Origin of the sequence: Mucilaginibacter gracilis (genome assembly GCF_003633615.1) — a bacterium.
In the GTDB taxonomy this organism is placed as follows: Bacteria; Bacteroidota; Bacteroidia; order Sphingobacteriales; family Sphingobacteriaceae; genus Mucilaginibacter; species Mucilaginibacter gracilis.
Genome location: NZ_RBKU01000001.1, coordinates 6,111,424 through 6,169,094, shown reverse-complemented (window position 1 = coordinate 6,169,094; position 57,671 = coordinate 6,111,424). Strand labels below are relative to the sequence as shown.

Sequence of the window (57,671 nt, the reverse complement as noted above, 5' to 3'; positions counted from 1 at the left end):
TTGATTATCTGAATGATTTAAAGCAAACAGCATCAAAAAATAAGGTTTTTAAAAGCTATATCGGCCAGGGTTATTATGATGTGATATTGCCGGGCGTTATACAACGTAATATTTTAGAAAACCCGGGATGGTACACGCAATACACGCCCTACCAGGCCGAAATTGCACAAGGGCGTTTGCAGGCCTTGCTTAATTTCCAAACGATGGTGTTGGATTTAACCGGGATGGAAATTGCCAACGCTTCGTTGTTAGACGAAGGTACCGCTGCCGCCGAAGCTATGTTTATGCAATACAGCTTACGCAAAAATCAGCAAGCTAACATCTTTTTCGTTTCGCAGGAGTTGTTTCCGCAAACTATCGATATTTTAAAAACACGCTCGCAGCCTTATGGTATTGAGCTGCAAATTGGCGATCACCGTGAGGTTGAACTGAACGAGCAAATGTTTGGTGCCATTGTGCAATACCCTGCCGGGGGCGGTGCCGTCTATAATTACAGCAGTTTTGCTGCCGATGCACACGCTAAAGGCATTAAACTAACCGTTGTTGCCGATTTAATGAGCCTGGTGCTGTTAACTCCGCCGGGTGAGTGGGGTGCCGATATTGTTGTAGGTACCTCGCAGCGGTTTGGTGTGCCAATGGGTTTTGGTGGCCCGCATGCTGCCTTTTTTGCCACTAAAGACGAATATAAACGATCGATGCCGGGGCGTATCATTGGCGTAACTATTGATAGTGCCGGTAACTATGCTTTACGCATGGCGCTGCAAACCCGCGAGCAGCACATCCGCAGGGATAAGGCAACATCAAATATATGTACCGCGCAGGCACTGCTGGCTATTATGGCGGGCATGTATGCCGCGTACCATGGCCCTAAAGGTTTAAAATTAATAGCCGAAAGGATACACGGCTTAACCATACTGTTATCAAAAAGTTTAACTGCTTTAGGTTACACGCAACTGAATGATGTTTATTTTGACACCCTTAAATTTGAATTAGGCGAGTTAGCCAAGCCAATACACGGGCAAGCCATTAATAACGAAATGAACCTGCATTACACAGGCACAGCCGTTACCATTAGCTTAGACGAAACTACATCTGTTGAAGATGTTAAAACCATAATTAGGTTTTTTGCCAAAGTAAAGGCTATTAACGTTAGTGATATTGGTTTTGACGAATTAAAGGCCGATATTAAAACCGTGATACCTGCCCAATTGCAGCGTACATCGGCTTACTTAACTCACCAGATTTTTAATGCGTACCATTCGGAACACGAAATGTTGCGTTATATTAAATCGCTTGAGGCTAAAGATCTGTCGCTTTGCCACTCGATGATAGCTTTGGGTTCGTGTACCATGAAACTGAATGCTACTACCGAAATGGTGCCGGTAACCTGGACCGAGTTTAGCAAAATGCACCCTTTTGCACCTGTTGACCAGGTGGGAGGTTACATGGAGATATTTGACGAGTTGAACAAATGGCTTAGCGAAATAACCGGCTTTGCAGCCATGAGTTTGCAGCCCAATGCGGGTGCGCAAGGCGAGTATGCCGGTTTGATGGTGATACGCGCCTACCACATGGATAGGGGAGACAGTCATCGTAATATTGCTTTGATACCATCGTCGGCACATGGTACTAACCCGGCTTCGGCGGCTATGGCCGGTATGAAAATTGTGGTGGTGAAGTGCGACGATAACGGTAATATTGACGTTGCCGATATGCGGGCCAAGGCCGAGCAGTATAAAAACAACCTCTCGTGCCTGATGGTGACCTATCCATCAACTCATGGTGTGTTTGAAGAATCGATTATCGAGATATGCCAAATCATCCATGAAAATGGGGGTCAGGTTTATATGGATGGTGCTAACATGAATGCGCAGGTTGGGTTAACCAGTCCGGCTAATATTGGTGCCGACGTTTGCCACTTAAACCTGCATAAAACGTTTTGCATACCACACGGCGGCGGTGGCCCTGGCATGGGGCCAATTGGCGTGGCTAAACACCTTGTTCCGTATTTACCGGGGCATGCCGTTGTTGATATTGATAACGGTAAGGCTATACACGCAGTTTCGTCGGCACCATGGGGTTCGGCGTCTATCTTGCTCATCTCGCATGCTTATATTGCCATGATGGGGCCCGATGGTTTAACCCAGGCCACTAAATATGCTATATTAAATGCCAACTATATTAAGGCCCGGTTAGAAAAACACTTCCCTGTACTGTATTCGGGAGCTAATGGCCGTTGTGCGCACGAAATGATATTGGACTGCCGTGCATTTAAAGCCTTAGGTATTGAAGTAACCGATATAGCTAAACGCCTGATGGATTACGGTTTCCATGCGCCAACGGTTTCTTTCCCGGTAGCGGGTACGCTGATGGTTGAGCCAACGGAATCGGAACCGAAACACGAGCTGGATAGGTTTTGCAACGCTATGATAGCCATTCGCCACGAAATTGAGGATGTAGAAAAAGGTGTTATTGATAAAACAGATAACCCATTAAAAAATGCGCCGCACACTGCCGCCGTTATTACGGGTAACGAGTGGGAGCACCCTTATACACGCCAAAAAGCGGCTTTCCCGTTAGCATATGTGGCTGCGCATAAATTTTGGCCATCGGTTGGCCGGGTTAATGATACCTATGGCGACAGAACGCTGATATGTACCTGCCCACCAATTGAGGAATACGAGTTTGAAGAAAGCGCTATTGAATAGAAGCAAGAGGTTATGGAGGAGAGGCAAGAGGTTAGAATCAGGAATCAAGATAGAAGGAAATGCCGTTTTAGTTGGTAATGAACGCGGAATGGCAAATTTGATATTATGAGGTAGATTTGTATGTTCGATTTTTAAAAGCGTGTGTTCGACATTTATTATCATCTTTTACTAAACTACATTGAGCAATAAGCCATTAATAGCATTAACGCCGCCAACGCCCTATTACGCTGTGATTTTTTCGTCGGTAAAAAATGTGGACGATGGCGGCTATAATGATATGGCTACCGAAATGGCTAAGCTGGCCAGCGAGCAGGAAGGGTTTTTAGGGGTAGAATCGGCACGGAACGAGGTGGGGATAACGGTTTCGTACTGGAAATCGTTGGAGGCGATAAAAAACTGGAAGGCTAATACCAGGCATTTAGTAGCACAAAAGCAGGGCCGCGAAATGTGGTACGCAAATTACAAGGTGAGGATTTGCCTTGTTGAGCACGATTATCAATTTTAAATTAATACTATTTAGCGCAGAAGCAATTTAAAAGATGTTTTTTACCAAATTTTAGTAACTTAGTTAAACCTTTTAATTGCAATTGCCGTATACCGAATTATGACTATAAATACTAAAGCTGTAAGTATTCTTTTGGTTGACGATGATGAAATCAATAATTTCATCTCTGTTAAACTGATTAAAAAGACCTTGCTTAATACCGAGATCAGCACATGCTTGAATGGCAAATTTGCAATTGAGCAATTAGTTGAGATACAGGGAAAAAACCCGGATAGCCTTCCGGATTATATTTTGCTGGATATTAACATGCCGATTATGAATGGCTGGGAGTTTTTAGAAGAGTATCAAAGGTTAAATATCGACCCCAACGGAAAGAGCAAGATATATATCATCTCGTCGTCGGTGTTTAATAACGATATTAACAAGGCGAAATCGTACTCGCTTGTTAAAGATTTTATATCAAAACCTTTAAGTGTTGATAAGATAAAAGAGGTACTTAACCTGGCTCAAACCAATTAAACGGGTATTACCCTAAAGGTTTCGTTTTCGTATTCAACCCTACCAACCGGATTTTTTTTAGCATGATAAAAAAGGCATGTCCTGTTTTCGGCTGCTGCTACTTTGCCATATATTTCGCGTAGCTCCATAGCTTTGCGGCCATCGTAATCATACTTTGCGATAAACTTTCTGAGCAATTGCTCGGGCTCAGGAAGTTCGTCGCCGCCAAAAAATACTTTTTCGCCGTTTTCTTCCAATAAAAATACCTGGTGAAAGGGGCAGTGCCCTCCTGATAGCTGGTAGCTTATGCCTGCTTTTAACTCGCCGTCGCCTTCGGTAAAAGTGAAATTGGCCGACCGCTGTAGAACCTCAAAAATAGATTGATGGTATGATGATGATTTTCCCTGAAAGGCAAATTCCCATTCGCTGCGTTGCACCACATGCTCGGCATCCGGGAACGAGGGCTCCCATTTTCCGTTTCGTTCAACAACCAGGCCGCCGCTATGATCGTAATGCAGGTGCGACATTAATACCAACGTAACATCATCGGGCTCAAAGCCTGCATTGCGTATGTTTTGATGCACCACTAACTTATCCTGGTTGTTTTTAAAGCCCAGGCCGGCATCAAAAAGTATGAGGTCGTTATCGGTTTTAACCAAAAATGGGTTTACGTGGATAAATAATGAACCTGGCCTTTCGGAAACTTTATTAATGTTAGGATCAAAAGGAATAAACTTTTTTGTGGCGTCAACCGAGTATGAGCCTTCTTTGAGTGGAAAAATTTGCATTGTATAACAACGGATTGTGAGTAATTAAGTAGCTAATACTATCCAATTAATAACTCAATAACTATCTTTACTGTTTCAACAGCTAAGATATGCAAAAAAGATGGTCGATGAAGGTGAAGCCCGGTGATGAAGGCATTAAAAAATTATCGACCGAACTAAATATTGATGAAGTTTTAAGTACCCTGCTGTTGCACCGCGATATTACATCGCTGGAGGAAGCCCGGTTTTTTTTTCGCCCGGATATTAATTATCTGCACGATCCTTTTTTAATGAAGGATATGGAGAAGGCCATTTTGCGGATAGAGCAGGCTTTTGTCGCCGGCGAGAAAATTATGATTTACGGCGATTATGATGTTGACGGAACAACATCGGTAGCGTTAGTTTATAGCTTTTTCAAAAACTATTACGCCAAACTGGATTATTATATACCCGACCGTTATAAGGAAGGTTACGGCATATCAACCCAGGGGATTGACTTTGCTAAAGAGCATGGCTTTAGCCTCATTATAGCGCTGGATTGTGGTATAAAATCGGTTGATAAAATTGCCTATGCTAACGAGTTGGGTGTTGATTTTATTATATGCGACCACCATACTCCCGGCAGCGAAATACCCGCCGCCGTTGCCGTGCTTGATCCAAAACGCCCGGATTGTGAATACCCTTACAAAGAACTTTCGGGCTGTGGCATTGGCTTTAAGCTGATACAAGCTTACGCACAAAAAAACGATATTCCGTTTGAGCAATTAATGAGTTACCTTGAATTGGTTGCCATTAGCATTGCCTGCGATATTGTACATATTACAGGCGAAAACCGCGTTTTAGCTTATTTTGGACTGCTGAAAATTAACAGCGACCCTTGCATTGGTGTAAAAACCTTAATGCTTGCCGCAGGCAGAACGGAAAACTATACCATATCAGACATTGTATTTACCATTGGCCCCCGCATTAACGCCGCCGGGCGTATTGATGATGCCAAACATGCTGTAGAACTATTAATAGCTTGCAGCGATGAAGTGGCGGCGGCCAAAGGATCCATTATTAACCTCAAAAACATTGAGCGCAAGGAGCACGACCTGAATATTACCGACGAGGCTTTGAGCATGATTGACCGCGACCCGGCAATGATAGCACGAAAATCGACAGTGGTATTTAATGCTGAATGGCATAAGGGGGTTATCGGTATTGTGGCATCGCGGTTAACCGAAAAATATTATCGCCCAACTATTGTTTTAACTCGCTCAAACGGGCATGTGGCAGGTTCGGCGCGGTCGGTTTACGGGTTTGACCTTTATGAAGCTTTATGCGGATGCAGTGATTTGCTAATACAGTTTGGCGGCCATAAATATGCCGCCGGCCTAACTATGACACCCGAAAACGTAGAGGCTTTTAGCACCCGTTTTGAGCAGGTAGTTAACGCCAGCATTACCGACGAAATGCTGATACAGGAGATACGGATTGATGCCGAACTGAAACTTAAACAAATTGACGCCAAATTTTTTAGGATACTTAACCAGTTTGCGCCCTTTGGGCCCGAGAATATGTCGCCGGTTTTCATCACAAAAAATGTGTATGTTAGCGGTAACGCCAGCCTGGTTGGCGCCAACCATATTAAAATGACCGTTATACAAGAAGGTTCGGCAAGTTTTGATTGTATTGCTTTTAACATGGGCGAATATTTGCCTAAAATTGCCAAAGGTATACCGTTTGATATTTGTTATACCATTGAAGAGAACGTGTGGCGCGATAAACGCAGTATACAACTAAATATAAAGGGGATAAGGTAGAAGCCCCACCCAAACTTCCCCGGAAGGGATAGCCCCACCCAACGCTCCCCAGAAGGGAGGGCTTAAAAGGACTGGGGTTGGAGGGATAGTTATAAAGAGTGTACAATTAACAAAGTGTTCCCCTAAAGGGAACTGAAAAATGAATTAAAATAAAAAATCTCCCCTACCGGGGGAGATTTAGAGGGGGCTATATGATATTACGTGCTGATAATTTAGTTAAGAGATACAAAAAACGCACCGTTGTAAACGATGTATCGTTTAATGTGGCCCAAGGCGAAATAGTGGGTTTGCTTGGCCCTAACGGTGCGGGTAAAACCACATCGTTTTATATGATAGTTGGTTTGATAAAGCCTAACGAGGGCCATATTTATTTGGACGACGAAGAGATAACCAACGATGCCATGTACCGCAGGGCGCAAAAGGGGATAGGTTACCTGGCCCAGGAGGCATCGGTATTTAGGAAATTGACGGTTGAGGATAATATTAGGGCCATTTTGGAGATGGGCAAATTAAACAAGGCCGAGCAAAAAGATAAGCTTGAAGAATTGATAGACGAGTTTAGCCTGCATAAAGTGCGCAAAAACCAGGGCGACCTGCTATCGGGAGGTGAACGCCGCCGTACCGAAATAGCCCGCGCCTTAGCCGCCGACCCTAAATTTATTTTACTGGATGAGCCATTTGCCGGGGTTGACCCTATTGCCGTGGAAGAGATACAGGCTATTGTTGCCAGGTTACGCCACCGTAATATTGGCATTTTAATAACCGACCACAACGTGCAGGAGACACTATCCATAACCGATAGGGCCTATCTGTTGTTTGAAGGCAGGATATTAGAATCGGGCGTGCCCGAAGTTTTGGCCGAGAACGAGATGGTGCGCAAGGTATATCTTGGCCCTAATTTTGTACTGAAACGCAAGACATTCGCTGTTTGAGAAGAGTCAAGAAGCAAGAAGTAAGATGCAAGAGGGATTGAAGAATAGAAGTAAGAGTCAAGATGCAAGAACCAAGATGAGAAATTAAGTAGAAGAATTAACAGTTAGGGCCTGAGTGCAAGAATTAAGACATATAAAGTTTGAAGGGTAAGAATCTATTTCCTGTTCATCTTTATTTCATATATGTTTATTAATCTTGGTTCTTGCATCTTGACTCTTGCTTCATCTTACCCAAAAAATATGACACTCGTAAACTCCGTAGTAGCTTGGTTCATGAAAAAGCGTATCCACCAGATAGAGCTTTTTCAAAAATTTCCGAACGAGGTACAGGAGGAGTGGTTTGAACAATTGATAGCCAGTGCCGAAAATACCGAGTGGGGCCGCGAACACAATTACCGCAATATTGAAAATGTAAGGCAGTTTAAAAACCAGGTGCCTATACAAACCTACGATACGCTTAAACCTTACATTGAGCGGATGATAAAGGGCGAGCAAAACGTACTTTGGCCGTCGGAAATTAAGTGGTTTGCCAAATCATCGGGTACTACAAACGACAGGAGCAAGTTTATCCCGGTGAGCGAAGAATCGCTGGAAGAATGCCACTTTAAGGGCGGCAAGGATATGCTTACCCTTTTTTATAATAACCGGCCCGACGGGCAAATATTTAACGGCAAGGCACTTACACTGGGTGGTAGCCATCAAATTAGTCCGTTAAATAATGCTACTTCTTTTGGCGATTTATCGGCAGTAATTATAAACAACCTGCCTTTGTGGGCGCAAATACACCGCACGCCCGATATTTCTATCGCCCTGATGGAAGACTTTGAGGAGAAGATAGAGAAAATGGCCTGGGCCACTATTGACGAAAATGTAACCTGCCTGAGCGGCGTACCTACCTGGAATATTATTTTATGCAAACGCATTCTCGAAATTACGGGCAAAAAAAACCTGCTGGAGGTATGGCCCAATATGGAACTTTACTTTCATGGAGCGGTAAACTTTACGCCTTACCGGGAACAGTTTAAAAAACTGATACCCAAAAGCGATATGTATTACCTGGAAACTTACAATGCATCCGAAGGGTTTTTTGGCCTGCAGGATTTGGAAGAACCCGGCGATATGCTGCTGATGCTGGATTACGGCATTTATTACGAGTTTTTACCGATAGAACATTTGTTTGACGACCAGCCCGATACCTTAACTTTAGATGAGGTTGAACTGGATAAAAACTATGCCCTTATTATAAGCACCAACGCCGGGCTTTGGCGTTACCAAATAGGCGATACCATACGTTTTACCTGCCTATCGCCATACCGTATACAGGTTACCGGCCGTACCAAGCATTTTATGAATGCTTTTGGCGAGGAAGTTATTATTGATAATGCCGAGCGCGCTTTAAGCGAAGCCTGCCGCCAAACCGGGGCAATTATTAAAGAGTACACGGCGGCGCCTATCTATTTTTCGGACAGTGAGTGTGGCGGTCACGAATGGATTATTGAATTTGAAAAGCGCCCCGCCGAGTTTGAACGTTTTGTTGATTTGTTAGACGAAACCCTGAGGCAAATTAACAGTGATTATGACGCCAAGCGTTTTAAAGATATTGCCCTTAAAAGGCCCGTTGTACATGCCGCGCCGTTAGATACCTTTTTTATTTGGATGAAAGAGCGCGGTAAATTAGGCGGGCAACACAAAGTGCCACGCCTGGCCAATAACCGGGAATATATTGATTCGGTTTTGAGGGTGATGAAACAGGAGTATAGTTCGCTAATACGCTAAAAGGGAGATTGGAGATGAAGATTTGTCAACTTTTTAAAAGTTGACAAATCTATAACTGCAATTGTCTGAACCAGAATTTACAGAATTGAGAAATTTACAGAATTTAATTTCACCATGACTGTCTCTCTTCAGATGTTAAGGATTTTGGCTAATGCTTCAAAAATAATTCTTACTTTATCCCCCTTACATCAAATTGTCCAAATTCCGGGCGGCATTCTGTTAATTCTTAAATTCTGATTAAAGCATTGAAATAATTCTTACTTTATCCCCCTTACCTTTGGTTATTTCGGTTATTATCCTTTATGTTTTTATATTTCGGTATTTATCTCTAAAGGCGCATCGCATAACTGCCATATCTTTACCGCTTCAACGGCTTCTTTAACATCGTGAACACGCAGTATATTGGCTCCTTTGGTTAGGGCAATGGTGTTGAGTGCGGTGGTGCCATTTAGTGCTTCGGCGGCGGTACCGCCTGTTGCCTGGTAAACCATACGCTTGCGCGATACGCCTACTAGTATGGGCAGGCCAAGGCGGTTAAACTCTTGCAGGCGTTGCATTAGGGTGTAGTTATGTGCCTGTTGTTTAGCGAAGCCAAAGCCAGGGTCGATAATTATATCATGTACTCCGAGTGTTTTTAGGGTGTGGTATTGGGTTGTAAAATAGTCGAAGACATCGGCAAAAACGTCATCGTACTGTGCTTGTTTAACCATGTTTTGCGGGTTTCCGCGCATGTGCATCAAAATATAGGGTACCTGTAGTTTGGCAGCGGTGGTAAACATTTGGTCGTCTAAAGTACCGCCGGATATATCATTAATGATGTGCGCACCGGATGCAATAGCTTGCTTTGCTACGGACGAACGGAACGTATCGATAGATAAAACAGCATCCGGAAAACGGCTCACAATAGCTTCCACGGCGGGGAGCAGCCGGTCGGTTTCTTCCTGTACAGATATATCGGTTGCGCCGGGGCGCGATGAATAGGCGCCAATATCGAGTATATGGGCACCATCGGACAGCATTTTTTCGGCTTGCAGCAGGGCTGCTTCGGTGGTTGTTTTGCGGCTATCGGCATAAAACGAATCGGGCGTAATGTTGATAATGCCCATTACCTTTGGCTGTTGCAGGCTTATTAATTTACCTGCTACGTTAAGGGTTGTGTTTTTGCGGAAAAACGTATCTTTAGCCATTGCCGATATTTAAGGGTTGAAATGTTAACTGTGTGTAACACTTCAAAGTTAAAACACTTTACGCTTAAATAAGCTTAAATTAGCAGCAACAAATCAATACAACATCGCGAACGCTAAAGCGTTGCAAAGTAATATAATAAACAGTTTTGGCAAATACAGCACAAGAATACGAAGCAGTTATAAAAGTTTGCAGGGAGCTTTTTTTGAAGAAAACCCGCGATTACGGTACAGCCTGGCGGGTACTGCGTCCCGAATCTGTAACCGACCAGATCTTTATCAAGGCACAGCGCATCCGCACGCTCGAAGAAAAAAAGGTATCGATGGTGGGCGACGATGTGATAGGCGAATACATTGGCATTATTAACTATTGCGTTATCGCGATGATGCAGTTAGAATTAAGGCCCGATGCGCCAATGGAACTATCGGCAGAGGAAGTTAGCAAGCTTTACGACCTGAAAGTTACCGAAACCGAGGAACTGATGTTTGCCAAAAACCACGACTATGGCGAAGCCTGGCGCGATATGCGGATAAGCTCGTTAACGGATTTGATACTCATGAAGCTGCTTCGCGTAAAGCAAATTGAAGATAACAAGGGTTTAACCGTGGCTTCCGAAGGGGTAAAGGCCAATTACCAGGATATGCTTAACTACGCGGTTTTTGCGTTGATTAAGAGCCCCCCAACCCCCTAAATGGGGAGTATTAACACAAAGGATAATAACAATGAAAGACATACATAATAATAAGAATACGTTAAATAAGCTCCCCCTTCACGGGGCGGTGGGGGCTGGGCTATGGGCATGCCGCATATTGGTGGGTGTGCTATTCATTTTTTCGGGACTAATAAAGGCTAACGACCCGCTTGGCTTTTCGTATAAGCTGGAAGAGTATTTTGAGGTGTTTCATATGACCTTCTTCAGCCATTTTTCGGTTAGTATGGCCATATTTTTATGCGCCCTCGAAATGTTTTTTGGCTTTGCCTTGCTCATAGGTGCTTACAGTAAACAAATTGCGTGGGGGCTTTTGCTGCTCATTATATTTTTTACCTTCCTCACGTTTTATTCGGCTGTTTTCCATGTGGTGCAAACCTGTGGTTGCTTTGGCGATGCTATTGTGCTAACACCCTGGCAGTCGTTTGGTAAAGATATTGTGCTGTTTGTACTCATTATAGGCTTGTTTATCAATCGCGATAAAATACATCCGCTAATTAAAAATTCAAATGCCGAAAAGGGTGTGGTTATTATCGCTACTATACTATCATTTGGTGCTGGCATATACACCTATAACTTTTTACCTGTGATGGACTTTTTGGCCTACAAAGTGGGTGCAAATATTTTAGACGAGATGAAAACGCCTCCCGGTGCCAAGCCCGATGAGTATGAGATGACCTACCACCTCAAAAACAAAAAGACCCGCGAGCTTAAAACCATGAGCAGTACCGAGTATATAAAAAGCAACATCTGGAAAGATACCAACTGGCAAATACAAGGTGAACCCGAAAGTAAACTGATAAAAAAGGGCTTTTCCCCTAAAATTGTTGACCTTACCATTAACGATGCACAAGGCAGCGATTATACGCACGAACTGTTGTCAAATCCCTTTTACAACGTAATTATTGTAGCCTACAACCTGGATAAAACCAATGTTGCCGCTATTGGCAAGCTCAATGCGCTGGCTCTTAACTTAACGCAAAATTACAATATCCGCACGGTGCTGCTAACATCCAACTCAGCTAAAGATGCCGAGGCATTTAGTAAGGCCAATCATTTTTTTAGTGAGATATTTTACGCCGATGAGGTGCCACTTAAAAGCATGGTACGCGCAAACCCCGGTGTACTGTTGATGAAAAACGGCACCATAATAAATAAATGGCACTTTAATACCGTGCCTACTTATGATAACATTGTTAACCAATATTTGGACAAACATTAAACCATGCTAAACTATGCCCTGCGTAAATTAGGTTACGGACTGGCGGTAATGCTGGGTGTGGTGGTAGTGGTGTTTTTTTTGTTTAACGTACTCCCGGTTGACCCGGCGAGGATGACGCAGGGGCAGCGGGCCGATGTGCAATCGTTACAAGCGGTGCGTAAGGAGTTTGGTTTAGATAAATCCATCCCGATGCAGTTTGCTTATTACCTTAACGATTTATTGCCCATAAGCATACACGGCAATAATGCTGAAGAGAAAAGCCGTTACCATTATGTAAAGCTGTTACCTGTTTCAAAGAATAATGTTTTGGCACTTAAATGGCCCTACCTTCGCCGATCATACCAAACCCGTAAGGATGTATCGGCCACGCTGTTGGATGTGATACCAAACACATTAATACTGGCAACCGCAGCCATGATATTTGCTACCTTGATAGGCATATTGCTTGGCGTAATATGCGCAGTTAATAAAAATACCTGGATTGATAAATTATCAGTTGGCTTCTCCATCATCGGCGTTTCGGCACCGTCGTTTTTCGCGGGGATATTGATAGCCTGGGTTTTTGGCTTTGTGCTGAGTAAATACACCGGGCTCAATATGTCGGGCAGTTTATATAGTTACGATCCCTTTAAGGGCGAAGTACTTACCCTAAAGAATTTAATTTTACCCATGATTACTTTGGGCTTGCGCCCCCTGGCAATTATTGTGCAGCTAACCCGCAGCGCCATGCTGGATGTTTTAGGGCAAGACTATATACGAACTGCCCGGGCAAAAGGCTTAAATGATACAGCCATAGTTTACAAACACGCGCTTAAAAACGCTTTAAACCCTGTTGTAACGGCCATAGCATCGTGGTTTGCATCGTTATTGGCGGGTTCGTTTTTTGTAGAATACATTTTTGGCTACAACGGCCTGGGCAAAGCCACGGTTAATGCTTTAGATACGTCCGACTTTCCGGTGGTAATGGGCTCCATATTGTTTATTGCTTTAATTTTTGTGGTGATTAACATTTTGGTTGATCTGCTTTATGCTGTTATTGACCCCCGGGTAAAGCTGGTGTGATTTTGTAATAGCGAATTATATTCTATTTTTGGCGCATGTTACCTCATACCCCTTCACAAAGCAATCAAAACTTAGGCTTAATTTTCCTTGTAGGTTTTATGGGCTGCGGCAAAACTACCCTGGGCCGCAAACTGGCCAACCGTTTAGGGTACGAATTTATTGATTTAGACGAAGTGCTGGAAATGCAAGAGGAGATAACCATTGCCGAATACTTTAGCAAGCACGGCGAAGGCAGTTTTCGGCAATTAGAATCGCAATTGTTAAAGCAAACCAAATATCCTGAAAATGCCATCGTATCAACAGGCGGGGGCTTACCTTGCTTTTTTGATAATATGGATTGGATGAACCAAAATGGCAAAACCTTTTATGTTAAACTATCGCCTAAAACATTGGCTGAACGATTGGAAAACGGTAAGGCCGAACGCCCGTTACTTCGTGAAAAGCATGGCGATGAGCTTGTAGAGTTTATACGCGAAAAGCTGGTTGAACGCGAGGTGTTTTATAACCGGGCCACCTTTGTAGTTGAGGGCCTAAGCCTCAATGCCGAAAAGGCCGCAGACATCATCAAAGCTTAACTACCTCAAATAAACTGCGTCCTCTTCGCCGGGTTCATTAAGTACCACATCAACATGCTCCTTTAGTACTGTTGATAGTGCTATGCCGGTAAAATCGGTAGCTATCGGGAATATTTTGTGGTTACGGTCTATCAGTACCAAAGTCCGCATCTTTTTTAGCGGAACATCTAAAAATACACCTAAACCATAGGCCAGTGTTTTACCGCTGCTCAATACATCGTCAACCAAAATAATAACCTTATTGGTACATTCCTCTATGTCAACATTTATTTTTGCTTTGAGCGACGAGCTGTTTTTATCCAAATCGAGTGTAATCAGTTTGCTTTTAAATGGCGCAATGCCATCTAAAATAAGTTTTAACCTTTCGGCTACAAAGTTGCCACGGGGCAGTATACCGGCTATAATAATGTCGTCCTCGTCCAGGTTATCTTCTAAAACCTGGTAAGCCATACGGTCAATTTTTTGCTGTATCTGCTGTTTGTTTAATACGAGGATCTTTTTATCGGGCATGGTATTGATAGCTTGTATTCTTTCTTGTTCAAATTATTACGCTCGAAAAAAAAGCAAAGGCCAAGTGCGATTTGATCTTCCGAACACTGCTAAGGTAATAATTTAGCACATAAATACTAACGCTTAACGTAAGGGTAATATACAAAATTGGCACCTTCGGGCACTATCACAAATACGCACATAAAGTCTTCGGGTTTTTTGTAGGTGCGCAAAAAACGGTCTTTAAGTTCTTTTTTAATCACCCCGGCTTCGGTAAACTCCTCCAGTGTTGATGCATTAATGCTCCAATCGGTATTCAATTCATTGCGGTCGAGTATTACTTCGCCAAGTTTTACCTCGTGTTGGTGTGCTATAAAAATGGGGTACGAAGAAATACCTTCAACCATAATTTCAATGGCAACTTCTTTGATGGATGCGTTATATATCTTCAAATCGCGCTCCAAACTTTTAAGCGGACTTTCCTTTTGCGGCTCGCCGCCTTTCTCGTTTAATAATTCTTCCGGGTCCATGTTTTGTTGGCAATTAACTATACAATTGGCTGTGTACGCAGCACCAGTAAAACCACATTTTCCACGTGCTGTGTATGCGGAAACATGTCTACAGGTTGTATTTTCATTACATCATATTTTTCTTTAAGCACAATTAAATCGCGCGCCTGTGTTGCGGCGTTGCAGCTTACGTAAACAATTTTTTCGGCTTCTATTTCCATCAACCTGTTCACCACGTCGGGGTGCATACCTGCGCGAGGCGGGTCGGTAATAATCACGTCGGGTTTACCGTGTTCTGCAACAAAATCGGCAACCAAAACATCTTTCATATCACCGGCAAAAAATTTGGTGTTGCCAATGTTGTTAATTGCCGAATTAATTTTAGCATCCTCAATAGCCTGTGGCACATACTCAACGCCAATAACCTGTTTAACCATTCCGGCTATAAAGTTGGCTATGGTACCGGCACCGGTGTACAAATCGTAAACTAGTTCGTGGCCCTTAAAACCAGCAAAATCACGCGTTATCTGGTACAGGTTAAGTGCCTGTAGCGAATTAGTTTGATAAAACGATTTTGCCCCAATCCGGAAACGGATCACCTTATCGCCGGCTGGCATCTCCTCATGGATATACTCCGGGCCGCGATAGGCAATAACATCCTGATCAAAAATGGTATCGTTCTTTTTTTGATTAATGATATAAAGCAGCGACGATATTTGCGGAAATTCCTGAGCCACAAAAGCCATCAGGCCATCAATTTCTTCCTGCGCGGCATAGGCAAAAACAACAATTACCATCAATTCGCCCGTGGTTGCCGATGTGCGTATAATAAGGTTACGCAAAGCACCCTCATGTGCGCGCAAATCGTAAAAGCCTAAAAAGTTTTGGCGGGCATAATCGCCAATGCGGTTACGTATCTGGTTTGATGGGTCGGCTTGCAGGTAGCAGTGGTTTATCTCCAGTATCTTATCAAAACGGCCGGGAACGTGGAAACCCAGTGCTTTCATATCTATATCGTCTTCGCGGTTTTCGCCATCATAAAGCCAGCGTTTGTTGCTAAAGGTATACTCAAGCTTGTTGCGGTAATAAACCGTTTGGGCTGACGGTAAAATAGGAACCATGCCATGCAATTCAATTTTAGCCAGGCGTTGCAGCGAATCCGTTACCGATTTTTGCTTGTAAAGCAATTGCGCCTCGTACTCCATGTGCTGCCATTTGCAACCACCGCACACGCCAAAATGTTCGCAAAATGCTTCGGTGCGGTATTGCGATGGTGTAATTAGTTTTTCAATTTTGCCTTCGGCAAAGTTCTTTTTCTTTTTGTAAATGTCAACATCCACCACATCGCCGGGGATAGCCTTTTCAACAAAAAGTACCAGTTCATCGGCCTTGCCAATGCCCTTACCTTCATCGGCAATATCAATAATGGTAACGTTCTCTATAACCTTTTTAGTAAATGCAGTTCTTCTCCCCATAAACTGCAAAGTTAATCTGAAAAATGAAATATGCTAAGTTAAGGCGCAAAATAGCGCAGGCCCTGCCGCGGGGCTTATTAAAAGGTGTAAAGCTTGGCCATCAGATAAATAGAACAAGAATTTGGTCCCAAAGGCTTTCTTCCTGTTCAATTTGCTCTGCCGGTTCAAAGTACACATCTACCATAATAGAAAATTCCTGTAACTCGCGGCTCATTGTGCGTTGTATTATTTTATTATGCTAACATAGTAATTTATATACTAAAAACCAAATTGGTTTTATGGTTTTTGTAGATAAATACAAAGATGATCGGAAAGGCTTTTCACCTCCGATCATCTTTTACACTTATTGTTTTTCCCAGTTTATCTTCCGACTAAAGTACATTAACAATGTTATAATGATGAATAGCAAAATGCTGCCTATCATTAAGGATAAATCTTCGAGCTGTATAATGATAAACGTAAAGCCATAAAATGTGGTTAGTATAAAACCGAACAGCAAAGCCATTTGTCTGTTTTGAAGCAACGATGATGTAAATAGCGATATTAAAGTTATAGTTGCCACCGATGCAATTAGGTATGCCACATTATAACCCACCTGTTCCGAAAACGATAGCAAAAGAGTATAGTAAATAACCATAGCCGCACCTATCAGGATGTAGTTAAAAACATGCACGCGTTGTTTACGTATCAATTCGGTAAAAAACAGCGATACAAACGTGAGTAAAATAATAAGGGTTGAGTACTTGGTAGTGCGTATAGTTTTTTGATATTGGTCAACCGGCAGGCGCAGTTTTACGCCAAAGGTTGCATTGTCAGTCGCTTTATCGTTCTTTAGCACACTATCATCGTTAATCCACTGCTGTGGGAAGGGCCTGTTGTAGTAAAGCATGCGCCACTTGGCGTTAAAGCCGCTTTTGGTAACCGCGCGGGTATCGGGCAGGTAACGGCCATCAAAACTTGGGGTTACCCAATTGCTTGTAACCTCAACATCGGTTGTTTTGGCGGTATGCATAAAATTGAGTTCGTTGCTGCCTTTTAAGTCGAGGCTAAAACTAAAGGTAATCTCCTGGTCTTTAGGCAAAGTAAAACTCACCTGCAAGCCGTCGTCAAAAGGGCTTTTGCCGTTAAAAGTTGGCTCAACGTTTAGTTTTTGATTGTTAAGCTGTATAACGGGGTTGCTTTTTAAACCCTTCAAGTCCGACACACTAAAAATCAGCCTCACTTTATCATAGTTAACAGCGGCAGGGTCAATGCCGGCTTTTTCCAGTTCCGGCTTACCAAAATTGCCTTGTACCCATATTTTTGAGTTGTAAACAACCGCCCTAAACAAGCCGCGGTGCAAAGTATCGGTATTGATGTTGGCCTTTATTTGCATGTTTTGCGGCAGCACATAAAGGGTTTGGGTTTCTCGCCTTACAATTTCTTTCTTGTTGCTATCCAGTACCCTCACTTCTTTTTGATAAGGTATAACCAACACCGGCCCCTGTATCAACTGGCTGCCCGACCATTTGTCGGATACGTCATTCAGTACCTCATCCTGCGTTTTTTCGCGTTCGCTGATAAGGCTTTGTATCCATTGCGATGGTATCAGCAGCAGCAGAATAAGCGCGGCTATAACAGATAATTTTACTATTACCGAATCTTTTGCCCAATAGTTTGGCTTTTCGTTTTGTATTTCTTGTATCATAAAAATTGTGTTTAGTTTATTTAAAAGTACTTTGTATTTCAGAGTAATCAGATAAAAAAAATTACTTCATCTTTTGTTGTTTAATTAATTTTTCAAGCGCATCTAAATGTTCCATAAAGGCTTTGCGGCCTTTCTCGGTGGCCTGGTAGGTGGTGTTGGGTTTGCGCCCTAAAAACGATTTGTTCACGGTAATGTATTCTTCCTTTTCCAAACCCTTTAAGTGCGATGCCAGGTTGCCATCGGTAATATCAAGCAAATCTTTAAGCGAGTTAAAGTCGTACCGTTCGTTTGCAACCAGTACGCTCATAATTTGCAGCCGCAGCCTGTTTTCAAAGGCCTTATCTAATTTATCAAAAGGTATTTTCACCGGTCGTATTTAAAGTACATAATGCTGCCATATACAATGTGCAGTACGCCAAAACCCAAAGCCCAAAATATTAATCCGTAACCGGGATAAAGGGCAGCTATTAAACCCAAAATAATTTGGAGTATGCCCAGGTATTTAACATCGGTAAAGGTATAATGACTGCCCGAAATTACGGCAAGTCCGTAAAAAATTAATGAGGCCGGGGCAACAATCATATAATAACCGCGGTTCATTAATATCATCATAAATAAACCACCCGTTACAAGGGGTATAGCCGAATGGAAGAGGAGCGAACGGGTAGTGGTTGTCCAAACAGACTGCCCTTTTCTTTTAGCTTTTTTTACGCTCAAAAATATACCTGTACATACCGATAACAATAAAACCGCTGCCGCTATAATTAACAGGTGTATTAAAGTATTTAAATGGGTATCAATATCGGCCACAACAAAATCTCGCGAACTGAAAAAGCCCGTACGGCTATAAACCGTATGGTAGGCCAGTGCCGAACCTATGAGCGCGTAAATACCCGCCATAATGCCACTAAGCCCGCTAAGCGAAATAAACTTTGACGACCGCTCCATCAGGCTGCGGATGGATACTAATTCATCTTCAATATTTTGATTTTCCATCTAAAAGTACTTTGATTACCAAAGTAATTACTAATTATTGATATTTGCAAGAAGCAATGAAAATTTTGTGTTATTATTTTTTAAGAAATGTGTTATTACAATAATTAAGCCTGCTTTCGCGGATAATTAATTTCGCTTGTTTTTTGTAATATTTCAATAACTGTTCTGTCCAGCGCCTCAACGCTGCTTTTTAGCATATTAAAAATTTCGCCATTAATGGCTGCAGATGGGTCTTCAAAATCAAAAAGGCCAAATAAACCTATGATGTGGGCCACTGGCACCCTAACCTGGTGCGATTGCAGAAACGCAATTTCCAACAGTTTTTCGTGTTGTATAATAAGTTCCTGGTCGGCAATTTTTTTCTTTCTTCGCTCTAAGGCTTCTTTTAAGGCGCGTTCTATTTTGGGAGTTAACGAAAATAGCTTGTCCTTCAAAACATAATCGGTAATGCCGCTTTTTATCAGTTCAACAGCTCTTTCCTCGCCAAGCATGCCCGAAACAACAATAAACGGAACATCGGGCAAAACGCTTTGAGTGATGATAAAAGCTGCAAATCCGTCAAAAGACGGCAGGGAATAATCAGATAATATAATATCCGGCTCAAAATCTTTCAAAGCCTCTTCAAACAACGCACGTGTTTCCACAATCAACGATGTGAAATTTAATCCGTTTTTTTTTAGTTCGCGTTCAAGCAGGTCGGCATCGCTTTGGTTATCTTCTAAAATTAATATTTTAATAGTTTCGGCTTTCATAGTTTAAATTTTTTAGAGGTTTCGAGTTTATATGTTATCAATCAAGTCAATATGCATAAATTTGCTTAATCGGGCAGTTGGCTTAATATTATCCAATACAGTCCAATTCCCTTTATGGCCTCAAAAAAGTTATCACTTTCTACGGGCTTTGCTATATAGCTGTTGGCACCCAGGGCATAACATTTTTGTATGTCGGGGTCTTCTTTAGAGGAGGTGAGTATCACTATCGGAATAGATTTAAATTCCGGGTCTGATTTTATTTTTTCCAGCACTTCCAGGCCCGATATTTTAGGCATCTTTAAATCCAGCAATATCAGTTTAGGGTGTTTTTTTAGGTCGCGCCCGGCGTATTCACCTTTACCATAAATAAAATTGAGTGCTTCGGCACCATCTTTAACGTGGTGTACTGTGTTGGCAAAACCACTTTTTTTAAGTGCGCGCATAGTTAGCATAGCATCGTCAAGGCTATCTTCGGCAAATAAAATTTCAACGTCATCAAAGCTCATATTTCAAAATTTAACAGCGTAAATGCCGGGTAAGCTAAAAAAAAAGGTGGTTTCTTGGTTTAGTTTCGATTCGGCCCAAATTGTTCCGTTGTGCCTGTTTACAATTTTTTGTACCATAGCCAGGCCAATACCGGTGCCCTCAAACTCTTCCTGCGAGTGAAGGCGTTGAAAAACCCCAAAAAGCTTATCGTAGTATTGCATGTCAAACCCGGCGCCATTATCTTTAACATAATAAACAACATCATCGCCCTGCGTGTAAGCACCTATTGCTATACAAGCATTTGATTTGTTTTTTGAATATTTAATAGCGTTGGATATTAAATTGATCCATACCTGTTTAATAAGGGATTGATCGCCCTTTGCAGGCGGAATTTCGGCTATATTAAATTCCAGTCTTTTGTTTACATCGTCGGCTAAAAACTCATCCTTTATAGTTTTAACTATGTTATTCATATTAATATCCGAAAATGCTACCTCTTTACGGCCTAATTTTGAAAACGCCAGCAAATCATCTATCAATTGCCCCATCCGTTTGGAGTTATTGCGGATGGCGTGCAAAACGGCCATACCGTCGGCATCCAACTTATCTAAATAATCCTCCTCTAAAATTTGGGCATAACCGTTAATGGCTCTTATGGGGGCTCTTAAATCGTGAGATACCGAGTACGAAAATGCGCCCAATTCTTTATTTACTGCTTCCAGTTGGGCTGTGCGCTCAATTACCTTTTGCTCTAACTGCTCATTAAACTTGCGGATATCGTCTTCGGCTTTTTTAAGTTCGTTATTGGCAATTATTAACTCCCGCGCTCTTTTTTCCTTTTCTTCATTTTGAAAAGCCAGCTCTAAATTGGCAATAATTAATTCGGCAGCACGCTTTTCTTTCTCCTGATTTTGGAAGGCAAGCTCTTTATTGGCAATAATTAATTCGGCGGCCCGCTTCTCTTTTTCGTTGTTTTGAAAAGCAAGTTCTTTATTTGCTATCAGCAATTCGGCGGCGCGGTGCTCTTTCTCGTTATTTTGGAAGGCAAGCTCTTTATTGGCTATTATTAATTCGGCGGCTCGCTTTTCTTTTTCCTTGTTCTGAAACGCAAGTTCTTTGTTGGCGGCAATTAATTCTGCGGCGTGGCTTTCCCTTTCCCGCTCTTGAAAAAGCTGGTTTATATTAACAGTTTGTAGCTCGTTCGGGTGTTTTTTTTTATCCATTTATGAATGTGATAATTGTTTAAATAGTACGGCGCATTAAAAAAAGGTTTCTTGACTCAAAAAAAACAATCAAAACATTGTAATGTAGAAGCTGTGTAGTATACCTGGATCAGGGGATGGTTTAAAAATAGCCCAATTATCTAATGGAGGATGTGTAAATATAGAAAATTAATTATAGAGAAAGAAATATTTTACAGAATTATAAAATTGTAAAATAATATAAAAGCATTATAATATGGCGAAAAAATATGTTTACTTGTTAACACTTTCGTTAGCAATGGCCTTAAGTTGTTCCCTGGATTTGCCAAACCATTCGCGGCCCGTCTTTTTTTCTATCGGCCCAAGGTGTGGCACTTCGTCAATTATTTCGGTAAAAATGCGGTGGGCATCATCATACCGGGCAGCGCGTTTTAAAAATAAGCCATATTGGTAGCGCTGCTCAAAGCACGAATAACGACCTTTCATGGCTTTAAACTCTTTTTCGGCTAATTCAGTTTGTCCGGTGTTTTCCAGTGCCATAGCGTAAAGCATGTGCGCCTTTGATTTTGGAAACTTTTGCGATCGGTTTATTTTATTTGCTATCGCAATAGCGTCTTCATACCGGTTTTGGTTATAATAGCCTGTCATCAATTGCGATAAAGCATGTTCATTATCGGCAAAGGTGCCGGTTAAGCTGGTTTCGTATAGTTCAACAGCTTTATCGGTTTGGCCGGATGCCAGGTAGGCGTCGGCCAGTTTAATGCGGTTGGCAAAGGTATCGGTAAAGCGAAGGTCGTCTTCAAGTTTTTTTATTTTGGCGCCGGGGTTAATAATGGCTCCAACATCTATTTTAGGGCCGCGCATCCTCTGGCCCGAAAATACCTCGCTAAAAAGGTAAATAGCCGAGCCAATAACCGGCAAAAAAACAATGAGCCATATCCAACGCTGTAAATTACCACGCTGATACGCATGGTAACCGCAAAAAATTTGCAGACCCACAATAATGTAATAATAATAACCGCCGCCCTCGCCAATAAAAGGAAACATAAGTTTAATTTTATACCAAAAATAATAAAATGTGCGGGATTTAAAAGTATCAATAGGATGGGCTGATTGTTAAACAGCAATCAGCAATTTGAGACGTGCTTTCTTAAATCTGTATCAATTTTGTTTAGTTAACAGGCAGCCCCATCCATCGGTAGGTTATAAACAAGAAAACATTATGGATATGTACAGCCTTTGGTTAGGTGGTATACCTATAGCATGCGCATAGGGGCTTATCTATTTAGGCAGATGGCATATATTTGAATCCCCTAACTAAACAGCATCCTATCCTGACTCTTGGCTCTTGATTCTTGGCTCTTATTTCGCTACTCTTTTATAGCTGCCTTAACCAAATAAGGCAATATTTCTTTCTGAAAAGAAACAAAGTTTTTACGCACGTCCGAATCGCTTACCGAGGTAAAGGCAAAACTAAACACGATGCTTTTGCTTGATTTGATGAGGAAACGCAGTCGTTGCGGATAAGTTTCATCCTTGCGGAAATCGCTTACTTTGGTAAACGAGCTTATCAGTAGTTCTTCCAGTTCGTTACTTAGGCTCTTTAAAAAATCCTGCGAGTTAGTACTTTCGCGGATAAAATCCCAACCAATAAACTCATTACAAACCGTATAGGAGAGGCGGCTGGTTTTCATGATGAGGTTTGTTAAATGGGTTTCCTCATCCATATCATTGTTGTAGTTATGTATTATTTCGTTAACACTAACCTTAATATAATCCATAAGCAGGGCGTGCAAAACATCCTCCTTACTTTCAAAATATTTGTAAATAGTGGCCTTGGCAATTTTAGCACGTTTGGCAATTTCGTTAACGCTGGTTTTGTGGTATCCAAATTTGCGAAACAAATCTTGCGCGGCGCGTTTAATACTTTCTTTTATTTTATCAACTTCCATTTTTAGTTGGATACAAATATCTCATTATTACTCACATTTACGGTATGCGATTTTTTAATGGTATTATATATTTTTTTGTGGCCTAATTTTGAACGGCTATTTCGCCGCCGCGCACAGTTACCGAATATGATTTTAACGATCGTGTAGCCGGTGCCTTTACCGGCGAGCCATCCTCTAACGAAAATTTGCCACCGCTGCATGGGTCGGTTACGGTAAGGGTGGGGCTATCAAGTGTAACCGCACACCGTTTTTCGGGTTCATAGCTGCTGCAACGGTCGTAGGCAACATAGCCTGCACTCGCGCTGCGATACAATACAAGGCCGCAAACCCCGTAGCCGCTAATTAATACCGCCCCGCCAGATGCCGTTAGTTTGCTTAAACGAGGGTCGGTTAGCGGTGCGCTAAAGTTAACCGCTACATTGGGCACGTAACTCGAATCGGTTTTGCCGCAGCTAAAACACACTAAACTTAAAAGTATTGCAGTTAAAAACCTCTTCATCACCTTGTTATTACGTTTAAATATACCTGTTGGTTTTTTTTAAATCACTTCCGTTTTAAACTGATTTAAAAAGCGCACGTCGTTTTCCGAAAATAAACGCAAATCACGTATCACATATTTTAAGTTTGCAATACGCTCAATACCCATACCAAAAGCAAAGCCGCTGTATTTTTTACTGTCGATACCGCAATTTTCTAATACGTTAGGGTCAACCATGCCGCAGCCCAATATTTCAACCCAGCCGCTGTGCTTGCACATGTTGCAACCAGCGCCCTTGCATATGGTGCATGATATATCCATCTCGGCAGACGGCTCGGTAAACGGGAAGTACGAGGGGCGGAAACGCACCTGCGTACCATCGCCATAAAGCTCCTGCACAAAATGATAGAGGGTTTGTTTTAAATCGGAAAACGATACATTTTCGTCAACATATAAGCCCTCAACCTGGTGAAAAAAGCAATGCGCACGGGCAGATATGGCTTCGTTGCGATATACCCGGCCCGGCATAATGGCCCTAAACGGCGGCTTACCATTCTCCATCATGCGCACCTGTACCGATGATGTGTGCGTGCGTAGCGCAATATCATCGCGCCCGGCGTTCTTTTTTATAAAAAAGGTATCCTGCATATCCCGCGCAGGGTGTTCTTCGGGGAAATTGAGGGCCGAAAAATTGTGCCAGTCGTCTTCAATCTCCGGTCCTTCGGCCACAACGAAGCCCAGCCGCTTAAAAATATCGATAATCTCAATACGGATTAACGATAGCGGGTGGCGCGAGCCTACAGCCAAACCCTCACCTGGCAAGGTAAGGTCAAATTTTAAGTCCTGAGTTTTGGGTCCCGAATCTTGCGTTTCTTTAAGCTCATTGTATTTGGCTTCGGCAAGTTGTTTAAACTCGTTCAATACCTTGCCAAAGGTGCGTTTTTCTTCGGGGCCAACGGTTTTAAATTCTTCAAACAAATCTTTAACCAGGCCCTTGGTACCCAAATATTTGATACGGAATGCTTCCAGTTCGTCGGCCTTGGCGGTAACAAAAGCTTTTATATCGGCAGTGTATTGGTTTATTTTATCTTGCATCAGTTGTAATAATTCTTTTTATTCGTTTGGTTTTAGAGCATTGGTATCAACCGTTGTGTAATCGAAATCGCGATCTGAATTGATCATACTAATTAAATAGTCTTCAACTAATTTAGATACACTAATGCCCTTAGCTTTGGCATGTTTTTTTGCCTTAACAATTTCATCAGGTTCCAAGTTTATTACTAATCTCGTTTTCTTCATAACGCTTATTCAATCATATTGTCATTGCAAACGATAGTGGCAAATCTTCTGCTTTGTTCAGAACGTGCGGTAGTCGCGCGTAAAAGATTTTTCCTCCCGTCGAAATGACATCATGGTCAAATACGATACAAATATAAATTATTTAATAACTCCCAACTCTTTACCCACTTTAGTAAAGGCCGCAATTGCCTTATCTAAATGTTCTTTATTGTGCGCGGCCGATATTTGTACACGTATGCGTGCCTTACCCTGTGGTACTACCGGGTAGTAAAAGCCAATTACGTAAATGCCTTCGGTTAACATTTTAGCAGCAAATTCTTGCGCTAATTTGGCGTCGTAAAGCATTACGGGTACAATAGGGTGTACGCCGGGTTTAATATCAAAACCCGCCTCGGTAATGGCCTTGCGAAAGTATTGTGTGTTACTTTCCAGTTTATCGCGCAGTTGGGTGGTTTCGCTCAACATATCAATCACCGCTATGGATGCACCTGTAATTGATGGTGCGAGTGTGTTCGAGAACAAATATGGCCTGGAGCGTTGCCTCAGCATATCAATAATTTCTTGCCTGCCCGATGTAAACCCGCCCGATGCTCCGCCCAAAGCTTTACCCAGCGTGCCGGTAATAATATCTATTTTATCCATTACGCCGCAATGCTCGTGCGTGCCGCGGCCGGTTTTACCCATAAAGCCCGAGCAGTGGCTCTCGTCAATCATCACCAGGGCGTTATATTTTTCGGCCAGGGCGCAAATTTTATCCAGTTGGGCAATGGTGCCGTCCATACTAAAGGCGCCATCGGTTACAATAATGCGGTGCCTTAATTGCGTGGCAGCCTGTAATTTCTCTTCCAGGTCGGCCATGTTATCATGTTTGTAGCGGTAACGCTGTGCTTTGCAAAGGCGCACACCGTCTATTATAGATGCATGGTTTAACTCGTCGGATATAATAGCATCCTGTTCGTTAAACAACGGCTCAAATACACCGCCATTGGCATCAAATGCGGCAGCATATAAAATGGTGTCTTCGGTACCCAAAAAGTCCGAAATCTTTTTTTCCAGTTGTTTATGTATGTCCTGCGTACCACAAATAAACCTCACCGACGACATACCGTAACCGTGCGAATCAATAGCTTCCTTGGCCGCCGCAATCACTTTTGGGTGCGACGAAAGGCCCAGGTAGTTGTTTGCACAAAAATTAATTACCTGTTGCCCGCCTACCACTTCAATATCAGCACCTTGTGGCGATGTGATGATGCGTTCGCGTTTATATAATCCGGCTTTTTCAATTTCGGCCAATTCCTGCTGTAATATTGGCTGCAAAGTTTTATACATGAATATCAGTTTTTATAGGCTGCAAAATTACACAATAGCTACCATTTAGTTTAACGCATTTGGGCTCCAAAATAATTATATTGACGACATAAAACTTTTTTAACCCTAAACCGCTTTACACTTTAATAATATTTTATGATTAAAAGTTTAATAGTTTTTTTTGCCGTAATATTAGCAAAGCCGGTTTTTGGTCAGTCCGTTTTAGCCGGAAGGGTTACCGATAGCCAGGGCAATGCAGCAGCATTTACTTCTGTTTATATTAACGGCACTACGCAGGGTACCAGTGCCAACCCAAACGGTTACTATAGCCTAAAGCTTAAACCGGGTAAATACGTTATTAATTACCGTTTTGTGGGTTTTAAGCAACAAACCGATGAGGTTGAAGTAACCGGCAATTACAACACGCACAACGTTACCCTGGTTTACGAAGACTATCAGCCAAAGCAAAACACTCCACCGGTTACCGAGGATGCCGCGTTTGATATTATTCGGAATGCTATTAAAAAACGCGATTATTATTTGAAAGAAATAAACGCTTATTCGTGCGATGTTTATATCCGCGGTACGCAAAAATTAATTAGCGCGCCAAAAGGTATGTTATCCCGTGGAGTGGCCCGCCAATTGCAATTAAACCTGAGTGCCAAAAGCATACTTTACATGTCCGAATCGGCCTCGCACTTTAATTTTGAGCAGCCCGGTAATTATAAAGAGGTAATGGTATCGTCAAAAGCTACAGGTAATTACAATGCCTTTAACTTCGACCGCGCCGCTAACCTCCAGGTTAATTTTTATAAAAACATGCTTGATATTGAGGGTCTTAACCAGCGCGGCTTTATATCGCCCATAGCCGACGACGCTTTAAAATATTATACCTATAAACTGCTTGGCAGCACCACCGAGAACGGCAAAGTTGTAAACAAAATACAAGTTACGCCCATTGACGACCGCGAACCTGTTTTTAAAGGTAATATTTACATTGTTGAAAACGACTGGCGCATTTACGCCGCCCATTTATACGTAACAGGTAAATCAAACCTTAATTTTGTTGATACCCTTAATATTAACCAGCAATACCTGCCCGTTAGTGCCGATAAGTGGCAGCCTTCATCCGTATCATTTACCTATAGTGGCAACGTTTTAGGGTTTAGGTACAACGGTTATATTTTAGGCACGTTTAGCAATTATAACCTCGACACCAAATTTCCGCCCCATTTTTTTAATGGCGAAACTATGCGTATTGCCGATATTACGGTGAAAAGAGATTCGGTATACTGGAGCCAAAACCGGCCCGTTCCGCTAACCTTTGATGAACAGCGCATCTATAATTTAAAGGATAGCCTTGTGGCCGCACATAGCAAACCTGCTTATCTGGATTCGGCAGAGCGGGCCAACAATAAGTTTAGCCCCCTTAGTTATGTGTTTTTTGGCGATACCGTTAAACACAGGCACAAAAATGAGGTTATTACCGTAAACCCGCTTTATGATGTAGTGCAGTATAACCCCATTGAAGGCTGGGTGGTTGATTTAAAACCCACCTATACCAAATCAATGGATGTGGGCAAGGCCTACACCATATCGCCCGAATTGAGATATGGCTTTGATAACAAAATAGTGAGCCTTAACACGGGCTTCAATTACCGGTACGACCCCGAACACGAGGGGGCATTTTACGGAAAGGTTGGTACCGGGATATTAGATCTTAATAACGAAGGTACAGTGGGGCCTTTTTTAAATAGTTTTAATGCCTTGTATTTTAAATCGAACGATTTAAAACTTTACCGCTCTAAATTTTTAATGGCTGGCACACAACGCGAAGTTGCACGCGGATTATTGTTAGACGGTAACCTGGAATATGCACGCCGCACGGCTCTCCAAAATCAATCAAGCCGAACTGTGCGCAGTTTTCCCGATAAGGAGTTTAACTCAAACAATCCTTTTATAACGGCTGTAAATGCGCCCTTGCTTTTTGAGGAGAATGATGCGCTTACGCTAAAGCTATCGGGTACTTACACTTTTGATGAGGAATATACGACAACGCCAGGCGGTCGTGTTTACGATCAGTCAAAATATCCCAAAATAAAGGTGAATTACCGTAAAGGCATCAAGGGTATTTTTAGCTCGGATGTAGATTACGATTATGCCGACGTACAAATTTATCACGATCATATCAACCTTGGCATTTATGGTTTTTCGGCATTCCAGGTAACTGCCGGTAATTTTTTTAACAGCAATGCCCTAAGCTACCCCGATTATAAGTGGTTTAAAGGCAACCAGGGTATTACTTTTACACCGGGCATTAGTCAGTTTCACTTTTTGCCATATTACACCTATAGCCAATCTTCGTTTTTAGAAGCCCATTACGAGCATAATTTTGCCGGCTATTTGTTTAACAACATAGCGGGCTTACGCAAACTAAAACTGGAAGAAATTATAGGCGGTAACTTTTTAACCCAAAAAAATACACCCAATTACGGCGAAATTTACGTTGGCGTGCAACGTTTCTTTTTCAGGATAGACTATGGCTTTGTGTACCGCCGCGGCCATATTGACCAGGGAATTAAATTGTATTTTGGGATATAGGTTGTGGGGGAAGGTGAAAGGTTGAAAGGATAAAGGTTGAAAGGATAAATGTGTTAAAGCCTTTCAACCTTGTATTGTCCAAAAGTGGGGAGGTTGTAAACTTCGTCTTTATTTATTAAGCACTTCTAACGCTTTTTGAAGTTCGGCGTCTTTACCTGCCATTATATCTTTTATTGTTTTATCAACGATAATATCAGGTTGTATCCCTATACCCACAAACTCTTTACCGTCTGGATAAGTGTCATGTTTACCACAAACCCTTGCAGAGCCGCCGCCTGGTAAATTAAAACTGATTGGCTGCCCGGTACTGCCACCCGTAGCTTGGCCTATCAGTTTACCGCGTTTAATATAATCAAACGCTACGGTAAAATCCTCCGCCGCAGAAAAAGTTCGCGCGCCAATCAGTACCACTACTGGCTTATCGTAGTACTGTTTGCCGTTAGGGTCAATATCACCTGCGCTGCTAAAACTCCATTGGCTGCTTACACCCGGTAATGAAATATACCTGGGGATGCGCGCTGCAGACGATTTAAATGGTTTATTTACTAAAGAAGCTATAATATGGTAACCAATATAGCTGTCGCCGCCGCCGTTATTCCTTATATCGATGATAAGCCCCTTTGTTTTTATTATTCGCGTGTAAAGCGAATCAAAGCGCGTCATTATTTTTTCATCTTCAAAATTGTTAACCGTTAAATAGCCAATGTTGCCAAATTCTTTGTATTCAATGCCTTGCGCCGATACAGCATCGCGGTACTTACCCCTGCCCAGTGCTTTAGTAAATACAAGCCCTTTTGCGTTTTTAAGTACTAACGTAACCGGAGTTTTTTCCGGACCTAATAATAAGCCATATGAAAATTCGCGTATGACGAGATCCTGCGGGGTCGAACTACTTTGATATGGCTCCACTTCTTCTTTAGCATATGATAGCACCGGTATGTTGTTTATGTTCAATATCTCCAATCCTGGTACTATACCAGCGTTTTTTAAACTATCGCTAAATACTTTGGTAATAAAAACACGACCTTCAATTAACTCTGTACGAATAGGTGGCCTTGAATAAAAATCCTTATCCAGCTCATTAGGAGGGTAAACATTAGTATGTCCATCTTTTAGCCTCGCATAAAACGTTTGTAAAACCCTATAATACTCGGAGGTGCTTTTTGTTGATTTTATGAGCGATAAATAATCAAGATAGGTTTTATCCCAATCGATTGCTGCATGGTCAAAGTTTGCAAAATTATATTTTGCGTTAGACCATAGCAGCGACAACCCTGCTACTTTTTCCTCGTATGACAAATTCGCGTTGTATGCTGTTTTCAGTGAATTGTCTTTCCACAACAGCATTCTGTTCTTTAATACAGCCAATACTTTTACAAAACGAGCATTCGTCCTTAAACTCTTGTAAATAGTATCCTTTTCTAATTCATCTATACCGTAAAACGCACCCTCTCCGCATCTTTTTTCGAGCGCAGTTAGTGCTTGCTCATTCATCCCGGCAATGGCGTAAGCCCTTGCCATATCTGCATAAACATCTTGCTTGCGGGCGTTCAAAAAGAGGTTGCCCTGCGAAAGCTCTCTAACTGGCGCACTATTCAAATAATCAATAGCGCTATTCAATATTTCAGCCGCCTGCGTAACTTCTTCCTTAGTAGCGCCTGGCTTTTTCCAAAGTTTACGGGCATCGTTACGGGCTATTTGCGCCTGGTTATAAGCGCTGTCTGATGTAAGCTGCTGCGAAAAAGAATTGATTGATATGGCAAGCAGGGAAATTATGAGCAGGTTGTTTTTAAATTTCATTTTGAAAAGGTAATAACGTTTAAAAGTATATAAATTATAATGCCAATTATGCAAGTGATTAATAATGTGAATGTTGAACACAATCAAAAATCCACAAGTGTATCGTAACCGAACGGTGACTGTGCGATTTTGCATGGAAATGCTATTGTTACCTTTTACCTTTCAACCTTTCACTTCATTATAACCTTTCACCTAAAATACTTACCTTTGTTGCTCATTAAACGCTGTTTGCAGCAGTATCAATGCCATCATGAAAAAGTATAAAACACTACTCTATTATTGTTATTCAACAATAGCCGACGGGGAGCAATTTGCTGCCGATCATCTAAAATTTTGTAAATCATTAAATTTGGTTGGGCGCATTATTGTAGCCAACGAAGGTTTAAACGGCACAGTATCCGGCGAAGCCGAAGCATGCCACGTTTACATGGATACGCTACACGCCGACCCGCGTTTTGCGGGTATTGATTTTAAAGTTGACGATGTTGCAGAGCCTTCATTTGTAAAAATGCATGTGCGCTACAAATCCGAAATTGTTCACTCCGGCCTGCGCGATCCTAATATCATCAATCCCGAACAAAAAACAGGTATTCACCTGGAAGCCAAAGATTTTTTGGCCATGAAAGACAGGGATGATGTTGTGGTGCTTGATGTACGCTCAAACTACGAGCATTCGGTTGGCAGGTTTAAAAATGCCGTTACTCTGGATATTGAGAATTTTCGCGATTTCCCATCCAAAATAAATGAGCTTGCCCAATACAAGGATAAAAAAATAATAACTTATTGCACGGGAGGCATTAAGTGCGAAAAAGCATCGGCCCTGCTACTGCACGAAGGTTTTACCGATGTTTACCAATTGCACGGCGGCATTATAAAATACGGCAAAGAAGCCGGCGGCGAAGATTTTGAGGGCAAATGTTACGTGTTTGATAACCGCCTAACTGTTGATGTTAATGCGGTTAACCCCGTAATAATTTCTACCTGTTACAATTGCGGCACCACTACTGCCAAAATGATAAACTGTGCCAACCCCGAGTGTAATGAGCATTTTACTCAATGCGATGCCTGCGGCGAAGCGTTAGAGGGTTGCTGCTCAGATGCCTGCAAACAACACCCGCGTAAACGCATTTACGATGGTACCGGTTATTATGTAAAAGTGCCCCAGCAGGTTAGTCCGCTTAAATTATCCCGTAAGGCAATAATTTCAACTTCCGCAACGGCAAACGCAGAATAAGGTGCCAAAACGCAAGGCAACTATTATTGGTGCAGGCATTGCCGGGATAGCAACAGCTATACGCCTGGCAGTTAAGGGCTATGATGTGGTTGTATTTGAGGCCAACGCCTATCCTGGTGGTAAGCTTTCCGAAATTTACGGCAACGGTTACCGGTTTGATGCCGGGCCAAGCCTGTTTACCATGCCCCAATACGTTGATGAGCTATTTACACTGGCAGGCAAGCCCAGCCCGTTTAAATACCAAAAGCTAAACGTAGTTTGTAAATACTTTTACACCGACGGAACCCGCCTAACTGCCTATGCCGACGAGGATAAATTTGTTAGCGAAGTTGCGGCTGTTACCAGCGAAAGCCCGGAAAGGATAAAACGCTACTTTAAAAACAGCCGCAATATTTACAATATTACCAATCACGTTTTTTTGCAACGCTCGCTTCATCGTTTAAATACGTTTTTTAGGTGGGATACGCTACGCTCTGTTTTGCGTTTTGCAGGTATCGATGCCTTCCGTACCATGCACCATGCCAACCAAAGTTTTTTTACCGACGAACGGCTGATACAGTTTTTCGATCGCTATGCAACCTATAACGGCTCAAACCCATACCAGGCTCCGGCAACATTAAATGTTATTCCGCACCTCGAACAACATTTTGGTGCTTATTTTCCCGATGGTGGTATGTACAGCATTACAACCAGTTTGGTTAATCTTGCCCAATCTGTAGGGGTTAAGTTTAATTTTAATTCGGCGGTTGATGAGATAGTTTTGACGGATGGGCTAAAGGCCAAGGTTGTAAAGGTAAAAGGTGAATTGATAAAAGCCGATGTTGTGGTATCAAACATGGATGTTTGGTTTACTTACAACAAATTGCTTAAACCGTACCCTCAGCTTTGGCCGCAAAAAGTTTTAAAGCAGGAGCGGAGCAGTTCGGCACTTATATTTTATTGGGGGATTAAAAAAACCTTCCCGCAGCTTGATTTGCATAACGTGTTTTTTGCCGACGATTATAAAGCCGAATTTGATTGTATTTGGCAGCAGCAAAGTATTTACCGCGACCCTACGGTTTATATCAATATCAGCTCGAAGCTTAAAGCCGACGATGCGCCAACGGGTTGCGAAAATTGGTTTGTGATGATTAACGTACCAGCAAACAACAATCAGGATTGGGACTTGCTTATTGCCCAGGCACGCAAAAATATTTTAGATAAACTTGCGCAAAATTTAGGCGAAGATATTGGCGCACTAATTGAATATGAATCGGTGCTCGATCCGCGTAGTATCCAGCTCAAAACTTCGTCATACAAAGGCTCTATTTACGGCACCAGTTCTAACAATCAGTTCGCGGCGTTTTTACGGCATTCCAATAAATCGTCAAAGGTTGGCGGGCTTTACTTTTGCGGCGGCAGCGTGCATCCGGGTGGCGGTATACCGCTGGCACTACTATCGGCCAAAATTGTTGGCAATTGGGTTGCTTAGTTTACTTGTTGCCATTAGCGCATTTCGTTTAAAACAATTTAAGGGTATTTGTTTTAATACACCATTAACTCAATGACGGATAGTCTTTAGCCATAAGTTCTAAGTTAAAAAAAAGAATAATCTAACTTTTGACTCAATACTTACTACTATTAACTTAACACCACTTATAAATTGCCAACTATGGGCTTTTTGCAATTACCCGGACTGGGAACGGTACATTACCACGAATACGGCAGCGGCACAAAACCAATGCTGGCATTTCACGGTTACGGCATGACGGGTAAACAATTTAATGTTTTACAACAATCTATATTAACCGACTACCATGTTTACGGCTTCGACCATTTTTTTCATGGCCAAAGTGTGCTTAAGGGCTGGAACGAGAAGCAAATATTAGCAGGAATGCCCAAGGCTATGGTTAAATTATACCTCCACGAGTGGTTTAAGGTTTATGGCAGGCAGCGTATATCGCTAATGGCCTATTCTATAGGTGCCAATTTTGCGCTAACCTTAATTGAAGATGATGCCGACATGATTGACGAGGTAATACTAATGGCGCCCGATGGCCTTGCCGGTTATAAGGGTTTTACATTTTTGCAACACCATACTGTTGGCCGCTTATTATTTAAAACCATTAGCAAAAGCCAATGGATGGCACCCTGGCTATTAAAGGTTTTAAAACGAATGGCTATGATTGACGATAGCCTATACACCATAGCTTATAACGAAATAGACACACCCAAAAAGCGCGAAGACGTATTTTACACCCTAAACCTCATCAGGTTTTTACAGCCAGATATGGCAAAGATTGCAGCGCAAGTAAAAAAGTACAATATCAAATGCCGTTTAATTTTTGGTAGTGATGATATGCTTTTCCCCAAAAAGGCGGTAATGCCGGTTATTGAATTACTAAATAACCCCGAAGTACACGAAGTGCCGATGGGCCATTGGCTGGTTACTGCCGCATTGGATTTGTATTTAGTAAATTTGCCAGCATGATACCCGCGCGCCGTAATAAAACCCTGAGCAATATATTTGCCTTGTACATGCGTTACCGTATGCGCAAAGCATTTAAAACTATTGAGGTTATGCCTTTTAATGTTAAACCGGGGCATTCTATTTTATTGCTGGCCAATCATTTTAGCTGGTGGGACGGTTTTTTTGGTAATTACCTGGCCTATTGGACGTTTAAACGCAAGCTATTTATTATGATGCAGCACGACCATTTGGAAAAGCGGATGCTGTTTAACTTATTCGGCGGGTTTTCGATAGAGCGCGGTACGCGCGAAATGCTAAAATCGTTATGGTACGCCGCCGATTTACTGAACGACCCCGAAAACCTGGTAGTAGTTTTCCCGCAAGGTGAACTTATATCAAACCATACGGCAACCATCAGCATTGAAAAAGGTATAGAGCGCCTGGTAAAACATATTAAGGGCCCCTGCCAAATTGTTTACTGCGCCACGTTGATTGATTATTTTGAAAGCCTAAAACCTTCGGCTTACATCCATTTGTTTGATTGTGGCGTAGCCGGAGAGGTGCCGTTTAACGAGCTGATTAACAATATCAATAATTTTCATCAGCAAGCACTAAAAAACCAGGTTAATGTGGCTCATTAATAATTATCTTGCGGGTGCATGTTAAAACCAAAGCCAAATTTTTTTATAACCGGTTTTTTTGATTTCTACATTGAGTGGATCATCAGGCGGTGTTTCCATAAAGTGGAGTTTAATAAGCCAGGTTTTGATGCAGGTAAGTCAATTTTACTGATAGCCAACCATTTTAGCTGGTGGGATGGTTTTTTAATGTACCATATCAATAAAGCCGTTTTTAAAAAAAAATTTCATATTATGGTGCTCGAAGAAAGTATGCAAAAAATAAACTTTTTAAAGTACCTGGGGGCATTTTCGGTAGCCAAAACTTCGAGGCAGGTATTGCAGTCCTTGGCTTATGCCGCCGGTTTACTTGAGCATCCGGACAATATTGTTGTCATTTTTCCGCAAGGTAAATTATATTCAAACTTTGTTGATGATGTTGATTTTCAAAAAGGAGCAGTTTACATCGCCGAAAAGGCAAATGCTAACTTTCAATACGTTTTATCCGCCACTTTTACCGAAAACTTTCAATACAAAAAGCCCACAGCCCATATTTATTTAAAGGTTTTAAACGTTAATGCCATTGTTGCGGCGCAGTTGCCGGCCCAATTTAAACAGCATTACCAGGCCGCAAAGCAACAACAAACCAACCTAAAAGTATAAAATGATATTTGCGGTTTATTTTGTGCTTTTGTTTTTAATACTGCGGTTTGCGGTAACGGTGTTCAACTTCGTGTCCGATCCTAAACTGCGCCGTGTAAACAAACATTACACCGGCCTGGTATCTATCCTTATCCCGGCACGAAACGAAGAAGCTAATATAGCCCACTTACTCCGCTCCATTCAGCAGCAAGACTATCAGGATTATGAAGTGTTTATTCTTGATGATTCATCAACCGATAACACCTTGAAAATATGTACCGATATTGCCCTCACCGATAAACGTTTCAAGGTAATTGAAGGCGGGCCACTGCCTGCGCAATGGCTGGGTAAAAATTACGCCTGTCACCAACTTGCCCGGCACGCCAAGGGGCAATACTTTATGTTTATTGATGCCGACGAACAGGTTAACGATGGCCTTATTAACAGCGCCATCCACCGGATGAAGTTAAACAAATTAAGTTTATTGAGTTTGTTTACCAACCAGGTAATGTTAACCACCGGCGAAAAGCTTGTGGTGCCCATGATGCATTTTATGTTGTTAAATTTATTACCGGTAAGGTTGGTTTTATTAGTCAAAAATGCATCTGTAGCGGCAGCCAGCGGTCAGTTTATGTTTTTTAAGGCCGACGATTACCATCAACATACCTGGCATCAGGCAGTAAAAGCAGCCGTTGTTGAGGATGTTGAAATTATGCGGCAGGTAAAGGCTCGTAACCTTAATGGGGAAACGTTGCTGGCCAACGGCATGCTCAACTGCCGCATGTACACCAGCTATACCGAATGCCTTAATGGCTTTAGCAAAAACTTTTTGGCTGCTTTTAATTACAACATTACGGCCTTCCTAATATTTTTAACTTTGCTTATAGGTGGGCCAATGCTTATCATTATCACAACAAATTTGCCGCTAATACTATTCACTTTGGGTTTAATTGTTTTAACACGCATTATGATGTCGTTATTGGCGGGGCAAAATGTGTTTTATAATGTGGTGCTGCATCCGTTGCAAATGCTAAGTCTTACAATAATATCATATATGGCTATCCAAAAACACTTAACCAAAACCAACGTATGGAAGGGCCGCCGGGTTTGAAAAAGGCTACCATTGCAATCACTATCATCATACTTTTTCATATTGTTGGCTTGGTAGGTTTTTTTATACCCGCAATACAGCCCTTGTTTTTAAAAATAGTACCCTTCCATTTGTTGCTTATGTTTGCGGTGGTGGTTTACAGTCATCAAGTATTTAATAAAAAGCTTGTTGCATTTATAGCCATCACGTTTGTTTTGGGCTTTGCCGCCGAGTGGGTTGGCGTACATTTGCACCTGATATTTGGCAATTACTTTTACGGTAAAACACTTGGTTTAAAACTGTTTGATATACCGTTGATGATAGGTGTAAACTGGTTTTTGCTCATTTATTGTACCGGCGTATTCATGCAGTATTCGGGTATTAAAAACTTAAACCTGAGGGTAATTTTAGGTGCCGTAGTGTTGGTATTGCTTGATGTGTTGATAGAACCTATAGCCATTCGCTTTGATTACTGGCATTGGGCAGGCCTAACCGCGCCAGGCCAAAACTATTTGGGCTGGTTTATTTTAAGCGGTTTAATGCTGGGTATTTTCGAGGCTTTTAAGTTTAGCAGGCAAAGTAGCGTTGGCGCGGTATTACTTATAGCACAGTATGTGTTTTTTGCGCTATTGCATTTAGTGTAAACCTTTTTAACTAAATTTGTACCATGGGAGCGCATCAGTTACAGGTAACTATTGACCAGGATTCGGGCTTTTGCTTTGGTGTTGTTTATGCTATTGACATGGCCGAAGAAATTTTGGCCGAAGATGGTTATTTATATTGCCTTGGCGATATTGTACATAACGACGAGGAGGTTGATCGCCTCAAGGCAAAAGGGCTGCGCATTATTTCGCACGATGAGCTGCAAACCTTACATAACGAAAAGGTACTCATCCGCGCACATGGCGAAGCGCCCGAAACCTATCGTACTGCGTTACAAAATAATATTATCTTGATTGATGCTTCGTGCCCGGTGGTTTTAAAACTGCAAAACCGCATTAAAACATCGCACGATGCTGATGAAAACATTGTAATATTTGGCAAGCATGGCCATGCCGAAGTTATTGGCTTACAGGGCCAAACTAATGGCGATGCGTTGGTTTTTCAGGATATTACCGAATTGGATAAGGCGGATCTGCCCCAAAAGTTTACTCTTTACAGTCAAACCACAAAAAGCACAGCCAAATTTTATCAGATAAAACAAGAACTGATAGACCGTGGCTATGATATTAAAGCTAACGACACCATTTGCCGCCAGGTATCAAACCGCGATAAAGATTTGCATAAGTTTGTAGCCAATTTTGATAAGATATTGTTTGTATCGGGCAAAAAATCATCAAACGGAAAGGTGCTTTACGAAGTTTGTAAAAAACATAATCCAAATACCTACTTCATTTCATCTACCGACGAACTGGATATGTCGATATTTGCACCCGGCGATAAAATAGGAATAGCCGGTGCCACATCCACACCCATGTGGCTAATGCAAGAGTTTAAAGCCGAGTTAGAAAAATACTAATATTTTAATGGAGTGTGTTAAATAAAAGATGAAGCAAAACACTCCTTACACGGGTACATTAATAGCCCTGCTGGTATTAAGTTGCTGGCTAACTTCTACTATTTTATTAATGCAATGGCATATCAATTGGGCTAATCCGTTGTTGTATGTGTTTGTGCTGTTGCAGATGCATTTATACACCGGCTTGTTTATTACCGCACATGATGCTATGCATGGCACCATATCGGCAAACAAAACTATAAATAATAGCCTGGGTTATTTGGCCACCTTTTTTTACGCTGCTTTTTGGTACCCTCAGTTATATACCAAGCACCATAAACACCACAGCCACGTGCATACCGGAGACGATCCGGATTATCATCAAGGCAATTTTATAACGTGGTATTTTACCTTTATCCGCAATTATTTATCTATTTGGCAAATTGTGGTGATGGCGGTATTGTTTAATGGGCTCAAAATATGGATACCTCAAACTAATTTGTTGCTGTTTTGGGTTGCACCGTCGTTATTAAGCACGTTGCAGTTGTTTTACTTTGGCACCTACCTCCCGCACAAAGGCGAGCATAGCAATAAACACCAAAGCAGCAGTTTACCTAAAAACCATATACTGGCATTTTTTACCTGCTACTTTTTTGGCTACCACTATGAGCACCACGATTCGCCGGGAACGCCGTGGTGGTTGTTGTGGAAGTTGAAGTAATGAAACGTTAGGTATTAGAATGTATAACTAATGCTGGCGTCGTGAGCATTACTTGTGAAAGTAAACGGCGTTGTAACGCTTGTGTTGTTAGCATCCGAAGATATTGATAGAGGTATTTGTGCTGTGCCAGAGATTGTGGCCGACGATGCAATTAGTGTGCAAGTTTTAGTGACCCTAATATCGGTGATTAATATTGACTTTGACCAAGGTACTGTTACTATCGGTTCTACCACCATTTTACCATCAGCCCCAGTGTACGAAACCGCAAAATTATTATAAGTGGGGCCAACCGCAATACCAACTTGGTAGATAACTGTTTTTGAATAAGGCGAAACTCCCGCGCCTGTCTCGTCATTTTTTTTACACGACGAAATCAAAACAATAGAGAATAAAAATAGTAGGAAGGTGTATTTTTTCATTGATAAAAGATTGATTTACCAAATATAAATAATAATAAAGTTTAAAAGCCTCTGTTTCATGTTTTTTGCTTTTTTTTAATGATTATTATCAGTTATGAATTTTAACAACTCATTGACATTTTAAATTCGGTAACCTTAAATGGCAATACTATCTTTACAGTCCGAATTAAAAGTATGAGTAAAAAAGGAATTTTATTGGTTAACCTGGGTACGCCCGATAGTCCGTCAACCGCCAACGTGCGTAAATATCTTAATGAGTTTTTAATGGATGGCCGCGTTATTGATATTAACCCCGTTTCGCGTGCGCTGTTAGTTAAGGGTATTATTGCACCGTTCCGCAGCCCAAAATCGGCCAAACTTTACCAAGCCATTTGGGATCAAGAAACAGGTTCTCCGTTATTGCACTATAGCATTATGCAGCACCAGTTATTACAACAACAACTTGGCAGTCAATATCAGGTTGAGCTGGCCATGCGTTACCAAAGCCCTTCTATCGAATCGGCACTGGAACGTTTAAAAGCAAACCTGGTGGATAGCATACAGGTTATAGCCTTGTTTCCGCAATATGCATCGGCAAGCAGTGGTTCCGTTTTCGATAAGGTGATGGATATTGTACGTAAATGGCAAACTATTCCGCCAATATCATTTATCAATTCGTTCCACGATAATGCTTTGATGATTGAAACCTTTGCCGATAACGCAAAAAAATACGATCCCGATACTTACGATCATATCTTGTTTAGTTTTCACGGCTTACCCCAAAGGCAATTGATAAAGTGCGATCATACGGGTCAATATTGCCTAAAGGTTGAAAACTGCTGCTCAACGCTTAACGATACCAATAAGTTTTGCTACTCGGCCCAATGCCATGATACCGCGCGGCTTATTGCCGAAAAGCTTGGTATACCAAAAGAGCGTTACACCATCTGCTTCCAGTCGCGCCTTGGGAGTGATCCCTGGGTAAAGCCTTACACAAGCGAGATTATTAAAAAGCTTGCCGGTGAAGGGAAAAAAAGGCTACTGGTATTTTGCCCCGCCTTTGTGGCCGACTGCTTAGAAACCGTTTACGAAGTTAGCGTAGAGTACAACGACGAATTTAAGGAAGCAGGCGGCGAACATATCCAATTAGTTGAAAGCCTTAACGATTCGCCTAAGTGGATACAGGCCCTCAAGGAGATGGTAATTGCCTAACCTTTTAGCCTTATCACGTTAATGATAGCTTGAGTGGCGCCGGTATTATCCTCTACATAGGTTTTAATATCTGCGCCAATTTTTTGGCGGTAAGCATTGTCGTTTATCAATTTATCGGCAATTGGTTTTAAATCTGTTAAGTTATTTACCGTAAAGCCAAGCTTCATTTTAATAATATCCCTGGCCTCACGAAAGTTTTGAAACTTTGGTCCTATAATTACCGGCAAACCAAAAGCAGCAGCCTCCAGGGTATTGTGTATCCCCGCACCAAACCCGCCACCTATAAAAGCAATTTCGCCATATTGGTACAGCGATGATAGCATCCCGATATTATCAATAATTAAAACCCTGAAATTGCCCAGCGGTAAGGCCATGTTTTTAATTTCCGAAAAACGGATTACCTCATTTTGCGGCAGCATACTTACTAGTGCTAATATTTTATCTTCGGTAATTTCGTGCGGGGCTATAATAAATTTCCATTCAGCATGAAGCGGTACCAGCTCTGCAATCAGTTTTTCATCCTCCGGCCAAGTACTGCCACCTATAAATACGGGCTTATTGTTTTTAAACTGTTCAATTAGTGGTAAATGCGCCGGGTTTTTAGCGTTCTGCCAAACCCTGTCAAACCGGGTGTCGCCACTAACGGTGGTATGGTTTATGCCTATATTTTGCAGCAATAATTTCGATTCGTTATCTTGCACAAAAAGGTGCGTTACAAGGGTGAGCATTTTGCGGTGCAGTGCTCCATACCATTTAAAAAATACCTGTTTGGGCCTAAATATGGCCGATACCATGTAAAGGGGTATGCTACGCTTGTTTAGCTCATTAAAGTAATGGTACCAATATTCGTATTTTGTAAAAACTGCAATAACGGGGTTAATGGTTTCAATAAATTCTTTTGCGTTTTTAGCGGTATCTAACGGGAGGTAATATACAGCGTTGGCAAGCTGGGTGTTTTTACGAACCTCGTAACCTGATGGAGAAAAAAATGTCACAACAATAGGATAGGAGGGGTAAGCTAATCGCATTTTTTCTAACACGGGACGCCCCTGTTCAAACTCGCCCAGCGAAGCAAAGTGAAACCAAATTGACTGATTGTAAGTGTTGAAATTATTATTTAACCAACCATTTAGTAATAATTTTGCCTTTTTGTTAAAAAAAGAGACAAAAAATATCAATATGTAATAAAGCCGAATAAAACAATTGTATAATAATAGCATAATAATGTTTGAAATACTTATCTTCGTCGTCGAAGGTAAAGATTTTTGAAATATCGCTGACCAAAAGCAAACACCTATTGTTTTTAGGCAACATTAAAACAAATAAAGAGGAATGGCAAGAAAACGGATACTGATAACCGGAGCGGCAGGCTTTTTAGGATCGCATTTATGCGACAGGTTTATTAAAGAAGATTTCCACGTAATCGGGATGGATAACCTGATAACCGGCGATCTGCGGAATATTGAACATTTATTTAAGCTGGAAAATTTTGAGTTTTATAACCACGATGTATCCAAATTTGTACATGTTGCCGGCGAGTTAGATTACATTTTGCACTTTGCATCACCCGCAAGCCCGATAGATTATTTAAAAATACCTATCCAAACCTTAAAAGTAGGTTCGCTGGGTACGCACAACCTTTTGGGTTTGGCCAGGGCTAAAGGTGCCCGGATGCTGATTGCTTCTACATCCGAAGTGTATGGCGATCCAAACGTGAACCCGCAGCCCGAAGAATACTGGGGTAATGTAAACCCGGTTGGCCCACGCGGAGTTTATGATGAAGCTAAGCGTTTTCAGGAAGCTATTACAATGGCTTACCATACTTTTCACGGTGTGGAAACGCGCATTGTGCGCATATTTAACACTTATGGCCCGCGTATGCGCCTTAACGACGGACGCGTATTGCCGGCCTTTATTGGCCAGGCTTTAAGGGGCGAACCATTAACCGTTTTTGGTGATGGCTCACAAACCCGCGCCTTTTGCTACGTTGACGATTTGGTGGAAGGTATTTATCGCTTACTATTTAGCGATTACGTACAACCGATGAATATTGGCAACCCCGACGAAATAACCATTAGAGAGTTTGGCGAAGAGATTATTAAGCTTACCGGTACAGACCAGGAACTGGTATGCCACCCATTGCCTACAGATGATCCTAAACAAAGGCGCCCGGATATTACAAAAGCCAGAGCTATATTGGGCTGGGAACCAAAGGTAGGCCGTGCAGAGGGTTTGAAAATAACATACGAATATTTCAAATCGCTTCCCGATCACGAAATTCAGCATAAAGATTTTACTTACTATAACAATAAATAATACATGTCTAAAATATTGGTTACTGGTGGTTTGGGCTATATTGGTTCGCATACAGTGGTTGAACTGGTAAATGCAGGTTATGAGCCGGTTATAGTTGATAACCTTTCCAATTCAAACATTAAGATACTCGATCAGATTGCCAAGATTATCGGTTTTAAACCGGTTTTTCACGAATTGGATTTGAGCGACGAAAAAGCAGTTATCAGCCTGGCCGCCGCCGAGCCGGGTATTACAGGTATTATACACTTTGCGGCCTACAAAGCCGTTGGCGAATCGGTAGCGATGCCTTTAAAGTATTATCAAAACAATTTTTACTCGCTTATCAATATCTTACAGGCTTATACAGGCCAACCGGTTAACCTTGTATTTTCGTCAAGTTGTACCGTTTATGGTCAGCCCGATATTTTACCGGTTACCGAAGATGCGCCCGTAAAGCCTGCACAATCGCCATACGGCAATACCAAACAGGTTGCCGAAGAAATTTTAGAAGATGTAATTAACTCGGGCAGTAAACTGCGCATTATTTCGCTGCGTTACTTTAACCCGGTTGGCGCACACGATTCGGCCTTAATTGGCGAGTTACCTATTGGCGTGCCTCAAAATTTAGTTCCGTTTATCACACAATCGGCCATTGGCAAGCGCGGAAAAATTACCGTTTACGGTGATGATTACAACACGCCCGATGGCTCGTGCATGCGCGATTATATTCACGTGGTTGATTTGGGCAAGGCACACGTTGCCGCACTAAAACTAATGGAAACCGAAGGCTACGATAAAGGGTACGATATGTTTAACCTGGGTACAGGCAACGGAACTTCGGTACTCCAAATTGTTAAGGCCTTTGAACAATCAACCGGCGAAAAGCTTAATTTTGAAATAGGCCCGCGCCGCCCCGGCGATGTTGAAAAAGTTTGGGGCGATGTAACCAAATCAAAAAAAGTATTAAATTGGCAAGCCGAACTTGGCGTTGATGCCATGATGTCATCTGCCTGGAACTGGGAAAAATATTTGGCTACAAATCCGTTCTAAACAATTACTCTGGTGCTTATTGACAAGGATAAGGAATTAAAACAGGCTGTGCTTGACCTTTCTGTTGCCGAAAAGGATAAATTGTTATTAAAGCTTATCAGTAAAGATGTTGTTTTAATGGAGCAACTCCGTTATAAACTTATCGATTCAAAAGACAGCGATAATGCACGGTTTGAAAGGACTAAAGAGCAAATAATTGTTTACTTTGAACGAATAGCGAACTATGTGCTAAATTTAAGCCCTGGCGAATTAATGATGGAGTTGCGCTATCTAAGTGGTTTTGTAAATGATTATCATTTAATTACCAAAGATAAAATTGGGGAGGTTGAATTACGATTGCTTATTTTTGAAAGGCTCTTGAATTTAAAACTATCAGTAATAAAAGCGGTAAAAAAACACAACCAAAAATTATTAGTTTATTTGGCCGGCAGGTTAAAGCATATTTTAGAAAAGTATAGTAAACTGCATGAAGACCATCAATTTGATTTAAAAGAAAGGTTCGACTTTGTATTTAATAATCCGGATTGTGTAACTATAAAATCTTTCATGTAAATAATCTCAATTCAATGAAAACCATTATCATCACAGGTGGGGCCGGTTTTATAGGTTCGCACGTTGTTAGGCGTTTTGTAACGCAATATCCGCAATATCAAATTATCAATCTCGATAAATTAACCTATGCAGGTAACCTGGCCAATTTGCGCGATATAGAGCAACAACCCAATTACCGCTTTGTTAAAGGCGATATTGTTGACGCAGCTTTTATAGATCAGCTTTTTAAAACCGAGAAGCCAGATGCCGTTATTCATTTGGCCGCTGAATCCCATGTCGATCGGTCGATAACCAACCCGCTTGAGTTTGTGATGACTAACGTTATTGGCACCGTTAACCTGTTAAACGCGGCCAAAGAAAGTTGGAAGGGCCGTTATAACGAAACGCGTTTTTATCACGTATCTACCGACGAAGTATACGGCACCTTAGGCGAAGAAGGCATGTTTACCGAAGAAACTGCTTACGATCCGCATTCGCCATATTCGGCATCAAAAGCCAGTTCAGATCATTTTGTGCGTGCCTACCAGGATACTTACGGTATGAATGCCGTAATATCAAATTGCTCAAATAACTACGGCTCGTTCCATTTTCCGGAGAAGTTGATACCCTTATCTATCCACAACATCAAACAAAATAAGGCTATCCCAATTTACGGCAAAGGCGAGAACATACGCGATTGGCTTTGGGTGGAAGACCACGCACGGGCTATTGATGTAATATTCCATAAAGCCGAAAGCGGTAAAACTTATAACATTGGCGGCCATAACGAATGGACTAATATTGATTTGATACGCCAGTTGTGCAAAGTAATGGATAGTAAACTTGGGCGGCCCGAAGGCGAATCGGCAAAATTAATTACCTATGTTACCGATAGGGCAGGGCACGATTTGCGTTACGCTATTGATGCCACCAAATTAAAAAACGAGTTGGGTTGGGTGCCCAGCATTACCTTTGAGCAAGGCCTCGAAAAAACGGTTGACTGGTATTTAGCCAACGAAAAATGGCTCGAAGATGTTACATCCGGCCATTACAAACAATACTACAAAGAACAATATTCGGAAAGATAAGCGCGAATAGGGTTCTTAGCAAAAATTAAATGATTAGGGTTGAAACGTAGCTATATGTTTCAACCCTTTTTTTGCGCGGTAATTATTCGTAACGCAAAGCTTCAACAGGGTCAAGCTTGGAGGCCTTTTTTGCCGGGTAAAAGCCCGACATTAAGCCTATTACCGTACAAAGCGCAATTGCTAACAATAGCCATAACCATGGTATAACAAAAGTGCCGCTAATTTTTACGGCTATAAGGTTACCAACGGCCATGCCTAATATAATGCCTCCCGCGCCGCCTATAAGGCATATCACTATCGACTCTATTAAAAACTGCTTGCGTATTACCGCTGGAGTTGCACCTATAGCCTTGCGGATACCAATTTCGCGCGTGCGCTCGGTAACCGAAACCAGCATAATATTCATTAAACCTATTGATGCACCAATTAGTGTAATTAAACCAACGGCCATACCTGCAATGGTAATACCCGCCAATTGCCCCGATAATTGCTGCTGAATAGAATCGCTGCGGGTAATTTCAAAATTATCCTCGCGGCCTATTGGCAGGCGCCGTATGTTACGGAAAGCCGAAGTTGCTTCGCCGGTTGTGGCCTCTAAAGCGCTGGCGTTACTCACCATAACACCAATAGTAAACGATGGATTGGGGTTGGTAGTAATTTGCTTGGCCTTAAAAACCGGGATGATACACATTTTATCGCCACCAAAACCCGCGCTTGAACCTTTTGAAGCCAACAAACCAATAATGCGGAATTTGTTGCTGCCAATAGTTAGCATTTTATCAACCGGATTTTCGTCTTTAAAAAGTTTAGTTTTTATCTCATCGCCAACAATTACAACATTGGCCCCGTACTCAAGTTCGGCTGGCGAAAAGTTACGTCCGGCGGCCAGCTTATAACCGCCTGTTTGCAAATAGTTTTCATCGGCGCCTAAAACCGAAATATTAGGATTGGTTTTTTTATCCAGATATTTTGCCGTGCCTGCAAATGATGCATATGTATTAACCGAGATAATTGCAGGCAAGCTGAATATTTTTTTAAAACGAACCGCATCCTGGTATTTAATGGCAGGGTAAACTTTGCCTCGCCCGCCGCCAAACCTAATGCCGCCACCACGGTTACGAATGGTGAACGAGTTTGCTCCCATGCTCGAAAAAGCATCGTTAGTATATTGCTTAATACCTTCAATAGCAGTTAAAATGCCCACCAATGCCATAATCCCGATAGCGATGATTAAAGACGTTAGCGACGTGCGCAGCCGATTACCGCCAATAGATTGTAATGCTACCGCGATATTCTCTTTATAATTCATCTGTACAGACATGGGCGTAATTTTAGCTAATTCAATGGTTTAGACAATGGCATGGCCATATTTGTTACAGCCAATACATTAATTATTTGTACGCTGTTTTTTACAAAAAGCCTATTGATAACAAACTGTACATATTGCTATTTAGGTACATTGTTTCAATATTTGCTGTCAATTTAATCATATTTCCCAATTAAATTAGCCAATTATTTAATGGCTTCTTTGTTAGGCATTACGAGTTTTAATAACTTTATGTAAGTTTAATTACCGTTACGCATCTTATGAAAATTGCATTGGCCTCGCCTCCCTTCCCAAAGTCCCTAAACGATGGTTTATATTGGCTAGATAGATTGGTTAAAGAGGCTGTTGTACAACAAGCCGAAATAATATGTTTTCCTGAATCTTTTTTGCCGGGATACCCGGGAATGGGATATGCTGAAAGCGACAGATCTCCCGAAAGTTTAAAGTCAGCATTAGATAGGGTTTGTGCAATCGCCGCTGAAAACTCAATGGCTATTATTGTACCAATGGATTGGCATCATGCCGAAGGGATAATGAACCTGGCCTATGTTATATCTAATACTGGTGAGATATTAGGGTACCAAACAAAAAATCAGTTAGACCCAACAGAAGATAACATATGGATTCCCGGTACCGAACGTAGCATTTTTGAATTGAATGGTATAAAATTTGGAATCACGATATGCCATGAGGGTTTTCGTTATCCCGAATCGGTAAGGTGGGCTGCACAGCATGACGCCAAAATTGTATTTCATCCACATTTTTCGGGAAGTAACACATATGGAATACAACTTACGGAGTGGGGTGCCAAAAACAACCCCTATTACGAGAAAGCTATGATGATGAGAGCAATGGAAAACACGATATATTTTGCCAGTTCAAATTTCGCTTCCGTTTACACGGAGTCTGCCAGTTCAATCATCGCGCCTGATGGAAGTTGTGTAGCACACCAAACCTATGGTAAAATTGGTGTGCTTGTAGCAGATATTGATCCTAAACTGGCAACAGGGCTTTTAGCAAAAAGATTCAAAAACGAGCTTTACAGTTAATTAAATCAATAGAAAGATTTTTGCCAAACCTATCGCTCAATCTAATAAAATTAAAAGATCTTGATTCCTGTTTCTGGCTTCTTGATTCTTACTTCTGGACTCTATTTCCCCCTAAACCGCAAACGACGTACCGCAACCGCAGGTGCTGGCAGCATTAGGGTTGTTAAAGGTAAACCCGCGTGCATTTAAACCGTCCTGAAAATCAATTTGCATCCCGGCAAGGTATAGGCCGTGTGCTTTATGCATAAAAACTTTAATGCCATCAATAAAGTAAATCTGGTCGCCGTCTTTTTGCTGGTCAAAGCCTAAAACATAGTTCATGCCCGAGCAGCCGCCGCCTTCTACGCCAACGCGCAAACCAAAATCATCATTCAACTCTTGCTGATCTTTCAATTTCTCAAGTTCTTTTACCGCGCCCGCAGTAAAAGAAACAGGGGCCACAATGGTTTCAACAGCAGTACTCATGTTATTTTTAATTTGATATGCAAATATAAGGCAAAATGCGGAGTTTTGCGGGGAGGCTAATGTTTATGACACCTTGCTAACATTTTACCCAAATTATGGAAATTTACAGTTATATATTTGATGTTTTAAAATACTTTGTTGCCGGTATGGCAATTTTTGGTGCGGCATATGCGCTAATTAAGCCTCAGCTTAATCGTAGCGAAAAATATCAGTTGCTTGAGTTTCGTAAATCGTTAAGCAGCCAAACCCTGCCTTTGCGTTTGCAGGCCTACGAGCGCCTGGTGTTGTTTGTTGAACGTATTAACCCATCAAACATGCTTATTCGTTTAAACGGGCCTTTATATAGTGCAAACGAATTGCAAACTATGGTTATTGCCGAAATTCGCGAAGAGTTTTTGCATAACGTAACCCAACAAATTTATGTAAGCACCCGCGCATGGGGTGTTACGCGTAGAGTTAAAGATGATACCATAGCCATTATAACAAATGCCGTAAAGGGTTTGCCCGAAAACGCTACCGGTATGGATTTAAGCCGGCTGATACTGTTGCATTTAAGCCACCAGGAAGATAATCCTTATGATATTGCCCTGGCCGTTATTCGTCAGGATTTGGAACAGATTCTTTAATAACTGCCATGTCTCACAAAAAAATTACCACCTCTTCGGGCATCCAGATACGCGAAGTTTATACCAGTACCCGGCAGCCAATGGATGAATTGCCCGGCGAATTTCCATATACGCGTGGTATACAGAAAGATATGTATCGCGGCCGCCCCTGGACGATGCGCCAGTACGCAGGCTTTTCTACAGCCGAAGAATCAAACAAGCGCTACCATTACTTGTTGAGCCAGGGCACTATGGGACTTTCTGTAGCGTTTGATTTGCCTACCCAGATAGGTTATGATTCCGACCACCCGCTTGCCGAAGGCGAAGTAGGCAAAGTAGGCGTAGCAATTGATTCGTTAAAGGATATGGAGATACTTTTTGATGGTATCGATCTGCAAAAGATCACCTCATCCATGACAATCAATGCCACCGCCTCAACCTTGCTGGCCATGTACATTGCATTGGCGAAAAAACAAGGTGCCGATTTAAAACAAATATCTGGCACCATACAAAACGATATTTTAAAAGAATACGCCGCGCGCGGTACCTACATTTATCCGCCACAGCAGTCTATGCGGCTCATTACCGATGTTTTTGAATACTGCGCCAAAGAGGTGCCCAAATGGAACACCATATCTATATCGGGCTATCACATCCGCGAGGCAGGTTCAACGGCCGTGCAAGAACTGGCTTTCACCCTCGCCAATGGTAAAACCTATTTAAAGGCCGCTATTGATAAAGGCTTGGATATTAATGTGTTTTCTAAACGGCTTTCCTTTTTTTTTAATTGCCATAACAATTTTTTTGAAGAGATAGCCAAGTTTCGCGCCGCGCGGCGCATGTGGGCAAATATTACCAAACAGTTGGGCGCGACTGATGCGGGTGCCCAAAAACTGCGTTTCCATACCCAAACGGGTGGCTCAACGCTCACTGCGCAACAGCCCATGAACAATATTGTGCGGGTAGCCAACCAGGCTATGGCGGCTGTTTTAGGCGGCACACAATCGTTACATACCAACGGGTACGACGAGGCCCTATCGCTGCCAACCGAGGCCGCCGCTAAGGTTGCCCTGCGTACACAGCAAATAATAGCCTTTGAAAGCGGCGTTACCGATACCGTTGACCCGCTTGCCGGATCGTTTTTTGTTGAAACCCTAACCGATGAACTGGAAGCCGCCGCTCAATTATATATTGATAAAATAGATGCAATGGGCGGCTCGGTAAAAGCCATTGAGCAAGATTATCTTCAGCAAGAAATAGCAAAGGCGGCGTACCAGCATCAAAACGATATTGAAAGCGGCCAGCAGGTGGTAGTGGGCGTTAACCGTTTTACCCAGCCCGAAGAAAAAGGTATAGAACTTTTTAGGGTTGACGATGCTATACGCATTACACAAATTGATAAGCTTAAAAAGTTAAAGGCCCACCGCGATAACGGTGCCGTTGCCCTTGCTCTCCAAAATTTACAACAAGCTGCCCTTGGCGATGAAAACCTGATGCCTTATATTTTAACAGCCGTGGAGTGTTATGCCACTTTGGGCGAAATTGCCGATACACTGAGGCAAATATTTGGCGAATATTAAAACAATTTATTGCTTTTGCCATTGATGGTTAAGCAGGTATAAATAATTGAAAATTTAATTGAAGGTAACGAGATGGATGCCGTTTTTTTGTCTTAATTTTGAACCCCCTCGCAACCCTCCCCCTAACTATAAAGCTATGTTTTGATTAGGGGGGAAAGCTTGGATTTTTTTTGCAATTATGCGCTTTATAGCTAAAAAGTGGATAATTGCCGTAACAAACGCGTTACAGAGTGTTTTAATGATGAATATCGGAAAAGTGAAATTTTAATTTTTTTATAAACTTATTTTTTCAATATTCGATGTTCCGGAACAGGCCCTGATTAAGTTTCGTTGGGTGTTTGTAAATCAATAATTTAATAGATGATAATGGAAAAAACGTGTACAAATGTTTGGAATAACTGCTTGCAGATAATTAAGGACAACATCCCGGCCCAAAGCTTTAAAACTTGGTTCGAGCCTATAAAAGCCTTAAGAATTGAAGGTAGTGTATTAACCATACAGGTACCAAGTTTATTCTTTTTTGAGTGGTTGGAAGAACATTATGTTGGCTTATTGCGTAAAACAATAAAAAAGCAATTAGGCGAAGACGGGAGGTTGGAGTATAACATTGTTGTTGAGCAATCATCATCAAGCAAACCATATACTACCAACATGCCATCTAACGGAAACGGCGCCGAAGGTAAAAATCAATCAATGCCAATACCAATATCTATTAATAAAGACATTAAAAACCCGTTTGTGATACCCGGACTTAAAAAGTTACAGGTTGACCCGCAATTAAATCAAAATTACACGTTCGATAGCTTTATCGAGGGCGATTGTAACCGCCTTGCCCGTTCGGCAGGTTATGCAGTTGCAGCTAAACCCGGTGGCACATCGTTTAACCCATTAATGATTTATGGTGGAGTAGGTTTAGGTAAAACTCACCTTGCACAGGCCATTGGTAACGAAATTAAACGCACCCTGCCGGATAAGCTGGTACTCTATGTATCGTGCGAGAAATTTACCCAGCAATTTGTTGACGCTCTAAAGCACAATAACATTAATGATTTTGTGAACTTTTACCAGGCGATTGATGTGCTGATTATGGACGATGTACACAACTTTGCCGGTAAAGAAAAAACACAGGATTTCTTTTTCCATATCTTTAATCACCTGCACCAATCGGGCAGGCAGCTTATTATCACATCTGATAAAGCACCTAAAGATTTGGCCGGTTTAGAAGAGCGTTTGCTATCGCGTTTTAAATGGGGCCTTTCGGCCGATCTGCAAATTCCGGATCTGGAAACTCGTATGGCTATCCTCAAAACCAAAATATATCAGGATGGTATTGATTTGCCAAACGAGGTTATAGAATACGTTGCCCACAATATTGATAACAATGTGCGCGAACTGGAAGGTGCAATGGTATCATTACTGGCACAATCCACACTAAACCGCAAGGAAATTGATTTAAACCTGGCCAAGCAAATGTTGAAAAACTTTATCAAAAACTCAACTAAAGAGATTTCGATGGAGTACATACAAAGCCTGGTTTGCGAGTACTTTGAGGTACCGATAGAAATGGTAAAATCGCAAACCCGCAAACGCGAAATTGTACAGGCACGCCAAATATCAATGTACCTGGCTAAGGCACACACCAAAAGCTCACTAAAATCAATAGGTTCATTTTTTGGTGGCCGCGATCACTCTACAGTGATATATGCCTGCCAAACCGTTGAAGATTTAATAGATACCGATAAAAAATTTAAAGGCTACGTGGCTGATATTCAAAAGAAATTAAAGATGTCGTAGTGAACTACGATGGTCCGATAAAGAAAGAAGTCCCTGTTTCAGAAAGAAATAGGGACTTTTTTTATAAGTCGTAAAAAACGCGGCGAATTTTGAATAACCGAAAGAGATTGTTAAAATGTGAACTGAGCATTTATAGACTTAACGGTTAATTGCCCGTCGGCAGATGGTAACTGCTCATAATTGCCGTTTCGCAAAAGGTAATGCCAAACGTTTTTATTTTCCGGGTCTATAATAATGTACTCAGGAATTTGGTTTTTTTGATAAAGTTCAAATTTCTTTTTCTTATCGTAGTCTTTATTTGACGACAAGACCTCCAAAACTATGTCTGGCGAGCCGACAATGCCTTTCTTCTCAATTTGGCTTAACTTGGCAGTGCTGATAAAAACAACATCAGGTTGTACAACAGTTAGCCCGTCATCTAAATACACATCCAAAGGTGAAATATAAACCTTGCCCAACTGATTGGCCTTTACTGCCTGTGTAAGATTGAGAAATATATCGCCCAATAATTCCTGGTGATCTGATGTTGGTGATGGTGACATGTATAGCGTATTATCAATAACCTCACAACGGGTGCCTTCGGGGAGCATATTAAAAACTTCCATTGCGGTGCGTGGAATGTCAAGTATTTGTTTCATAACATAGCTAATTTAATAACAAAACTCTACAAAACGAAATCTGTTTGGTGGCGTTCCATTTTGCAATTATAGACTACGATGTACTTTTTATGATTTCAGTTTTGAAAAATAGTATATTAGCAAATAACCCAAACCTAATGAAATTAAAGCTAAAATTGTGGCATGTGCTTTTGCTTTTTTTGCCTTTTGTATGCGGCTGCGTGATACTGGAATTTCATTATCGACTCAGTTTTGAAATTGCAAACTTTTTGTCGGTTTTAACGCTATCGCTTATTGTTTACTATCAAACCTATTTAGTTTTAAATTTCAATGAACAGTCGGGCAAGCAATCAAAATTTATTAAAATAAACGCCTATATACCTGTAGCTTTTTTTACATGGTATTTGTTGGATATTTTGTATTTTACAATTATAACACCGCACTCCGGTTTTGTAGAAGGCCCGTTAAAAAAAACGGATTTCAACTTAAAAAGTTGGATTATTATGGGTTTTATAATTCACGGTTGTATAACCTATTATCTTGTAAACAACCTATTTGTAGCAGCAGCCATTAAAAAGTTAACCGATAAGGATACAAAAGCAAAATTTAATACAGAGTTTTTAGTGCCTATAAAAAGGTTAATACGGCTAACGTTAGTTATAGTTATTGGGGCATTAATAGGATTAGTAATATTTGCAATGGGGAAATTGTTGTAATCAGTTACTTCAACTCACCTAATTTCATCAGCGCATAAAACAAGTTGGTGCAATGCAGGGCCTGGGCAATTTTGTTTTCGGCAAGTAATTGTTTCACTTCGGCAATGGTGTATTCTTCAACCACAATCTCTTCGTGCGCATCTAAATTTTGTGCGTTGGTTTTTTTTCCGTTTTTGGCTATATAACAATAGGTGTGGTTATTGCCCGTGGCCGGGTTGGCATAAACAACGGCTATTTGCTCAATATCGTTAAAGCTGTAGCCGGTTTCTTCTAAAAGTTCGCGTTTAATGCCATCTTCGGGGGCTTCGCCCGGTTCAATAACCCCACCGGGCAACTCTAACGAAACTATTTGAGCCGCGTGGCGGTATTGGCGCACCAATAGTATTTTACCTTCATCGGTAATGGCTACGGCATTGCCCCAGTTAGGGTATTCTAACACAAAATAACCTGGTACCACGCGGCCATCGGGCATTTGGCAAACATCTTTGCGTAGTGTGGCCCATGGGCCTTTATGGATATAGGTTGATGAAATTATTTTCCAGGTAAGGTTTTGCATACGGTGTTTAAAGTTTTGTGGTATTAAACAACAAATATACAAATCGGCAACGCGTTTATATCAAGGCAGCGATAGTAATTACCAGCTCCCGCTGGAGCCGCCCCCGCCCGAATCACCTCCGCCAAAGCCGCCAAAACCTCCGCCCGAATCGCTCCCACCGCCGCCGGAGTTATTGCCGCCACCAAAAAAGCCGCCGCCGCTATTACTGTTACCCATAGCCGATCCCATTAAAAACCACCAAAACGGGCTTGCGCCACCCCGCCTGCCAATAATATGCCCACCGCCGCCGCCTCGGTTCCTAAATATAAATACAAGCACAACCACTACAATAATTATAACAATTGCAATACTTGCCCCGCCGCCGCCATCATTGTTGTTAACTTGTTTTTTTGTTTTGGCATCGGCCTTATACTCGCCCTTCATATGGGCAATAAGCGAACTGGTGGCTTCGTCCAGGCCTTCGTAATATTTGTTTTGTTTAAAATTTGGAGTAATGCTGTTCGTGATAATCTCGTGCGTAACAATATCAGGCACTGCACCTTCGGCACCGTAGCCGGTTTGTATACTTACTTTATGGTCGGCCATGGCAACCAATATCAGTATGCCATTGTTTTTGCCTTTGGTTCCAATTCCCCAGGCCCTTATCAATGCTGCGCCGTATTGGTTTATATCATAACTACCAACAGATTTTAAAATCACCACCGCAATCTGGGTACTGGTAGAGTCGTCAAAGGCAACCAGTTTGCTTTCCAGCCTAGCCTTTTCATCGGGCGATAGGGTATTGGTTTGGTCGGTAACTAAAGTGGTTGATTTTGGAGGTAAATCCTGAGCGTAGGCCAAACAGGCCGATACAGCAAGCAGAAAAATGAGTGTGAGTTTTTTTAACATCTTTTTTATTAATTACCGTCCATAAATGCTATGTCGTTGGGCAGCTCGTTCGGCCCGTCGTTGCGGTGGTGTGGAAAGTATAGTTGCAGTTTGTTTCCTGCTATTTTCAGGCCCGTAACTATACCGTCTACTACGTCACCTATCTTAAAGTGCGCCAGCATTTCATCCTTAGTAGTGTCCCAAAAGTCCGCCGGCACAACTTTGTTAATTCCTTTGTCGCCAATAATGGCAAATTTACGGTCTACAGTGGCCACATATATTAAAATGCCGTGGCGGTGGCGGGTATGTTGCATTCCTAATTCCTCAAAATACTTAGCTGCACGCAGCAAAACATCTTCGCCGCATTTTTTTTCCACGCAAACACGTAACTCGCCTGTAGTGTATTTTTCAACCTCTTCAATTGCTTTGCGTATGCGTTCTTGCTCGCTGTCGTTAAATAGTGCCATAATATCACCGATTAATTATTGATATGATTACGCTGGTTGCTGTGTTTGTTTGATAGGATGATATACACTTAATTAATGTTGATCTAAATTTTTTGCGCCGATGTTAATTATTGAACATAATCAATGAATTGAATTGCTCATCAAAATCGAATCATCAATCAGCGTAATCATAATAGTCAATTAATCAGCGGTCAAAACTGTACTTTGGGTGCAACAGCACTTCCCGCTTCGGCCTGGAAATATCCCTTCTCGGTAAACCCAAACATTTTGGCGGTTAAATTTGCCGGGAATGCGCGTATTTTACTGTTATACTCTTGCACGGCGGTATTAAAATCGCGGCGGGCAACGGTTATCCTGTTTTCGGTACCCTCCAGTTGGGCTTGTAAGCCTAAAAAGTTTTGGTTGCTTTTTAAATCGGGATAGTTTTCGGTAACCACCATCAGTTTACCCAAAGCTGTACTAAGCTGGCCCTGCGCCGCCTGAAATTTTTGAATAGCCTCCGGCGTTAATTTAGTGGGGTCAACTTGTACCGATGTTGCTTTTGCCCGTGCGTTAATAACATCGGTAAGGGTGCTTTTCTCAAAATTTGCCGCGCCTTTAACGCTTGCCACCAAATTAGGTATCAAATCCGAGCGTCGCTGGTAGTCGTTTTCTACCTGTCCCCATTTGGCTTTAACATTTTCGTCAAGGCGGGTCATGCTGTTATAACTGCACGAGTTTAACAACAAGGCAACAGTTACCATAACAATGGCCGATAATATCTTTTTCATGTTGGGTTAGTTTTTTGTGTGATTATATCTTGTAATACACAAAATACCTACCTTTGTTTCTATTCGGGATAATAACCCGACCCCAACATGACCAAAGAACTCGAAATAGTATGCCTTCCCGAAGAGCATGAAGACGAAAATGCCCTCAAAAAAATAGCGGCTACAGCACTTAAAATACCATTAAACACAGTATCGGCCCTAAAAGTACTCAAGCGCTCTATTGATGCCCGCGGCCGCAAGGTGCTTTACCGCATGCAAATAATTATTTTTATTGGTGAGCAGCCGCCGGTACAAAGTTATAACATACAATACCCCAATGTTAGCCATGCCAAACACGTTGTTATTATAGGTGCGGGCCCTGCCGGGTTATTTGCAGCGTTGCAATGCATAAAGCTGGGTTTAAAACCAATACTATTGGAGCGTGGCAAAGATGTTAAACAACGCCGGCGCGATTTGGCCGATATTAATAAGCAAGGCATAGTAAACCCCGAATCAAACTATTGCTTTGGCGAAGGCGGGGCGGGTACCTACTCCGACGGGAAGTTATACACACGCTCAACCAAACGTGGCGATGTAACCGAGGTACTCAAAGTATTTGTGGCGCACGGCGCGTCCGAAGATATTTTGGTAAATGCGCGGCCGCATATAGGCACCAATAAATTACCGCAAATAATAACCGCCATTCGCGAAACTATACAAAATGCGGGCGGCGAAATTCACTTCGACTGTAAGGTTACCGCTTTAGATATTCAGTTCAATAAAATTGCAGGCGTTAAAACCGAATCGGGCCAAAACATCGCAGCCAAGGCGGTTATCCTGGCAACGGGGCACTCTGCGCGAGATGTTTTTGAGATGCTGCATGCCCAGGGTATCCTTATCGAAGCTAAAGCTTTTGCATTGGGTGTCCGTATCGAACATCCTCAACATATCATAGATGCCGCCCAATACCACTGCGAAAACCGTGGCGAACACCTGCCGCCATCCTACTACAACCTGGTGGAGCAGGTTGATGATAGGGGAGTGTTTTCGTTCTGCATGTGTCCGGGTGGTATCATCGCGCCATGCGCAACAGCCCATAACGAGATTGTGGTAAACGGCTGGAGCCCGTCAAAGCGTAATAATCCTTTCGCCAACTCGGGCACCGTGGTGCAGGTTAACCTTGAAGATGTTGGGGGTAATGCCGATGATCCTTTCCGTATGCTAAACTTTCAGCACGGTATTGAGCAATTGGCCTTTAAAGCAGGCGGCGGAAAGC

At 41.9% G+C, this 57,671-nt stretch carries 58 protein-coding genes (2 of these 58 only partly in view); 31 read left to right on the top strand and 27 right to left on the bottom strand.

The window, feature by feature from the left end; translation table 11 throughout:
* The 3 genes from gcvP to BDD43_RS27520 all read left to right on the top strand — a co-directional run.
* On the top strand, positions 1–2,708 hold the 3' portion of the coding sequence (gene gcvP, locus BDD43_RS27530; protein WP_121201431.1) for an aminomethyl-transferring glycine dehydrogenase. It extends 184 nt beyond the left edge of the window; only the last 2,708 of its 2,892 coding nucleotides appear in the window; its start codon lies beyond the left edge, outside the window; the stop codon is at positions 2,706–2,708.
* Between the two features lie 178 nt (positions 2,709–2,886).
* Positions 2,887–3,213, top strand: a complete 327-nt coding sequence (locus BDD43_RS27525; RefSeq protein WP_211339744.1) for an antibiotic biosynthesis monooxygenase family protein — start codon at positions 2,887–2,889, stop codon at positions 3,211–3,213.
* A 99-nt stretch (positions 3,214–3,312) separates the two neighbouring features.
* A complete protein-coding gene (locus BDD43_RS27520; RefSeq protein ID WP_121201430.1) occupies positions 3,313–3,732 on the top strand; it encodes a response regulator in 420 nt (139 codons plus the stop codon).
* Here the strand turns inward: BDD43_RS27520 and BDD43_RS27515 are convergent.
* Entirely contained in the window at positions 3,729–4,499 is a 771-nt protein-coding gene (locus tag BDD43_RS27515) for an MBL fold metallo-hydrolase (protein ID WP_121201429.1), read from the bottom strand. The genes BDD43_RS27520 and BDD43_RS27515 overlap by 4 nt on opposite strands.
* Positions 4,500–4,588: 89 nt before the next feature.
* On the opposite strand from BDD43_RS27515, the gene recJ reads away from it, so the two are divergent.
* From recJ to BDD43_RS27500, 3 genes are all read left to right on the top strand, one after another.
* Complete coding sequence (gene recJ, locus BDD43_RS27510) at positions 4,589–6,283, top strand: single-stranded-DNA-specific exonuclease RecJ (protein ID WP_121201428.1); 1,695 nt, start codon at positions 4,589–4,591, stop codon at positions 6,281–6,283.
* A gap of 191 nt (positions 6,284–6,474) precedes the next feature.
* Complete coding sequence (gene lptB / locus BDD43_RS27505; RefSeq protein ID WP_121201427.1) at positions 6,475–7,215, top strand: LPS export ABC transporter ATP-binding protein; 741 nt, start codon at positions 6,475–6,477, stop codon at positions 7,213–7,215.
* Between the two features lie 240 nt (positions 7,216–7,455).
* Positions 7,456–8,991, top strand: a complete 1,536-nt coding sequence (locus BDD43_RS27500; RefSeq protein ID WP_121201426.1) for a GH3 auxin-responsive promoter family protein — start codon at positions 7,456–7,458, stop codon at positions 8,989–8,991.
* A gap of 308 nt (positions 8,992–9,299) precedes the next feature.
* Here the strand turns inward: BDD43_RS27500 and folP are convergent, their stop codons facing one another.
* Positions 9,300–10,178: a dihydropteroate synthase gene (gene folP, locus BDD43_RS27495; RefSeq protein ID WP_121201425.1), complete on the bottom strand. Its 879-nt coding sequence runs from the start codon at positions 10,176–10,178 to the stop codon at positions 9,300–9,302.
* Positions 10,179–10,324: 146 nt separating this feature from the next.
* Between folP and BDD43_RS27490 the strand changes: the two genes are divergently transcribed.
* From BDD43_RS27490 to BDD43_RS27475, 4 genes are read left to right on the top strand one after another with little or no spacing between them, the layout of a single operon-like run.
* Complete coding sequence (locus BDD43_RS27490) at positions 10,325–10,867, top strand: DUF1599 domain-containing protein (RefSeq protein ID WP_121201424.1); 543 nt, start codon at positions 10,325–10,327, stop codon at positions 10,865–10,867.
* 31 nt (positions 10,868–10,898) lie between these two features.
* Positions 10,899–12,107 (top strand): BT_3928 family protein, encoded by a 1,209-nt coding sequence (locus tag BDD43_RS27485; RefSeq protein ID WP_121201423.1) that lies wholly within the window; start codon positions 10,899–10,901, stop codon positions 12,105–12,107.
* Positions 12,108–12,110: 3 nt separating this feature from the next.
* Positions 12,111–13,169: an ABC transporter permease gene (locus BDD43_RS27480; RefSeq protein WP_121201422.1), complete on the top strand. Its 1,059-nt coding sequence runs from the start codon at positions 12,111–12,113 to the stop codon at positions 13,167–13,169.
* Positions 13,170–13,204: 35 nt separating this feature from the next.
* A complete protein-coding gene (locus tag BDD43_RS27475; protein ID WP_121201421.1) occupies positions 13,205–13,744 on the top strand; it encodes a shikimate kinase in 540 nt (179 codons plus the stop codon).
* Here BDD43_RS27475 and BDD43_RS27470 read toward each other — a convergent pair whose 3' ends face one another.
* From BDD43_RS27470 to kbl, 15 genes are all read right to left on the bottom strand, one after another.
* Complete coding sequence (locus BDD43_RS27470) at positions 13,745–14,254, bottom strand: phosphoribosyltransferase family protein (protein WP_121201420.1); 510 nt, start codon at positions 14,252–14,254, stop codon at positions 13,745–13,747.
* A 116-nt stretch (positions 14,255–14,370) separates the two neighbouring features.
* Complete coding sequence (locus tag BDD43_RS27465) at positions 14,371–14,763, bottom strand: hypothetical protein (protein ID WP_121201419.1); 393 nt, start codon at positions 14,761–14,763, stop codon at positions 14,371–14,373.
* 17 nt (positions 14,764–14,780) lie between these two features.
* A complete protein-coding gene (gene rlmD, locus BDD43_RS27460) occupies positions 14,781–16,217 on the bottom strand; it encodes a 23S rRNA (uracil(1939)-C(5))-methyltransferase RlmD (protein ID WP_121201418.1) in 1,437 nt (478 codons plus the stop codon).
* Between the two features lie 343 nt (positions 16,218–16,560).
* Complete coding sequence (gene creD, locus BDD43_RS27455) at positions 16,561–17,904, bottom strand: cell envelope integrity protein CreD (protein ID WP_121201417.1); 1,344 nt, start codon at positions 17,902–17,904, stop codon at positions 16,561–16,563.
* A 61-nt stretch (positions 17,905–17,965) separates the two neighbouring features.
* Complete coding sequence (locus BDD43_RS27450; RefSeq protein WP_121201416.1) at positions 17,966–18,271, bottom strand: winged helix-turn-helix domain-containing protein; 306 nt, start codon at positions 18,269–18,271, stop codon at positions 17,966–17,968.
* Positions 18,268–18,900, bottom strand: coding sequence for a hypothetical protein (locus BDD43_RS27445; protein WP_121201415.1), 633 nt, complete (start codon positions 18,898–18,900; stop codon positions 18,268–18,270). Before BDD43_RS27445 ends, BDD43_RS27450 begins: the two co-directional genes overlap by 4 nt.
* Before the next feature lie 104 nt (positions 18,901–19,004).
* Entirely contained in the window at positions 19,005–19,652 is a 648-nt protein-coding gene (locus BDD43_RS27440; RefSeq protein ID WP_121201414.1) for a response regulator, read from the bottom strand.
* Between the two features lie 65 nt (positions 19,653–19,717).
* Complete coding sequence (locus tag BDD43_RS27435; protein WP_121201413.1) at positions 19,718–20,158, bottom strand: response regulator; 441 nt, start codon at positions 20,156–20,158, stop codon at positions 19,718–19,720.
* A gap of 3 nt (positions 20,159–20,161) precedes the next feature.
* On the bottom strand, positions 20,162–21,361 hold the full coding sequence (locus tag BDD43_RS27430) for a sensor histidine kinase (RefSeq protein ID WP_121201412.1): 1,200 nt from the start codon (positions 21,359–21,361) through the stop codon (positions 20,162–20,164).
* Positions 21,362–21,613: 252 nt separating this feature from the next.
* On the bottom strand, positions 21,614–22,387 hold the full coding sequence (locus BDD43_RS27425) for a tetratricopeptide repeat protein (protein ID WP_121201411.1): 774 nt from the start codon (positions 22,385–22,387) through the stop codon (positions 21,614–21,616).
* Positions 22,388–22,710: 323 nt separating this feature from the next.
* Entirely contained in the window at positions 22,711–23,292 is a 582-nt protein-coding gene (locus BDD43_RS27420) for a TetR/AcrR family transcriptional regulator (protein WP_121201410.1), read from the bottom strand.
* An 82-nt stretch (positions 23,293–23,374) separates the two neighbouring features.
* Positions 23,375–23,791 carry a Rieske (2Fe-2S) protein gene (locus BDD43_RS27415; protein WP_246001805.1) on the bottom strand — a complete coding sequence of 139 codons (417 nt, stop codon included), beginning with the start codon at positions 23,789–23,791 and terminating at the stop codon, positions 23,375–23,377.
* A 39-nt stretch (positions 23,792–23,830) separates the two neighbouring features.
* Positions 23,831–24,865, bottom strand: a complete 1,035-nt coding sequence (gene pheS, locus BDD43_RS27410) for a phenylalanine--tRNA ligase subunit alpha (protein ID WP_211339743.1) — start codon at positions 24,863–24,865, stop codon at positions 23,831–23,833.
* Positions 24,866–24,883: 18 nt separating this feature from the next.
* The gene (locus BDD43_RS27405) at positions 24,884–25,069 is read right to left on the bottom strand and encodes a DUF6364 family protein (RefSeq protein WP_121201407.1); all 186 of its coding nucleotides are present in this window, start codon (positions 25,067–25,069) and stop codon (positions 24,884–24,886) included.
* A 138-nt stretch (positions 25,070–25,207) separates the two neighbouring features.
* The gene (gene kbl, locus BDD43_RS27400) at positions 25,208–26,398 is read right to left on the bottom strand and encodes a glycine C-acetyltransferase (protein ID WP_121201406.1); all 1,191 of its coding nucleotides are present in this window, start codon (positions 26,396–26,398) and stop codon (positions 25,208–25,210) included.
* 135 nt (positions 26,399–26,533) lie between these two features.
* Between kbl and BDD43_RS27395 the strand changes: the two genes are divergently transcribed.
* Positions 26,534–28,978 (top strand): DUF5686 family protein, encoded by a 2,445-nt coding sequence (locus BDD43_RS27395; protein WP_121201405.1) that lies wholly within the window; start codon positions 26,534–26,536, stop codon positions 28,976–28,978.
* A 108-nt stretch (positions 28,979–29,086) separates the two neighbouring features.
* Here the strand turns inward: BDD43_RS27395 and BDD43_RS27390 are convergent, their stop codons facing one another.
* Positions 29,087–30,778, bottom strand: a complete 1,692-nt coding sequence (locus tag BDD43_RS27390; RefSeq protein ID WP_162847182.1) for a S41 family peptidase — start codon at positions 30,776–30,778, stop codon at positions 29,087–29,089.
* 250 nt (positions 30,779–31,028) lie between these two features.
* Between BDD43_RS27390 and trhO the strand changes: the two genes are divergently transcribed.
* The 9 genes from trhO to BDD43_RS27345 all read left to right on the top strand — a co-directional run bounded on the left by trhO (position 31,029) and on the right by BDD43_RS27345 (position 39,029).
* Positions 31,029–32,012: an oxygen-dependent tRNA uridine(34) hydroxylase TrhO gene (gene trhO, locus BDD43_RS27385; protein ID WP_121201403.1), complete on the top strand. Its 984-nt coding sequence runs from the start codon at positions 31,029–31,031 to the stop codon at positions 32,010–32,012.
* Position 32,013: 1 nt separating this feature from the next.
* Positions 32,014–33,483: a 1-hydroxycarotenoid 3,4-desaturase CrtD gene (gene crtD / locus BDD43_RS27380; protein ID WP_121201402.1), complete on the top strand. Its 1,470-nt coding sequence runs from the start codon at positions 32,014–32,016 to the stop codon at positions 33,481–33,483.
* Positions 33,484–33,663: 180 nt separating this feature from the next.
* On the top strand, positions 33,664–34,482 hold the full coding sequence (locus BDD43_RS27375; RefSeq protein WP_121201401.1) for an alpha/beta fold hydrolase: 819 nt from the start codon (positions 33,664–33,666) through the stop codon (positions 34,480–34,482).
* Entirely contained in the window at positions 34,479–35,102 is a 624-nt protein-coding gene (locus BDD43_RS27370; RefSeq protein ID WP_121201400.1) for a lysophospholipid acyltransferase family protein, read from the top strand. Before BDD43_RS27375 ends, BDD43_RS27370 begins: the two co-directional genes overlap by 4 nt.
* 18 nt (positions 35,103–35,120) lie before the next feature.
* Positions 35,121–35,741 (top strand): lysophospholipid acyltransferase family protein, encoded by a 621-nt coding sequence (locus BDD43_RS27365; protein ID WP_121201399.1) that lies wholly within the window; start codon positions 35,121–35,123, stop codon positions 35,739–35,741.
* Position 35,742: 1 nt separating this feature from the next.
* Positions 35,743–36,831 carry a glycosyltransferase family 2 protein gene (locus BDD43_RS27360; RefSeq protein ID WP_121201398.1) on the top strand — a complete coding sequence of 363 codons (1,089 nt, stop codon included), beginning with the start codon at positions 35,743–35,745 and terminating at the stop codon, positions 36,829–36,831.
* The gene (locus tag BDD43_RS27355; protein ID WP_121201397.1) at positions 36,810–37,454 is read left to right on the top strand and encodes a carotenoid biosynthesis protein; all 645 of its coding nucleotides are present in this window, start codon (positions 36,810–36,812) and stop codon (positions 37,452–37,454) included. Before BDD43_RS27360 ends, BDD43_RS27355 begins: the two co-directional genes overlap by 22 nt.
* A gap of 23 nt (positions 37,455–37,477) precedes the next feature.
* Positions 37,478–38,329 (top strand): 4-hydroxy-3-methylbut-2-enyl diphosphate reductase, encoded by an 852-nt coding sequence (locus BDD43_RS27350; RefSeq protein ID WP_121201396.1) that lies wholly within the window; start codon positions 37,478–37,480, stop codon positions 38,327–38,329.
* A gap of 28 nt (positions 38,330–38,357) precedes the next feature.
* Positions 38,358–39,029: a fatty acid desaturase gene (locus tag BDD43_RS27345; protein WP_121201395.1), complete on the top strand. Its 672-nt coding sequence runs from the start codon at positions 38,358–38,360 to the stop codon at positions 39,027–39,029.
* A 14-nt stretch (positions 39,030–39,043) separates the two neighbouring features.
* On the opposite strand, the gene BDD43_RS29805 is transcribed toward BDD43_RS27345, so the two are convergent.
* Entirely contained in the window at positions 39,044–39,448 is a 405-nt protein-coding gene (locus tag BDD43_RS29805; protein ID WP_147425758.1) for a hypothetical protein, read from the bottom strand.
* A gap of 174 nt (positions 39,449–39,622) precedes the next feature.
* Here BDD43_RS29805 and hemH point away from each other — a divergent pair, with 174 nt between their 5' ends.
* Positions 39,623–40,639 (top strand): ferrochelatase, encoded by a 1,017-nt coding sequence (hemH, locus tag BDD43_RS27335; RefSeq protein WP_211339742.1) that lies wholly within the window; start codon positions 39,623–39,625, stop codon positions 40,637–40,639.
* On the opposite strand, the gene BDD43_RS27330 is transcribed toward hemH, so the two are convergent.
* Positions 40,636–41,859 carry a 3-deoxy-D-manno-octulosonic acid transferase gene (locus BDD43_RS27330; RefSeq protein WP_121201392.1) on the bottom strand — a complete coding sequence of 408 codons (1,224 nt, stop codon included), beginning with the start codon at positions 41,857–41,859 and terminating at the stop codon, positions 40,636–40,638. The genes hemH and BDD43_RS27330 overlap by 4 nt on opposite strands.
* Positions 41,860–41,971: 112 nt before the next feature.
* On the opposite strand from BDD43_RS27330, the gene BDD43_RS27325 reads away from it, so the two are divergent.
* From BDD43_RS27325 to rfbB, 4 genes are read left to right on the top strand one after another with little or no spacing between them, the layout of a single operon-like run.
* Entirely contained in the window at positions 41,972–42,955 is a 984-nt protein-coding gene (locus BDD43_RS27325) for a UDP-glucuronic acid decarboxylase family protein (RefSeq protein ID WP_121201391.1), read from the top strand.
* Between the two features lie 3 nt (positions 42,956–42,958).
* Positions 42,959–43,984 carry a UDP-glucose 4-epimerase GalE gene (gene galE, locus BDD43_RS27320; RefSeq protein WP_121201390.1) on the top strand — a complete coding sequence of 342 codons (1,026 nt, stop codon included), beginning with the start codon at positions 42,959–42,961 and terminating at the stop codon, positions 43,982–43,984.
* Positions 43,985–43,996: 12 nt separating this feature from the next.
* On the top strand, positions 43,997–44,536 hold the full coding sequence (locus BDD43_RS27315) for a hypothetical protein (protein WP_121201389.1): 540 nt from the start codon (positions 43,997–43,999) through the stop codon (positions 44,534–44,536).
* 14 nt (positions 44,537–44,550) lie between these two features.
* Positions 44,551–45,603, top strand: coding sequence for a dTDP-glucose 4,6-dehydratase (gene rfbB, locus BDD43_RS27310; protein ID WP_121201388.1), 1,053 nt, complete (start codon positions 44,551–44,553; stop codon positions 45,601–45,603).
* A gap of 82 nt (positions 45,604–45,685) precedes the next feature.
* Here the strand turns inward: rfbB and BDD43_RS27305 are convergent, their stop codons facing one another.
* Positions 45,686–46,924, bottom strand: a complete 1,239-nt coding sequence (locus BDD43_RS27305; RefSeq protein ID WP_121201387.1) for an ABC transporter permease — start codon at positions 46,922–46,924, stop codon at positions 45,686–45,688.
* A gap of 266 nt (positions 46,925–47,190) precedes the next feature.
* On the opposite strand from BDD43_RS27305, the gene BDD43_RS27300 reads away from it, so the two are divergent.
* The gene (locus BDD43_RS27300) at positions 47,191–47,979 is read left to right on the top strand and encodes a carbon-nitrogen hydrolase family protein (protein WP_121201386.1); all 789 of its coding nucleotides are present in this window, start codon (positions 47,191–47,193) and stop codon (positions 47,977–47,979) included.
* Positions 47,980–48,090: 111 nt separating this feature from the next.
* Here the strand turns inward: BDD43_RS27300 and BDD43_RS27295 are convergent, their stop codons facing one another.
* Positions 48,091–48,444, bottom strand: a complete 354-nt coding sequence (locus tag BDD43_RS27295; protein WP_121201385.1) for a HesB/IscA family protein — start codon at positions 48,442–48,444, stop codon at positions 48,091–48,093.
* A 95-nt stretch (positions 48,445–48,539) separates the two neighbouring features.
* On the opposite strand from BDD43_RS27295, the gene BDD43_RS27290 reads away from it, so the two are divergent.
* The 3 genes from BDD43_RS27290 (at position 48,540) to dnaA (ending at position 52,423) form a co-directional block, all read left to right on the top strand.
* Positions 48,540–49,070, top strand: a complete 531-nt coding sequence (locus BDD43_RS27290) for a DUF7935 family protein (protein WP_121201384.1) — start codon at positions 48,540–48,542, stop codon at positions 49,068–49,070.
* Between the two features lie 8 nt (positions 49,071–49,078).
* Positions 49,079–50,629, top strand: a complete 1,551-nt coding sequence (locus BDD43_RS27285) for an acyl-CoA mutase large subunit family protein (RefSeq protein ID WP_121201383.1) — start codon at positions 49,079–49,081, stop codon at positions 50,627–50,629.
* Positions 50,630–50,995: 366 nt separating this feature from the next.
* Positions 50,996–52,423 carry a chromosomal replication initiator protein DnaA gene (dnaA, locus tag BDD43_RS27280; RefSeq protein ID WP_121202146.1) on the top strand — a complete coding sequence of 476 codons (1,428 nt, stop codon included), beginning with the start codon at positions 50,996–50,998 and terminating at the stop codon, positions 52,421–52,423.
* Positions 52,424–52,533: 110 nt separating this feature from the next.
* Here dnaA and BDD43_RS27275 read toward each other — a convergent pair whose 3' ends face one another.
* Positions 52,534–53,061 carry a Uma2 family endonuclease gene (locus tag BDD43_RS27275; protein ID WP_121201382.1) on the bottom strand — a complete coding sequence of 176 codons (528 nt, stop codon included), beginning with the start codon at positions 53,059–53,061 and terminating at the stop codon, positions 52,534–52,536.
* 386 nt (positions 53,062–53,447) lie between these two features.
* Between BDD43_RS27275 and BDD43_RS29800 the strand changes: the two genes are divergently transcribed.
* Positions 53,448–53,756, top strand: coding sequence for a hypothetical protein (locus BDD43_RS29800; RefSeq protein WP_147425757.1), 309 nt, complete (start codon positions 53,448–53,450; stop codon positions 53,754–53,756).
* 4 nt (positions 53,757–53,760) lie between these two features.
* On the opposite strand, the gene BDD43_RS27265 is transcribed toward BDD43_RS29800, so the two are convergent.
* From BDD43_RS27265 to BDD43_RS27250, 4 genes are all read right to left on the bottom strand, one after another.
* A complete protein-coding gene (locus BDD43_RS27265) occupies positions 53,761–54,312 on the bottom strand; it encodes an NUDIX hydrolase (RefSeq protein WP_121201380.1) in 552 nt (183 codons plus the stop codon).
* Positions 54,313–54,390: 78 nt separating this feature from the next.
* On the bottom strand, positions 54,391–55,200 hold the full coding sequence (locus BDD43_RS27260) for a TPM domain-containing protein (RefSeq protein ID WP_121201379.1): 810 nt from the start codon (positions 55,198–55,200) through the stop codon (positions 54,391–54,393).
* A gap of 8 nt (positions 55,201–55,208) precedes the next feature.
* The gene (locus BDD43_RS27255) at positions 55,209–55,646 is read right to left on the bottom strand and encodes a TPM domain-containing protein (RefSeq protein ID WP_121201378.1); all 438 of its coding nucleotides are present in this window, start codon (positions 55,644–55,646) and stop codon (positions 55,209–55,211) included.
* Between the two features lie 191 nt (positions 55,647–55,837).
* A complete protein-coding gene (locus BDD43_RS27250; RefSeq protein WP_121201377.1) occupies positions 55,838–56,416 on the bottom strand; it encodes a LemA family protein in 579 nt (192 codons plus the stop codon).
* Positions 56,417–56,503: 87 nt separating this feature from the next.
* Between BDD43_RS27250 and BDD43_RS27245 the strand changes: the two genes are divergently transcribed.
* On the top strand, positions 56,504–57,671 hold the 5' portion of the coding sequence (locus BDD43_RS27245; RefSeq protein ID WP_121201376.1) for an NAD(P)/FAD-dependent oxidoreductase. Its footprint extends 380 nt past the window's final position; 1,168 of the gene's 1,548 nt are visible here — the first part of the coding sequence; it begins with the start codon at positions 56,504–56,506; its stop codon lies off the right edge, out of view.

Coding starts and splice junctions, on each gene's coding strand:
- BDD43_RS27520 (WP_121201430.1), top strand. CDS start 3,313: ATGACTATAAATACTAAAGCTGTAAGTATTCTTTTGGTTGACGATGAT.
- BDD43_RS27515 (WP_121201429.1), bottom strand. CDS start 4,499: ATGCAAATTTTTCCACTCAAAGAAGGCTCATACTCGGTTGACGCCACA.
- recJ (WP_121201428.1), top strand. CDS start 4,589: ATGCAAAAAAGATGGTCGATGAAGGTGAAGCCCGGTGATGAAGGCATT.
- lptB (WP_121201427.1), top strand. CDS start 6,475: ATGATATTACGTGCTGATAATTTAGTTAAGAGATACAAAAAACGCACC.
- BDD43_RS27500 (WP_121201426.1), top strand. CDS start 7,456: ATGACACTCGTAAACTCCGTAGTAGCTTGGTTCATGAAAAAGCGTATC.
- folP (WP_121201425.1), bottom strand. CDS start 10,178: ATGGCTAAAGATACGTTTTTCCGCAAAAACACAACCCTTAACGTAGCA.
- BDD43_RS27485 (WP_121201423.1), top strand. CDS start 10,899: ATGAAAGACATACATAATAATAAGAATACGTTAAATAAGCTCCCCCTT.
- BDD43_RS27480 (WP_121201422.1), top strand. CDS start 12,111: ATGCTAAACTATGCCCTGCGTAAATTAGGTTACGGACTGGCGGTAATG.
- BDD43_RS27475 (WP_121201421.1), top strand. CDS start 13,205: ATGTTACCTCATACCCCTTCACAAAGCAATCAAAACTTAGGCTTAATT.
- BDD43_RS27470 (WP_121201420.1), bottom strand. CDS start 14,254: ATGCCCGATAAAAAGATCCTCGTATTAAACAAACAGCAGATACAGCAA.
- BDD43_RS27465 (WP_121201419.1), bottom strand. CDS start 14,763: ATGGACCCGGAAGAATTATTAAACGAGAAAGGCGGCGAGCCGCAAAAG.
- rlmD (WP_121201418.1), bottom strand. CDS start 16,217: ATGGGGAGAAGAACTGCATTTACTAAAAAGGTTATAGAGAACGTTACC.
- creD (WP_121201417.1), bottom strand. CDS start 17,904: ATGATACAAGAAATACAAAACGAAAAGCCAAACTATTGGGCAAAAGAT.
- BDD43_RS27445 (WP_121201415.1), bottom strand. CDS start 18,900: ATGGAAAATCAAAATATTGAAGATGAATTAGTATCCATCCGCAGCCTG.
- BDD43_RS27440 (WP_121201414.1), bottom strand. CDS start 19,652: ATGAAAGCCGAAACTATTAAAATATTAATTTTAGAAGATAACCAAAGC.
- BDD43_RS27435 (WP_121201413.1), bottom strand. CDS start 20,158: ATGAGCTTTGATGACGTTGAAATTTTATTTGCCGAAGATAGCCTTGAC.
- BDD43_RS27430 (WP_121201412.1), bottom strand. CDS start 21,361: ATGGATAAAAAAAAACACCCGAACGAGCTACAAACTGTTAATATAAAC.
- BDD43_RS27425 (WP_121201411.1), bottom strand. CDS start 22,387: ATGTTTCCTTTTATTGGCGAGGGCGGCGGTTATTATTATTACATTATT.
- BDD43_RS27420 (WP_121201410.1), bottom strand. CDS start 23,292: ATGGAAGTTGATAAAATAAAAGAAAGTATTAAACGCGCCGCGCAAGAT.
- BDD43_RS27415 (WP_246001805.1), bottom strand. CDS start 23,791: ATGAAGAGGTTTTTAACTGCAATACTTTTAAGTTTAGTGTGTTTTAGC.
- pheS (WP_211339743.1), bottom strand. CDS start 24,865: ATGCAAGATAAAATAAACCAATACACTGCCGATATAAAAGCTTTTGTT.
- BDD43_RS27405 (WP_121201407.1), bottom strand. CDS start 25,069: ATGAAGAAAACGAGATTAGTAATAAACTTGGAACCTGATGAAATTGTT.
- kbl (WP_121201406.1), bottom strand. CDS start 26,398: ATGTATAAAACTTTGCAGCCAATATTACAGCAGGAATTGGCCGAAATT.
- BDD43_RS27395 (WP_121201405.1), top strand. CDS start 26,534: ATGATTAAAAGTTTAATAGTTTTTTTTGCCGTAATATTAGCAAAGCCG.
- BDD43_RS27390 (WP_162847182.1), bottom strand. CDS start 30,778: ATGAAATTTAAAAACAACCTGCTCATAATTTCCCTGCTTGCCATATCA.
- trhO (WP_121201403.1), top strand. CDS start 31,029: ATGAAAAAGTATAAAACACTACTCTATTATTGTTATTCAACAATAGCC.
- BDD43_RS27375 (WP_121201401.1), top strand. CDS start 33,664: ATGGGCTTTTTGCAATTACCCGGACTGGGAACGGTACATTACCACGAA.
- BDD43_RS27370 (WP_121201400.1), top strand. CDS start 34,479: ATGATACCCGCGCGCCGTAATAAAACCCTGAGCAATATATTTGCCTTG.
- BDD43_RS27365 (WP_121201399.1), top strand. CDS start 35,121: ATGTTAAAACCAAAGCCAAATTTTTTTATAACCGGTTTTTTTGATTTC.
- BDD43_RS27360 (WP_121201398.1), top strand. CDS start 35,743: ATGATATTTGCGGTTTATTTTGTGCTTTTGTTTTTAATACTGCGGTTT.
- BDD43_RS27355 (WP_121201397.1), top strand. CDS start 36,810: ATGGAAGGGCCGCCGGGTTTGAAAAAGGCTACCATTGCAATCACTATC.
- BDD43_RS27350 (WP_121201396.1), top strand. CDS start 37,478: ATGGGAGCGCATCAGTTACAGGTAACTATTGACCAGGATTCGGGCTTT.
- BDD43_RS27345 (WP_121201395.1), top strand. CDS start 38,358: ATGAAGCAAAACACTCCTTACACGGGTACATTAATAGCCCTGCTGGTA.
- BDD43_RS29805 (WP_147425758.1), bottom strand. CDS start 39,448: ATGAAAAAATACACCTTCCTACTATTTTTATTCTCTATTGTTTTGATT.
- hemH (WP_211339742.1), top strand. CDS start 39,623: ATGAGTAAAAAAGGAATTTTATTGGTTAACCTGGGTACGCCCGATAGT.
- BDD43_RS27330 (WP_121201392.1), bottom strand. CDS start 41,859: ATGCTATTATTATACAATTGTTTTATTCGGCTTTATTACATATTGATA.
- BDD43_RS27325 (WP_121201391.1), top strand. CDS start 41,972: ATGGCAAGAAAACGGATACTGATAACCGGAGCGGCAGGCTTTTTAGGA.
- galE (WP_121201390.1), top strand. CDS start 42,959: ATGTCTAAAATATTGGTTACTGGTGGTTTGGGCTATATTGGTTCGCAT.
- rfbB (WP_121201388.1), top strand. CDS start 44,551: ATGAAAACCATTATCATCACAGGTGGGGCCGGTTTTATAGGTTCGCAC.
- BDD43_RS27305 (WP_121201387.1), bottom strand. CDS start 46,924: ATGTCTGTACAGATGAATTATAAAGAGAATATCGCGGTAGCATTACAA.
- BDD43_RS27300 (WP_121201386.1), top strand. CDS start 47,191: ATGAAAATTGCATTGGCCTCGCCTCCCTTCCCAAAGTCCCTAAACGAT.
- BDD43_RS27295 (WP_121201385.1), bottom strand. CDS start 48,444: ATGAGTACTGCTGTTGAAACCATTGTGGCCCCTGTTTCTTTTACTGCG.
- BDD43_RS27290 (WP_121201384.1), top strand. CDS start 48,540: ATGGAAATTTACAGTTATATATTTGATGTTTTAAAATACTTTGTTGCC.
- BDD43_RS27285 (WP_121201383.1), top strand. CDS start 49,079: ATGTCTCACAAAAAAATTACCACCTCTTCGGGCATCCAGATACGCGAA.
- dnaA (WP_121202146.1), top strand. CDS start 50,996: ATGGAAAAAACGTGTACAAATGTTTGGAATAACTGCTTGCAGATAATT.
- BDD43_RS27275 (WP_121201382.1), bottom strand. CDS start 53,061: ATGAAACAAATACTTGACATTCCACGCACCGCAATGGAAGTTTTTAAT.
- BDD43_RS27265 (WP_121201380.1), bottom strand. CDS start 54,312: ATGCAAAACCTTACCTGGAAAATAATTTCATCAACCTATATCCATAAA.
- BDD43_RS27260 (WP_121201379.1), bottom strand. CDS start 55,200: ATGTTAAAAAAACTCACACTCATTTTTCTGCTTGCTGTATCGGCCTGT.
- BDD43_RS27255 (WP_121201378.1), bottom strand. CDS start 55,646: ATGGCACTATTTAACGACAGCGAGCAAGAACGCATACGCAAAGCAATT.
- BDD43_RS27250 (WP_121201377.1), bottom strand. CDS start 56,416: ATGAAAAAGATATTATCGGCCATTGTTATGGTAACTGTTGCCTTGTTG.